Origin of the sequence: Mycobacterium innocens, from assembly GCF_900566055.1 — a bacterium.
Classification (GTDB): domain Bacteria; phylum Actinomycetota; class Actinomycetes; order Mycobacteriales; family Mycobacteriaceae; genus Mycobacterium; species Mycobacterium innocens.
On record NZ_UPHQ01000263.1, the window covers coordinates 1 to 44,638 of the forward strand.

The window sequence follows — 44,638 nt, forward strand, 5'->3', positions numbered from 1 at the left end:
ATCGTCGGCGGCAACGGCGGTAACGGCGGCATGTTCTACGGCAGCGTCAGCGCCGCCGGCAACGGCGGCAACGGCGGCAACGCCGGCCTGGTCGGCAACGGCGGCAACGGCGGCATGTTCTACGGCAGCGGCGGCAACGCCGGCCTGGTCGGCAACGGCGGCAACGGCGGGGGAGGCGCCGATAGCGAGTTCGACGCCGGCGACGGCGGCAACGGCGGCAACGCGCAGCTGATCGGAAACGGCGGCAATGGTGGCAATGGCGGCGCCAGTGTGGGGATTGGCAATAACGGCACCGGCGGCAAGGCGGGCACCGGCGGAACACTGATCGGCCTAGACGGACTGAACGGACTGCCCTGAACGGCGCCGGGCGCCTGGCCAAGACCCATCGTTGGCGCACGTATCTGCCGTCGCCGCAACAAGATTCCGGCGATCAGCGGCTACCCGCCGCGGTATCTGGATGCGCGGTCAGTAGACTGCGCCTATGACCCACGACTGGCTGCTCGTGGAAACGCTGGGGGACGAACCGGCCGTCGTCGCCCAGGGGCGTCAGCTCAAGAATCTGGTTCCGATCACCACGTTCCTGCGCCGCAGTCCCCATCTCTCGGCCGTCCGCACGGCGATCGCCGAGTCGCTGCAGACCGGTCAGAGCCTCAGCAGCATTACGCCCAAGAGCGATCGTGTCATCTGCACCGAACCCGTTGTGATGTCGGACGGCCGGGTGCACGGTGTGCAGGTGTGGATCGGTCCCGCCGATGCGGAACCGCCGGAGCGACCTATCCCGGGCCCGCTGAAGTGGGACCTGACCCTGGGGGTGGCCACCGACACCCGCGAGTCGCTGATCAACAGTGGCAAGAATCCCGACGTCGAGGTCACCTACGGCAGGGCTTTCGCCGAGGACCTGCCGTCGCGCGAACTCAGTTCGAACGAAACCCGGGTGCTGGCCATGGTGGTCAAGCCTGAGCCTGGCCAAACACTTTGCAGCACTTGGGATCTCACCGACTGGCAGGGAAACCCCATCAAGTTGGGTTTCACCGCGCGCAGCGCGCTGGAGCCGGGGCCGGACGGCCGCGACCACCTGGTCGCACGAGCGATTAACTGGCGGGCCGAACTCAAAGGCCCGCTGGTGCCGGTCGACGACCTGGCACAGAAGATTCTCGACGGACTCGCGCAGGCCGGGGTCCACCGGGCGCTGGTCGACCTGAACACCTGGACCCTGTTGAAGTGGCTCGACGAGCCGTGCCCGTTCTACGACTGGCGGGCAAACGAGCCCGACAAGCCGCGCGTGCATCCCGACGACCAGGAGCTCATCGCCGCGATGACAACGGAATTCGCTAACGGAGCCACCAGCGGCGTGCTGCGGCTTCCCGGCTATCACACCGATTGGGTGCCGGTGCACGTCACTGTCAACCGGATAGAACTGGAGCCGGAGACCTTCGCCGGCTTGATCTCATTGCGGTTGCCCACCGCTGCCGAACTCGCCGACGCCGGATTGCCGACGGCCGTGCGCGACTCGACCTGACCGTCACCAAGGTGTTGGCGATCCGGCCTGCACGAGCCCCGGACCATCGAAACGGCAGCCACGTTCAACTTCTTATTGCCAAACGGGAGAACGTCTTTCGTTCTGGACGTCAAAGCGGTCCGGCCGCGATCCGTGCCCGATACCCTACGGTTCATGGGAGGCACGAAATGTCGTTCGTGAATGCGGCTCCGGAGATGCTCGCGGCGGCCGCGGCCGAGGTGTCGCATCTCGGTTCGTCGCTATGCACCGCGAACGCCGCTGCAGCGGTCCGGACCACTGGGTTGCTGGCCGCAGCCGAGGACGAGGTGTCAGTTGCCGTCGCCGCATTATTCGGATCGCACGGCGAGACCTATCAGGTGCTGAGCGCACAAGCGGCGGAGTTCCATAGCCAGTTTGCCCAAACCTTGGCGGCCGGTGCGGCATCATATGCCGGCGCGGAAGCCGATGCCGATCAGACTCTGCTGAATATCGTCAACTCGCCTGCCCAGGTGTTGTTGGGGCGCCCGCTGTTCGGCAACGGTATCAACGGAGCGCCCGGTACCGGCCAAGACCCCGAAGTTGATGGCAGCGGCCGCCACTGAATTGGCGAGTATCAACTCGACAATCAGCGCCGCCACCGCCGCGGCAACAGCGGCCACCACCAGAGTCGCAGCAGCGGGAGCCGACGAGGTGTCGGTGGCCATCGCCGAGGTATTCTGCGGTCACGCCCGGGTGTATCAGACGCTGAGCGCTCGAGCCGCGACCTTTCACGAGCAGTTCGTCCGCGCCTTGTCGGCAGCCGCGGACGATTATGCCGGTGCTGAGGCCGCCAGTGCGTCACCGCTGCAGAATCTGCTGAATACGCTCAACGCTTCCACCGGTGGCGGCACGTTGACCACGGGCAGCACCGGCGGCAACGGCGGCAACGGCGGTAATGACGGTAACGACGGTAACGACGGTAATGCCCGGCTGATCGGTAGCGGCGGCAATGCCCGGCTGATCGGTAGCGGCGGCAACGGCGGCAACGCCGGGACGGGCACCCAGATCGGCCTTGCGGGCACCGGCGGAGCCGGCGGCGACTGTTCAGCGCTAACGGCATGGACGAGTTGACGTAGCGGGCCAACAGTCTGCGCCGCACCGCGACTCACTTGCCGCCGACCGGCCCCGCCCTTGCGGCGGCCCGCGCCACGCCGGCGAAAGCTACCGGAACCTCGACGGTGATCACCACATCGAGGTCCCGTGCCGCACAGGCGGCAGCGCCCACCCCCATCGCCTGCGCCACGGCCGTTGCCCGCGCGCAGGCCGCCGGGCCGCCATCCGGTAACCGCGCGGCCGCCGCCAGCGCGGCCAGGTCGGCGGCCGCCTGGGCACGATGCCGAGCCACCGCCACCGAGCCCAGGTAGGCACCCGCCCCGGCGACCCACAGCAGCACGCCCACCATCGCGACCGCGAGCACCGTGGCCGAGCCACCGTCATCGCGGCTCCGCAGCCGCCACCGCCTTGGCTGCAATATCCAAGGTAGGCAATAGCTTTGACCGAGCGACAACCGAGGCGACAAGGAATTCGCCGTCCCGGCGCACCTCGATCTGCGCCGCCGGCGGAGCGATTCGCCGAGCAACGTCGACAGCCGACCGTTGGTCCCCGCGCGCGGCCAGTCGAGCGGCCTCGCGGGCGGCGTCGATACAGCGCAACTGCATCGACACCGCCGTGAGACCGGCCATGCACAGCACCAGCACCACGACCAAGGTAGCGATGGCCAGAGCCGCTTCGACAGTGCTCGACCCGGCACTCGACGCTAAGCCTTGGTGCTCAGCGCGCGACCGATGATGTGGTTCAGCGCCGACACCACCGAGTCGCCGGTGACAACGGTGTAGAGGATCGCGCCGAATGCAGCCGCGGCGATGGTCCCGATGGCGTATTCGACGGTCGACATGCCGGACTCGTCGGTCACCAGCAGCGCCATGCGTGCCGCGATCACCTGAAATATGTTGGCCACCAATGCATTCCTTTCGTTGCGACTTCACATCAGACCCGAGTCAAGTACTTGTCCGGCCAACCCGGCCACCACGGGGACAAGGCCCAGGCACACGAACGCCGGCAGAAAGCACAGCCCCAGCGGACCGGCGATCAGTACCCCGGCGCGTTGGGCGGCGGCGGTGGCCTGGTGCGCGGCGTCGTGGCGGGACTGCGCGGCCAGTGCGGCGACGCCGTCGGCCAGCGCGGCACCCGAGGACGCCGAACGCCGCGCCAGCCGCAGCAGCGCATCGAGATGCGCGTCGGCGGAGCCGGGCGGCAAGTCCGGCGGTAGCGACCAGGCGACCGACGGGTCGGCCCCTAACGTCAACAAGTCGGCGGCGCGGGACAACAGCTGCGCCAGTCGCGGCGGCGCCGAGGGGGTCGTCGCCGCCGCGGCGGCCGACACCGCCATGCCTGCGGCCAGGCACACCGCCAGCACGTCCAGGCTGGACGAGAAGGCCAGCGGATCCCGGTCTTGCGCCGGGCGCGGCGGCATCCGAGGCGCGCGAGACGGCATCCCCGCGCGGGCCCGAACGACCGTCGGGCCCACTCCGGCCAACAACGCCGCGGCCAGCAACACTGCCGCGGTACTCATGGCGCCACTCGATCCGTAATCCGGTCCGACCACAACAGTCCCGCGCAGACCAGCACAACACCAACCATCAACAGCCATCCGCCCGCATGCCCGTTAAGCAGGAAGCTCACCGGCCGCGCCCCGATCAGCTGACCTAGCAACACCCCGAACAGGGGCAGGCCGGACAGAATATTCGCGGTGGCGCGCGCTCCGGCCAGCCCCGATGCCACGCTTGCCGAAAAGCGTTGCCGCTCAACAATGTCGCGTTGGGCAGCGCGCATCAAGGTGGCGATGGCCAGGCCATGATCGCTGGCCAGTTGCCAGTACCCGGCGAGTCGCTCCCAGTGCGTGGGCAGAGCCGACATCCGGGCCGCCGCGCGCAAGCCGCCCGCGACGTCCGCACCCAGTCGGGCCCGCGCCGCCACGGCGCGCATGGATGCGGCAACCGCACCCTCGGCTTCGTCGGCGGCGGTGCCGAACGCCCGCACCGGATGGATGCCCACCCGCAATTCGCCGACCAGCACATCCAGAGCTGCTTCCAGCGACTTCGCTTCCCTGGTGGCGCACCGACCGCGACGGTGACGACGGTAACGCAGGGTCGCCGTGGTGCCCAGCACCGCGACAGCCAGGATGGTCGTCAACGGCAACACCACGACGGCGCCCACAAAGACACCGCCGCCGACCCAGAGAACCCACCCTGCTCGCAGCGGATCTTGTCGACGACGGGGACGAACGGCTTGCCACCGCCGCGGCGACGACGGTGCGACCACAAGCGCCGAAGCCAACGTCAGCGACGCCACCGCGAGGCCGTTCATGCTGCCATCCGGCTTTGTAACAAGCTGCGCAAATCGGCTGCGCCGTCGGTCATTCCGCATTCGGCATGCCACGCCGGCACCGCCTGGACCAGGCCGCTGTCGGTTCGGCGCAGTACGGCGATCTCAGTCAGCCAGCGTCGACCCGCCTGATCGCGCGTGACGTGCAGCAGCACCTGGACCGCCGCGGCGAGCTGGCTATGCAACGCCGCACGGTCCAGGCCGCCGAGCGCGCCCAACGCCTCCAACCGGGCGGGAACCTCGCCGGGGTTGTTGGCATGCACGGTGCCTGCGCCTCCGTCGTGGCCGGTGTTCAAGGCGGCCAGCAGGTCCACCACCTCGGCTCCCCTGACCTCGCCGACGACGATGCGGTCGGGCCGCATCCGAAGTGCCTGCCGGACGAGTTGGCGCATCGTGACCTCACCGGCACCTTCGACGTTCGCGCACCGGGCGACGAGCTTGACCAGGTGCGGGTGCCGGGGAGCCAGCTCGGCGGCGTCTTCGACACAGACGATCCGCTCGGCGCCGGAGACGGCGCCCAGCATGGCAGCCAGCAGGGTTGTTTTTCCGGCGCCGGTGCCCCCAGACACCAGGAACGCCAGGCGTGCGGCGATGATCTGGGCGACCAGATCGGCGGCCTGCGGCGATATCGCGCCTGCGGCGGCCAGCGCCGTCAGATCTTGCGTGGTGGGCCGCAGCACCCGCAGTGACAAGCAGGTGCCCTCGGCCGCCACGGGCGGCAGCACCGCGTGCAGGCGTACCGTCAACCCGGCGGCGCCGATCCCGCTCAGCTGCCCGTCCACCCATGGTTGCGCGTCGTCGAGCCGCCGACCCGCGGCCACCGCCAGCCGTTGCGCCAATCGCCGCACCGCCGCCTCGTCGGTGAACCGAATCTCACTGCGCCGCAGACCGTTTCCATTGTCAACCCACACCGCGTCGGGCGCCGTGACCAGGACATCGGTGGTGCCGTCGGCGCATAGCAGGGGCTCGAGAATGCCGGCACCGGTCAGTTCGGTCTGCAGCACTCGAAGGTTGGCGAGCACCTCGGTGTCACCGAGCATCCCGCCGGATTCGGCGCGGATCGCCGCGGCGACCACGTTGGGACGCAGCGGCGCGGACTCGGTGGCCAGCCGCTCGCGGACCCGTTCGATCAGCGATCCGGTCACGCGGCCCTGCCATTCAGCCCGCCCCGCGGATGCCCCAACGCCGCCAGGACCCGACGGGCCGCCGCGGCCAGCGCCGATCGCCGTCGCAATCGAAGGCCACCGTGTTCCAGTTGCCCGGCGAGGCGCGGCTGGGCTCTCATCGACGCCAGCAGGGGGACGCCGGCGATGTCGGCGACCTCCGCTGCTCGCAATCCCCCGGGTGACGGCCCGCGCACGACCAGCCCCAGGTTGGGGTTGATCGCGGTCAGCACCGAAACGATTGCGGCGGTGGCCGCGCAGGCCCGGACATCGCCGGGGCAGACGAGGACGACGAGGTCCGCGGAGTCCATTGCGGCGTGGCTGGCGTCGGTCATCCGGCGGGGCAGGTCGCAGACCACGGTGACTCCGCCGCGCCGGCCGGCGTCGACGACCGCTTCCACCGGTGCGGCATTCAACTCGCAACCGCGCCGGGTGCCCGAGAGCATGCTGATCCCCCGATGTCGCGGCAAGGCCTCATATACGGCCGACCAATTCAGCCGGCCACCCTGTAAAGCCAGGTCGGGCCAGCGCACGCCGGGTGCCGATTCGCCGCCGACCAGCAGATCGATGCCGCCTCCCCACGGATCGAGGTCCACCAGCAGTGCCTGGGCGGCACTGTGGGCCAAGGCGACCGCGAACAGCGAGGCCCCGGCACCCCCACAGCCTCCGATGACGGCGACGACTTTCCCGCGGATGCCCTCGTCGCGCGCCGATGCGGCGGCGTCGGCGAGTTCGCGGATCAGTTCGTGTTCTTGGTCTGGCATCCGCAGCACCCGCTCGGCGCCGACGGCGATGGCCGCCGTCCAGGTCGCGGTGACAGGTTCGCCGCGGGTCAGCACCGAGACGTGGGCACGCCGCGGCAGGGCAATCCAGCCGCAACGCTCGGCCGCCGCCTGGTCGAGTACCACTGCGGCCGCCGCGGACCAGGTCTTTCTGGTCACCGAACCGCTGTGAACGACCCGCACACCCACGGCTGCGGCGATCCGGTCCAACTCGTCGCGCAGTTCACCGGCGGTCAACATCGCCAGCACTCCAGGACCAAGGGATTGGGTCACTCCCCTACCCTGCGGGGCCGCCGGTGTTGGACACCAGTCCCACGGTGCAATCTGTGGATAGAGACGCAGCTGTGCAAAATTACGGCCGGCCGCCGGCTCACATCGGACTCGGATGGCGAGGCTTCGCGAAGATCTCCGCAACGTGTGGCGAGCCGGGCTCAAGGCTGCGTTACGTGGATTTTGCCCCAGAAAAGGGACGACCCCCGCCAGGGGGGGAGGAGGCGGAGGTCGTCGTGCTTCAGCCCCGGGGGGTCGGGCTGATGCACCCTCGGCTCAGGGCCGAGTAATGCTTACTATACACATGCCAGATGGCATTCACGCAAGTAATTGCACAAGCGAAAAAAACCGGCCTGAGCCGTGTAAACGTGGCGGCCAAAGCGACAACACTTGTTGTTATTGAGCCCTTCGGACACAAGATCACGGCCTGCCCGGGCGCCAACCTATGCTGGATTGGTGACCGTCCCCGACCCGGCCGCCCAGCAGCAAACCTCACCCCGGTCAGCCGACGCGCCGCCCCCACAGGCGCGCACCGCCGCTTTCTTCGACCTGGACAAGACCATCATCGCCAAGTCCAGCACACTGGCGTTCAGCAAACCCTTCTTCGCGCAGGGGCTGCTGAACCGCCGTGCCGTGCTCAAGTCCAGCTATGCGCAGTTCATCTTCCTGCTCTCCGGCGCCGACCACGACCAGATGGACCGGATGCGTATCCACATGACCAACATGTGCACCGGTTGGGACGTGGAGCAGGTGAAGTCGATCGTCAACGAGACGCTGCACGACATCGTCACTCCCCTGGTCTTCGCCGAAGCCGCCGACCTCATCGCCGCCCACAAGCTGTGCGGCCGTGACGTCGTGGTGGTCTCCGCCTCGGGCGAGGAGATCGTGGCGCCGATCGCCCGCGCTCTGGGTGCCACTCATGCGATGGCCACCCGGATGGTCGTGGAAGACGGTAAGTACACCGGTGAGGTCGCGTTCTACTGCTACGGCGAGGGCAAGGTGCAGGCGATCCGCGAGTTGGCCTCCCGCGAGGGCTACCCGCTGGAACACTGCTACGCCTACTCCGACTCGATCACCGACCTGCCGATGCTCGAGGCCGTGGGCCACCCCTCGGTGGTCAACCCCGATCGCGGCTTACGAAAACTAGCCATCGAACGCGGTTGGCAGGTGTTGTCCTTCTCCCGGCCGGTGTCCCTGCGCGACCGTATCCCGGCACCGTCGGGGGCAGCGATCGCCACCACTGCCGCGGTGGGAGTCAGTGCGCTGGCCGCCGGAGCTGTCAGCTACGCGCTGCTGCGCCGCTTCGCTTTTTGACCCCGCGACGATGCGGCACTGGTGTCCCAGTTTCACCAATCGTCTCGGTAGCAAACACCTTGGGCCACAATCAAAAGTTGTCACAGAATTTTCACGCAATTAGGCCTTGCTGTGGTCAGGGTCTAGTAGTACAAATGGAGTCACGGAAGCCCGGTGAGGCCAAGGTCGATCCGGAAGAGAAGGTTCGTTCTCCCGACCCGGGCACCCAGCACGGTTCCCGGCACCCACGCGGAGTCATAGCCGCGATAATGGCAGAAGTGTTGCGGGCCTGCGTAATTGCGAAGTGCAGACGGTAGCGACGGTCCTTTGGGTGGGGCTGCAGCCGAAAGTGTCGCAAAAGCGCCGAGGCCAACCCACGCAGCCCCGAAATGCACGCTTGGTAACCGAGAACCGTGTTGGCGGGCGGCGATTCGAATCCTTCGGTCGCCGCCCGCTTCGCATTTCTGCGAACAATTTGCTTTTGTAGTCCCGTGTAGTCCCGCCAGCTATCTGCGCGGCAATGCCTCGGCGATCGATAGTGCCTCTTGCGCCCCAGCCGTCAGCGCCCGGCAACACAGCACGAGCCAGGCCGCCACACCGTCGGGCGTGCCCTCGGCGAATCTGCGCGCGGTGTCACGGTAGCTCGCGGGTTGCCGCATCCAACTCACCTCCGGCACCCCGAGTCCGTGCGGGTCCAGTCCCGTGGCGATCGTCACCAGCCGTGACACCGCGCGCGCCACCACGCCATCGGCATGGCCAAAGGGCTTGAGCGTCAACAGTTCTCCATGCGCGACCGAGGCGACCACCGGCGCCGACGCCCGCGTGGGACGAGTCATCACGTCTGCCAGCAACTCCAGCCGAGGCCCGATCGCGGAGTCGGCCCGTGGACGACCCAACATGTCGTCGTCGACCAGCCCGGCGGCCGCCAAGGTGTGCAGGCGGGCCAGTGCCTGCAGCGGCGCCTTCTGCCACACACCGACCAGCTGGCCCCCGCCGCCCTCCAGCGCCTGCGCCACCCGCAGCGCTCCCCCGAAGACGGGATCGCCGACCGCACCGGCCTCGGCCAGGTCGTCCAGCCGGGCCGGACTCCCGTCCAGCACCGAGGAAGCCCGCGCCGCCCGCAGCGCCGCCTCGGCGGCGGTCACCGGCCACCCCCGCAGGTTGGCCCGGTGCCGGTGGGCGCGGCCCAGCGCCGCACGGGCGCGGTCGCTGGCGTCGGCGACGCCGGGCAACTCCATCAACGCAACCAGCGGGTCACCCGTCACAGGTTCCCAACCTAACGGGACGCCGCCCCGGCCCCGGGAATGGCCTCCAGCAACTGACGGGTGTATTCGTGGCGTGGCCGGGCGAAGACCTCTTCGGTGGTGGCGTGCTCGACCACCCGGCCGGTGCGCATCACCAGCACGTCATCGGAGATCTGCCGGATGACGGCCAGATCGTGGCTGATGAACAGGTAGGTCAAACCCAGGTCAGCTTGCAGCTGAGCCAGCAGATCCAGGATCTGGGCTTGCACCAGCACGTCCAGCGCCGAGACGGCCTCGTCGCACACCAGCACCTCGGGCCGCAGGGCTAACGCCCGGGCGATCGCGACCCGTTGGCGCTGACCGCCCGACAGCTCCCGGGGCAGCCGGTCCAGTACCGACGACGGCAGCGCCACCTGGTCGACCAGCTCGCGCACCGCCTGCCGGCGCCCGCTGCGGTCCCCGAGCCGGTGGATGCGCAACGGTTCCTCGATGCAGCGAAACACCGAATACCGGGGATCCAGGCTGCTGTAGGGGTTCTGGAACACCGGCTGCACCCGCCGGCGAAATGCGAACGCGCGGGCCCGGTCCAGCCCGTCGATGTCCTCGCCGTCGAAAACCACCGTGCCCGACGTCGGCTGCAGCAGACCGAGCACCATGCGCGCCAGGGTGGATTTGCCGGATCCGGATTCGCCGACGACTGCCAACGTGCTTCCCCGCCGCAGCCGAAACGACACCGAGTCGACGGCACGGAACTCCGCTCGCCGCCAGGGCACGCCCCGCACCTGGGCGTAGGTCTTGGTCAGCTCCGAGACGACGACGATGTCGTCTTGCCCGGCCGGCTGCGGCCGGAGCTGCGGCTGGAGCCGCGGCCGGTTCGGTGCCGGCCGTCGCGCCGTCAGCGACGGAGCGGCGGCCACCAGCCGCCGGGTGTACTCGTGCTGCGGGTCACGCAGCAGCTCTTGTGCTGCACCAGATTCCGCCACCACCCCGCGGTTGACGACCACCACGGACTCGGCCCGCTCGGCTGCCAGGGCCAGATCGTGGGTGATCAGCAGCAACGCGGTGCCCAGTTCGGTGGTGAGTCGCTGTAGATGGTCGAGGACCTGACGCTGCACGGTCACGTCCAGCGCGGACGTCGGCTCGTCCGCGATCAGCAGCCGCGGCCGCCCGGCCAACCCGATGGCGATCAACGCCCGCTGACACATGCCGCCGGACAACTGGTGCGGATAACGCCCGGCCTGCCTGGCCGGATCCGGCATGCCGGCCTCGCCGAGCAGCTCCACCGCCTGCCGCCGTGCATCGCGTCCAGCGATATTGACCCGCAACGCTTCCCGGATCTGGAAGCCGACCTTCCAGACCGGATTGAGGTTGGTCATCGGGTCTTGGGGGACGTAGCCGATCTCCCGGCCCCGGATGGTCCGCATGACCCGCCGGTCGGACGACGTGAGGTCACGCCCGTCGAAAAGGATGCGGCCGGAGGTGATTCGCCCACCGGGCGCCAGCAGTCCCAGGATCGCCGCGGCCAGAGTGGACTTGCCCGATCCCGATTCGCCTACCACCGCCACGGTTTGACCGCGCAGGACGGTCAAGTCGATGCCGTGCAGCACCGGCTCGTCCGCGCCGAAGCTGACTTCCAAACCCTCCACCGACAACAACGGCGGTCCGCCGGCGCTCATGCCCGCCACGCTCGCGAGGCCGGGTCCAGGGCGTCCCGCAGCGCGTCGCCCATCATCATGAAAGCCAGCACCGTAATCCCCAGTGCACCGGCCGGATAGAACAGGATGGGCGAGCCCGCCCGCAGCCGCATCTGCGCGACATTGATATCGCCGCCCCACGACACCACCGACGTCGGCAGTCCGACCCCAAGGTAGGACAGCGTGGCCTCGGTGACAATGAAGATGCCCAGCGCGACGGTAGCCACCGCGATCACCGGGCCGATCGCATTCGGCAGCGCGTGCCGCAACAGGGTCTGAAACCGACTCAGCCCCAATGCCTTAGCGGCGAGTACATAGTCGCTGCCGCGTACCTCGAGCACCGAAGCTCGGGCCACTCTGGCGATCTGGGGCCAACCGAACAGCGCCAGGATGGCAATCACCGTCCACACCGTGCGGTGATGCATGACCTGCATGAGCACGATCGCGGCCAGCAGCAACGGTAATCCGAAGAACACGTCGGTGATCCGCGAGATCACCGCGTCCAGCCAGCCGCCGTAGAAGCCGGCCAGCGCACCCAGCGCTGTGCCCACGACGAATACCGCGACGGTGGCGCCCATTCCCACCATCACCGATGCCCGCGCTCCGTAGACGGTGCGCGCGTAGATGTCATGGCCTTGCAGATCGGTGCCGAACCAGTGCGCCGCCGAGGGCGCAAGCATGCTCTGACTGGGATCGGCGTAGGTCGGGTCGGCCCCGGTGAACAAACCCGGAAACGCCGCAACGACGAGAATGAGCAGGATCAGGGCGGCGGCGACGACGAACTTCGGCCGCCGGCGCAACCGGCGCCAGCTGTCGAGCCAAAAACGGCCGGGCTCAGCCATATCGGATCCGTGGGTCCAGGGCGGCATACAGCAGGTCGACCACCAGATTGGTGATCAGATAGATGACCACCAGCACCGTCACGATCGACACCACCGTGGGTGCTTCCTGTCTGGTGACCGCCTGATACAGCACGCCGCCGACGCCGTGGATGTTGAAGATGCCTTCGGTCACAATGGCTCCGCCCATCAGCGCACCCAAATCCGCGCCGAGGAACGTCACCACCGGGATCAACGAGTTGCGCAAGATGTGCACCGCCACCACCCGTGGCCGCGACAGCCCCTTGGCGGTGGCGGTGCGAACGTAATCCGCGTCGGCGTTGGCGGCCACCGCCGAACGGGTCAGCCGCACCACATAGGCGAAAGACACCGCACCCAACACGATCCCGGGCAACAACAGCCGGCCGAACGTCGCCCGCCCCCCTACCGTCACCGGCACCAGCCCCAGCTTTACGCCGAACAGGAACTGCGCGAGAAAGCCGAGCACGAATATCGGGACCGCGATGATGACGAGCCCGGTGATCAGCACCGAGGCGTCGAACAGCCCGCCTTGGCGCAGGCCCGCGATCACACCGAAGCCGATACCCAGCACCGCCTCGACCACCAACGCGATCAACGCCAGTCTGATGGTGACCGGAAAAGCATGCGCCAGAACGGAACTAACCGGCAGACCGGAATAGGCGCGGCCTAAATCGCCATGCAGCAGACCGCCCAGGTAGCACAGGTACTGCACCAGGAACGGGTCGTCGAGGTGATAGCGGGCGCGCAGCTGCGCGGCCACGGCGGGAGTCAGCGGCCGGTCACCGGCCATCGCGGCGAGTGGGTCACCCGGCAGCAGGAACACCATGGCGTAGATCAGCAGCGTCGCGCCGAGGAACACCGGCACCATCGCCGCGATCCGCCGCACCAGGTACCAACCCATGTCAGGCCTTGACGATGTTCTCGTAGTCGGGCAGACCGTTCCAGGTGACGCGCACATTGCTGACCTCGGTCGACCACCCCACGACGGCGATATTGTCCCACAACGGAACAACGGGCATATCGCGGAACAGGATTCGCTGTGCGTCGTTGACCAGCAGGTCGGCCTCGCGCAGGGTGGGCGCGGCCTCGGCCCTGGCCAGCGCCGCGTCGAATTCGCCGCTGGAGTAGCCGACGTCATTGGAGCCGGCGCCGGTGGTGTGCAGCGGCGCGAGAAACTCGATCATCGAGGGATAGTCCCCTTGCCAGCCGGCGCGGAATGCGGAGTTGATGGTGCGGTTGGTGATCTGGCTGCGAAATCCCGCGAACGTTGGCTGCGGGGCGCCGACGGCGTCGATGCCCAGTACGTTCTTGATGCTGTTGGCCACCGCGTCGACCCACTCCTGGTGGCCGCTGTCGGCATTGTAGGCGATGGCGTATCGGCCGCTCCACGGCGAAATTGCGTCGGCTTGGGCCCAAAGTTGGCGGGCCCGTCCGGGATTGAAATCCAACACCTCGTTACCCGGGATATTCGGGTCGAATCCCGGCAGTGAGCGGGCGGTGAAATCGCGGGCCGGGCTGCGGGTTCCATTGAAGATTTGCTGACAGATCTGCGGGCGGTTGATGGCCGCCGACAACGCCAGGCGACGCAGCCGGCCCTCCTCGCCGCCGAAGTGCGGCAGCCGTAACGGCGTGTCCAGGGACTGGTTGACCGCAGCCGGCCCGCTGGTGGCATGGTCACCCAGGTCGCGCCGGTAGATGGTCAGGGCGCTCGACGGAATCGTGTCCAGCACATCGAGATTGCCGGACAGCAGGTCCGAATAGGCGGTGTCGAGGTTGGCGTAGAACTCGAACCGCAAACCCTTGTTTCGCGGTTGCCGGTTGCCGTGATAGTCGGGGTTGGGCACCAGATCGATCTTGACGTTGTGTTCCCACGCCGGACCATCGGCAGTGTTGTCCAACTTGTAGGGCCCGTTGCCGATCGGGTTGCGGCCGAACGCCGCCATATCCCGAAACGCTGCGTCGGGCAGCGGATAGAACGAACTGTGGCCCAGTCGCAACACGAAGTCGACGGTCGGCGCCTTGAGCCGCACGCTGAACTCGAGGTCGTTGACCACCCGCAACCCGGACATGGTGGTCCGCTTCGCGTCGCCGGCAGCCACCTCGTCGTATCCGTCGATCGGGCTGAAAAACTGCTGCTGCAGTTGGGCATTGGCGGCCAAGGCGCCGTAATTCCAGGCGTCGACGAACGAGTGGGCCGTAACCGATGAGCCGTCGGTGAACTTCCAGCCGGGTTTGAGAACGATTCGGTAGTTGACGTTGTCGGCGGATTCGATGGACTGGGCAACCTCCGGCGACGGCTTGCCGCTGGCGTCGTCGGACATCAGGCCGGCGAACAGCCGATCAAGGATGCGCCCGCCGTTGCTGTCGTTGGTGCCGGTCGGAATCAGCGGGTTGGGCGGCTCCCCGCCGTTGACCAACACCACCTCGGGGCTCAGCAGGCCGCCGCCGCACGCCGTCACGCAAGCGGCCACCAGCAGCACAGAGGCTACTGAGGCCAGCCAGGCCAGCGCGGCGCGCAGCATGACAGCGACCCTAAAGCGTGCGGCCCCGCCAATCATGCTGGGCCCGGACGCCGAGGTTGCGCGCGTCGGAAAGCCGGCAGTGCCCTTCGGGTTCGACGTCCAATGCGCCGGGACGAGCCCCGACATCCTAGAATCCCGCGGATGACCGTCACATCTCTCGCCGCGCACGGCGGGGCCTTTCAGGCGGCGTACTTGATGGCGGCACTCGTCGTTCCCACGGTGGGATGGATCTTGCTGATCGTCGGGTTGAAGCAACGCTCGCGCGGTCGTCCGCAGCCCGGTGTTCGACGGCCGCCCCAACCGTCGTCGCCAAACCGGGGCAGATCGCCGGGTACCACGCTGATCGTCATCGGCACGGTGTTGCTGACGTTGGGTGTGCTGGCGATCTTCGGACGCCTGGCCAGCGCCGGTCCGAGAACGTCCGACGGGTCCCGCGGCGCGGAATTGGATTCGGGCACCGGGCTTCTCGCCTCACCGATGACCGATGAGCCAGCCACTGACGGTGATCGGCAAGCGACGTGGCGGGCGGGCCGGCCACCGAATCGTGTGATTTGAGGTAGTCGAGGTACCTTTCCCGGATAATCACCGTCGTGCACGCACCTCAGGGGCGCCCGCCGCGGCGATGTGCCCGCCGAGTGATCGCCATCTTCGCGATGGCCGCAAGTTGGGCCGGGACCAGGCCGGGCCCAGCCGCGTGGGCCGCGCCGGTTGACAGCAACGACGAACCGACGCCGTGCCGGGCGGAGCGCATCGCCGTGACCGCCTCGGCGACCCAGGCCGCCGTGGGCCACCGCGCGCTGAACCTGATATTCAGCCTTGCGGGCGGCGCGGTGCCGTGCACGCTCACCGGCTACCCCGGCGTCGACTCGGGCGCCGGCGGGCCCCTCATTCATGCCCGGCCCACGCTGCGCGGGTACATGGGCGGCTTGCCGGCCAGTGTCACTGTGCCGCCCGCGGTCACCGTGTCGCTGTCGCAACGGGCGCAGACCATCGTGGAGAGTATCGCCGTCGACGCCGGCGGCAACCACTGCCCCACCTACACCGACCTGCTCGTCAACCCGCCCGACACCCCAGTGGTGTTCACCGTGCCGGCCACCATCGACGCCTGCCAATTGCAGGTGCACCCCATCACCGAGGCAGCACCGCAACCCGGTGAGTCGGCTTAGCCTTGGCCGGACAGCCTCGGCCGGGCCGGTCACATTCGCGCAGCGCTAGGCTCGGCAGAGTGACCGAGACTGACGTCCCGTCCGCCTACCCGCCGCCGCAACACTTCGTCGAACAGGCGAACGCCCGCGAGGACTTGTACCGCGAGGCCGAGGAAGACCGCCTTGGCTTTTGGGCCAAGCAGGCCGACCTGGTGTCCTGGGCGACGCCGTTCACCGAGGTGCTGGACTGGTCGGATGCGCCGTTCGCCAAGTGGTTCGTCGGCGGCAAACTCAATGTCGCCTACAACTGCCTGGACCGCCACGTCGAAGCCGGCCACGGTGACCGAGTCGCCATCCACTGGGAGGGCGAACCCACCGGTCACCGACGCACCCTGACCTATTCGGAGCTGATGACCCAGGTGTGCAAGACGGCCAACGCGCTCACCGGCCTCGGCCTGGTCGCCGGCGACCGGGTCGCCATCTACATGCCGTTGGTCCCCGAGGCCGTGATCGCCATGCTGGCCTGCGCTCGGCTGGGCATCATGCACACCGTCGTCTTCGGCGGTTTCACCGCACACGCACTACGCGCCCGGATCGCCGATGCCCAGGCCAAGGTGCTGATCACCACCGACGGACAGTACCGGCGCGGCAAGCCGATGCCGCTGAAAGACGCCGCCGACGAGGCGGTCAACGACCCCGACAGCCCGATCGAACACGTTGTGGTGGTGCGCCGCACCGGAATTGACGTGGCCTGGAACGACGATCGCGACCTGTGGTGGCACCACGTCGTCGACCCGGCCGCAGCCGAACACACGCCGGAAGCGTTCGACTCCGAGCAGCCGCTGTTCCTGCTCTACACGTCGGGCACCACCGGCAAGCCTAAGGGCATCCTGCATACCAGCGGCGGCTATCTGACCCAGAGCTGCTACACGATGCACACCATTTTCGACGTCAAGCGGCAAACCGACGTGTTCTGGTGCACCGCCGACATCGGCTGGGTCACCGGCCACACCTACGGCGTCTACGGACCGCTGTCCGCCGGGGTCACCGAGGTGCTTTACGAGGGCACCCCCAACACACCCGACGAACACCGGCACTTCCAGATCATCGAAAGATACGGTGTCACAATCTATTACACCGCCCCGACACTGATCCGGACGTTCATGAAATGGGGCCGCGAGATCCCCGACTCGCACGACCTGTCCAGCCTGCGGCTGCTCGGCTCGGTCGGCGAACCGATCAATCCCGAGGCGTGGCGCTGGTACCGCGAAGTGATCGGCGCCGGACGCACACCGGTCGTGGACACCTGGTGGCAGACCGAGACCGGCTCGTCGATGATCTCGCCGCTTCCCGGTGTCGCCGCGGCCAAGCCCGGGTCGGCTATGACCCCGCTGCCCGGCATCTCGGCCAAGATCGTCGACGACCACGGCGATCCGCTGGGCCCGGACACCGAAGGCGACGAGCACGTCACCGGTTATCTCGTTTTGGACCAGCCGTGGCCGTCGATGCTGCGCGGCATCTGGGGTGATCCCGCGCGCTACCACTACGCCTACTGGTCGAAATTCGCCGACAAGGGCTATTACTTCGCCGGGGACGGCGCGCGCATCGATCCCGACGGCGCGATCTGGATCCTGGGCCGCATCGACGACGTGATGAACGTGTCCGGGCACCGCATCTCCACCGCCGAGGTGGAATCGGCGCTCGTCGGTCATTCCGGGGTGGCCGAGGCGGCCGTGGTCGGGGTCACCGACGAGACCACCACCCAGGCCATCTGCGCGTTCGTCGTGCTCCGGGCCAACTACGAACCGCACGACGGGACGGTCGAAGAATTGCGCTCCGAAGTGGCCCGGGAGATCTCGCCGATCGCCCGGCCCCGCGAGGTCCATGTGGTGCCGGAACTCCCCAAGACCCGCAGCGGCAAAATCATGCGCCGGCTGCTGCGCGACGTCGCCGAAAACCGGGAACTGGGTGACACGTCGACGCTGTTGGATCCCAGCGTGTTCGACGCGATCCGGGCCGCGAAATAGCTCCTAGCCTCGCGAAGAGTTGGCCACCAAGCTGCCGCGGTTTTAGCTTTAGCTTTAGCCGGATGCGAGCTCGAGTTCGGTGATTGACGACAACCGCCGCTGTGGGTGGGCCGTCACCAGCGTGAGTAGCATTTCCAACTGCCCGATGATGGTTTCGATAACCGTAGGGCTGAAGAGAGCGGTGCGATATTCAACCACCCCGCTGATCCCGGCGGGCTCACCGGTATCGGTGAATTGTTCGGTAAGCGACAACAAGAAATTCATTCGCGCGGTTTTCGTGTGCACCGAAACTGGGCTGATGTCCAACTCGCCCAATACCAGCTCGGCGGGCGTGTTGTTCTGCCAGGCCAGCACGACTTGAGTCAGCGGCCCCGGGGGTGCCGAGCGAGCGGCGTTGATCCGCTCGACGAGAACTCCATAGGGCATGTCCTGGTGGTCGAACGCTTCCAGCCCGCGCGTGCGCACCTGGTCCAGCAAGTGTGCGAAGTCGAGGTCACCGGTCACCTCGGTGCGCAGCAACATGATGTTGACGAAGATGCCGACCAAATCATCGAGCGCCGGGTGGCCGCGCCCGGCGACCACGATGCCCATAGCGATGTCACTGCGGCCGGTCAGTAAGGCCAGCAGGGCGGTCAAGGCAGCTTGGACGACCATGAAGCTGGTGGCGCGGTGCTCTCGGGCCAGTTGCGTGATCTGGCGGTGCAATGCGGCCGGCCACTGCGCAGCGACCGTATCGCCGCGATTGTCGTATGAAATAGCCCCGCGCTGGCCCGGCGACAACTCGAGAGGCGGGGGCATACCCGCAAGCGTTTTCTCCCAGTAGCGAAGGTCCGCGCCGATCATGCTGTCGGGATCCTCCGGATCACCCAGGTATGCGCGTTGCCACAGGGTGAAATCGATGTATTGGATGGGCAACGGTTCCCAGGAGGGGATCTGCCCGGCACATCGACTGCTATAGGCCAGGCTGAGATCGGCCGCCAGCGGGGCCAGTGACCAGCCGTCAGCGGCGATATGGTGCAGCACAAGAACCAACACGTGTTGGTCGTCGGCCAAGCGATACAGCCGGGTTCGTAGCGGCATCTCAGCGGCGATGTCAAAGTGGTGGCAGGCTTGGGCGGCAACAACTTCGCGGAGCCGATCCGGCGTCCACCCGGTGGCATCGACGACTTCCCAGCACAAGCGCGCCTCCTCGACCGGCAATACGACCTGATGCGGTTTGCCGTCTACGGCGGGATAAACGGTGCGCAAGGGTTCGTGACGACTCACCACATCGGCTACGGCTTGTCGCAATGCCTCCGTGTTGAGCGTGCCGTGTAACTCGGACACCCAGGGGATGTTGAACACAGCCGACGGGCCCTGCGACTGGATGACGGTCCACATGCGTTGCTGGGCAAGGGATAAGGGCACCTTCTCGGGCCGCTCAACCGCCACCAGACGCAGCGACGCAGCCGATCCGGCCCTGATATGCGGCGTCAGTTCGGCGACGGTCGGGGCATCGAACAACACCCGCACGGACAGGTCTGCGCCCAGAGCGGTGTTGACTGCTGCAACCACTCGCATCGCCAGCAACGAATCACCGCCCAGGTCGAAGAATGATTGGTCTGTGCCGACGCGTTCCAGGCCGAGGACCCCCGCGTAGATTCCGGCCACGATTTCCTCCACCGGTGTCGTCGGCGCCTGGTACCCGGGAGCGGTGTAGTCGGGAATGGGCAGCGCGGCCACGTCGAGTTTCCCGTTGACTGTTACCGGCAACTGCCTGAGCGTCATGATGGCTGCCGGAACCATGTAATGGGGCAGGCGGTCTTTCAGCCCGCCGCGGACTACGTTCGGGTCGGCCGCGCCGGTGATATAGCCCACCAGCCGTTTCTCGCCGACACGGTCTTCGCGTGCGATGACGACCGCATGCTCCACTCCGGGTGACTGCGCTAGCGCAGTGACGATCTCGGCAGGCTCGATGCGGTAGCCGCGGATCTTCACCTGTTCGTCGGAGCGACCCTTGTAGTGCAGTTGGCCATCAGCGCCCCAACAAGCCAGATCGCCGGTGCGGTACATACGGCTTCCCGCCGCTGCCGTCCCGCCGAATGGGCACGCCACAAACCGTGACGCCGTCAACCCGGGGCGCCGCCAATACCCAAGCCCCACTTGGCTTCCCGCAACATATAATTCCCCCACCACCCCGGTGGGCACTTGCCGTAGCCACGGGTCCAATACAAACAGCGCGGTCCCTCGCAGCGGCCGTCCGATGGGTGCCACCCCGGAACCGGCAGTCAGTGGTGTGCTGATGCAGACACAGACGGCGGATTCGGTTGGGCCGTAGGCATTAACCATCACCCGGTCGGGCGCCCAGCGGTCCACCACTTCGGCGGTGCACGTTTCACCGCCAACCACGAGTGTCGTACCGGTCAGCCCGTCCGTCGACAAGGCCGCAACCGCTGAGGGCGTCTGGGTTAGTACGGTGACATTTTCCGCCACCAGCAGAGCGTGAAAGTCGTTGGGGCAGCGAGTTACGTCTTCACCTACCACCAGCAGGCGCCCGCCGTGTAACAGTGCGCTCCAGATTTCCCACACGGAAAAATCGAAAGCATAGGAATGGCATTGCGTCACCGTCGGTTCGGCTTGGGCGCTGAGTGGCGTAGCCGAGGTGACGAGCTGGACGATATTGCGATGGGTGATCGACACCCCTTTGGGCGTCCCCGTAGTGCCGGAAGTGTAAAGCACATAGGCGATTTCGTCAGCGTCAGGGGCTGGGAGCGGGGTTCCGGCGCCGGCGGCGATAGCGGGGGCGTCGACGTCGATGACCGCGACGTCATGGCTGTCCACAAGGGTGGTCAGGTCACCAGCGGTCAGAACGGCCAGTGGTGTGGTGTCCTCGAGCAGGAAAGCGACGCGGGAGCGGGGGTGATCCGGGTCGATGGGCAGGTAGGCGGCTCCCACTTTGAGGACTGCCAGGATTGCCACGATGGCGCGGCCGCTGCGTGGCAGCAGCACCGCCACCACATCACCGGGGCCTATCCCGCGGCCGGCTAACCGAGACGCAAGTCGGTTGCTGGCCGTGTCGAGTTGCCGGTAGGTCAATACACAGTCTGCGGATGTCACGGCGACGGCATCGGCTGTCCGCGCCGCTTGGGCGGCAAACAGCGCTGGAATCGAGGGACCGGGAGCAGCCGGGATCGTCAGCGCAGCATGATTGCTCCAGGCATGAATGTGGCGGTCCGCGCATTGGTCGAGCAGATCGATCGATGACAACCGCCGTCCCGGATCGGCGGCGATGAGGGTAACCAGCCGCCCCAGTCTGTCGGCCATAGCGGCGCCCTCAAAATCTGGCGACGGCGCGCCGGGGCCTGCGGTGCTGAGAAACGGCCGGTTGCCCTCTTTCATGAAGAACAACCCGAACCGATCCCCACGGCCGAAGTTGGTATACACCAGCGAAGCCGGCGCATCGCCGAATTGCGGGACCGTCGTGGACGGAAAGAAATTCAGCGCAACTCCACGAAGCGGGCCGCTGAGGGTTTGCACCGGGAACCGTTGATGCCGAACGACTTGGCGTATCTGTGAATCCGCCTGGATGCACAGATCGGCAACGGAAGAGGTTGGCGGTGTCGTCAACCTCAGCGGAACCACCCCGGCCAGCATCCCCGGGATCGTCTTCAACTTTTCGCTGGTGCGTCTGGCTACCGGGAAATCGAGTACTACCTCGGGTCCGCTGTGGTCCCAGCTCTGTACCAGGAGTCCACACACCGCCGCGATGACCGACCGTCGGCTGACGCCTAAAGTCTGCGACAGATTGTCGATTCTCTGCACGGCCTGAGCGTCCAGTGCCACCGGCGCCGACGCGAAGTAATCATCGTCCCCGTCACCGGCATCCGCGCACCGATAGTTCACCGGCTGGCGGTGTGGCGGAAGGTTCTCTTTCCAGAACCGCAGGTCTTCTCGATACCTTCTGGACGCCTCGTACGCTAATTCGGTACTGACAAGATCGCGCAGCGTACCGAAAGAGCATTCCGGAGCCGCGACCCCGGACGCGATGGCCGAGTAGATCGTCGCAACTCGACTGACGAACATCACAGAACTAAATCCGTCAACAATGATGTGATGCAGACAGACAAACAAGTAAAATTGATTCGGACTAGTGCGGAATAACGCAAATCGGAATAATGGCTCAGTCCACGCCATGGGCTCGCGCTGCATTGACGAGGCCAGCTGGTACGTTTCCTGAACCGGATCCCCCGAACTGCTCAGGTCGAAGAAGGGGACCGCGGCAGCTGGATAGTCCGCAAGCTTCTGATACACATGTCCGTCCACCTCGAAAATTCCGGCTCGCAGCGGCTCGCACTCGGCGACCGCCTGTCGGACCGCGCGCTCGACCAGGCTTGGCTCGACGACGCCACCGATCACTACGAAAAGGCTCGCCTGCCACGGTATTCCCGAGCCATTCGTCTCCTGCGAAAGCCATATCTCAAGCTGCCCACGGGTTAGCGCGAGCGGCTGGTCCTCAGCCGGCATCCCGTTCTGCAGGCTGGTGGACTCACGCATCAGGTACCGGCATGTCGCCGAATGGCGAGCTGGCGACCGCTCCGCTTCCCGGTGTCGACCGAAATGCGACACCTAATCTTTCTGCTGGCCGACAGCTTCGACAAATCAACGCAGGGCATGTCCCGCGAAGAGCCCCGGCACTGACCCAGACCCATGCCATTTGCTTTCCACCTAGATCATCGCAACCGACATATCCGAATTTGCTCCAAGTTTATGGATACAACACGTGTGCTCAGCACGCCCGACATCGCCGCGGTAGAAGTTTAGCCGCCGAACCGCTTCATTCGCATTGACGCATTGACGGCTCGGGCAAGCGCTGGGTGGAATCCGGCATTCTCGGAGCCGGCGATGACTATGGGCTCGGCGGAGGTGCTTCGCAAGCGGCCGGGCCAAACGGCGGTCGCGGCCCTGGCATGTCCCCCGATCGGGGGACATCGCATCCTCCAGGCCGTTGGGTAGACATTCCCCCTAATCGGCAACCGTTCGGGGGATGTTCCGTTTCCCGACAACTGGCAAGCTCTGCGCCAGAGGATGGGAAGAGCCGCCGATAGTTCTTCACTCTGACTGAAGGAGAGCAACCACATGGCACATGAACTGCTGTTCTGCGAGACCGAGGGCGCCTACACGGCTCCCTCTTTCTCTTTCCATGCCGACACTGTTATCGACTGACCTCGTCGACAAACCGGTAGGGTCTCATCCGCCTGACTTCAGGCGGATGAGACTCTATTGTCGTTCCGGGGGACCCACACCCGTTCGGAAGCGGCGGAATCCGGGTCATCACATCAGCGGCTTCAAGCCGCGAAATAGCGAATAGCTCAGCCCGCGATCGGGACGAAGTCCGAGCCCGGCCGGTTCTTGGCGTTGATATCGGCCAGGTCCGCGTTGATCGACATCACCACCGCCGGCGTATGCAGCGGAATGTATTTGGTGACGCAGCTGGGCAGGCTCTCGCTGAAGGCGCCGTGGATCATCCCGACAAGCAGGTTGTCGACCGTGACCGGCGCCCCGGAATCCCCGGGGCCGCCGCAGACCTGCATCAGGATGGTGCCCGGGTCCTGCCCCGGACCCCAGGTGACCCCGCACGAGTTGCCCGTGGATCGTCCTTGTTTGCAGGCGATCTGGCCGAACGTCGGATCGGGACCGATGCCGTTGATCGCAAAGCCGTTGAAGTCGGCCACCGGCGTCACCTTGGCCGGATCGAACTTGATCACCGCGTAGTCGAGGGTGTCGTTGCCGGCGACCATGGTGCCCACGATGCCTTTGGCCTCCGCACCTTCGGCGGCGACGGGCGCGCCCGGACCACCGCAGTGCGCGGAACTGAATCCGATGAGGTCACCGTTCTTGTCGTGGCCGATGGTCGTCAACGTGCACAACGTCCCCCCGTTGACGACGATGCCCGAACCGCCACCCAACGGAACCTTGTCCTCGGCAGCCGCGGTGCCGGTGCCCGCGGGAAGAAACCCAACAGCCAGGAACACCGCCACGGTCGCCGCGGTGAAGCGGCGGTGTGCCGTCTGCAAAGTGGTACTCCCGTCGGTGGTTGGAGATCTGCCAAGGACATCACCGGACATCAAGGACAGATGCGCCAGTGTAGATGATCGTCCGATGCGGTTAGGTGCGGCCGCTGACCGTCAATTTAATAGGTTGAAACCGCCCGGTAACTCACGGTCTTCGGCTGGCCTCGTCCGGCACCGAAGCGCATGGCAACATAAACCGCGACTTCCGCGAAACCGTGGCCCGTCAAAGCGAGAGGATCGTCTGTGAGCAAACCTGATCGCCAGACCGGTGTGCCCAGCACGCTGACTACGATTCCGTTGGCCGATCCGCACGCCCGGCCCGGTGAACCGTCGATCGGCGACCTGATCAAAGACGCGACCACCCAGATGTCGACGCTGGTGCGGGCCGAGGTCGAACTGGCCCGCGCGGAGATCACTCGCGACGTCAAGAAGGGTCTGACCGGCAGCGTATTTTTCATCGCCGCGCTGGTGGTGCTGTTCTACTCGACCTTCTTCCTGTTCTTCTTCCTCGCCGAGCTGCTCGACGAGTGGCTGTGGCGCTGGGTGGCGTTCCTGATCGTGTTCGCCCTCATGGTGGTGACCACCGTCGTGCTCGCCCTGTTGGGTTTCCTCAAGGTCCGCCGGATCCGGGGACCACGGCAGACCATCGAGTCGGTCAAGGAGACCCGCACCGCGCTCATGCCGGGCCACGACAAGACCCCGGCCGTGACCCGCCCGGAGGCGGCGCCCGAGGGCAAGACGCCCACCGATCCGTCGGGTTGGTAAGTGCCGGCACCAGATCCGTCGATGACCCGCATCGACGGGCCATGGCGGCATCTGGACGTGCACGCCAACGGCATCCGGTTCCATGTCGTCGAGGCCATTCCGGCCGACCCGGACGCGGCCGCGCCGGCCATGGCACGGCCCCTGGTGATGCTGTTGCATGGGTTCGGTTCGTTCTGGTGGTCGTGGCGTCACCAGCTGCGCGGGCTCACGAGTGCCCGGGTGGTCGCGGTCGACCGGCGCGGCTACGGCGGCAGCGACAAACCGCCCCGCGGCTACGACGGCTGGACCCTGGCCGGTGACACGGCCGGATTGATCCGCGCGCTGGGACACTCCTCGGCGACGCTGGTCGGTCACGCCGACGGCGGGCTCGCCTGCTGGACCACCGCGCTGCTGCACTCGCGGCTGGTGCGGTCCATCGCGCTGATCAGCTCACCGCACCCGGCCGCGCTGCGACGATCCACCCTGACCAGGCGAGACCAGGGCCGCGCGCTGTTGCCGACATTGCTGCGCTACCAAGTGCCGCTATGGCCCGAGCGCCTACTGACCCGGCATGACGCGGCCGAAATGGAGCGCCTGGTGCGTATTCGCAGCAGCGCCAAGTGGGTTGCCTCCGAAGACTTTTCGCAGACCATCGGCTATCTGCGGCAGGCCATCCGGATTCCGGCTGCCGCGCACTCCGCGCTGGAGTATCAGCGTTGGGCGGTGCGCAGTCAGCTGCGCGGCGAAGGCCGGCGCTTCATGAAGTCGATGCGCCGGCAACTCGGCGTGCCGTTGCTGCACCTACGCGGCGACGCCGATCCCTACGTGCTGGCCGATCCGGTCGAGCGCACCCACCGTTACGCACCGCACGGACGCTACGTATCCGTTGCCGGCGCTGGACATTTCAGCCATGAAGAGGCGCCCGAGGAGGTCAACCGGCAGCTGGCGCGGTTCCTCGATCAGGTGCACCGGCTCAGCTGACGCACGCCCCGGTGCCGACGCGCAGGGTGGCCCCGATCTTTTCCAGCTGACTGGCCACCTCTCCGGCGGTCAGCACGAACCCGGTGTCCGGGTCGTCGACGGCCGCGCCGAACACCACGCCGAGCACCTGACCGTTGAGGTCGATCAACGGCCCGCCCGAGTCACCCTGCTCCACGTTGGCTCTGATGGTGTAGACGTCGCGGGTGACCGGCTGGGGGTTGCGGTAGATGTCGGGACCACTGAGTTTGATGGCCTCGCGAATCCGGGCCGGCGTCGCGGTGAAGTTGCCGCCGCCGGGGTAGCCCAGCACCACGACGCTGGTGCCCGTTCTGGCTTCCTCTTGGGCGAACACCAGCGGCGGCGGCGGCAGGTGCGGGACGGCCAGGATCGCGATGTCGACCGAAGGGTCGTAGGACACCACGGTCGCGTCCAGGGGTTTGCCGCTCGCGTACACCTGCACACTGTTGGACCCGGCGACCACGTGAGCGTTGGTCATCACGCGCTCGGGGGCAACCACGAAGCCGCTGCCCTCCAGCACCTTCTGGCAGCTGGGCGCCAGGCTACGGATCTTGAGCACGCTCGGCGCGGTGGCCGTCACCACCGGGTTGTCGGCCAGCGCGGGATCCGGCGAGGCGACCGGAATGACCGGGGTGCGGCTGAACGGCTCCAGCACTTGCGGCAGGCCCGAGGTGTTCAGCAGCGCCGAAAGCCGCTTGGGCACCGTCTTGAGCCAGGTGGGTGCCACCTCGTTGACCTCGGCGAGGACCCGTGACCCGCGAACCGCCGCCGCCAACTCCGGCTGATCCTTCGACTGGGTCAGCGGCGTCGCCAGCAGCCACGCCGCCGTCAGCACCACGACCAGCTGCACCGCCACCCCGATGACCGAGTCGATCACCCGGACCGGCCGGTTGCGGATTGCGCCGCGCACGGCCCGTCCCAGCACCACACCCGCGACTTCGCCGACCACGACCAGTCCCAGGATCAGAAACAGCGCGGTGAACAGCTTGGCCCGGGGGGCGGCGATGTGGGCGACGATGTGGGGCGCCAGCAGCACCCCGGCGATCGCGCCCAGCAGCACGCCGGCAAACGACAGCATCGAGCCCAGCGCACCGGACCGCCAGCCCGAGATCGCCGCGATGAAGGCGACCGCCAACACCGCGATATCGAGCCATTGTGACGGGGTCATGGCATTCATCGAGTTCATCGCAGTCCACCCTGCTCACCGACCAGCGCCATCGCGTCGTCCAGTTCGCGGACATCGCTGGTGTCCCAGGGCCTGGCCCACCCCGCAACGTCGAGCACCGCCGAAATCACCTGGCCGGTGAATCCCCAGACCAGCATGTGGTTGAGCAGAAACGCCGGTCCGGCCCACCGCCGGCTCAAGGTCCGCCGGTACACCATCAGCCGGTTTTCCGGATTGACGAAGGCCCGCACCGGAACCCGCGTCACCATGGCCGTTTCCGCCTCGTTGACGACATGCACGGGCCCCGGATCGGGGGAATACGCCAGCACCGGGACGACGTGGAATCGCGACGGAGCGATGAAGGTGCGTTCCATGGTGGCCAGTGGGTGGAGCCTGGCCAGGTCGAGCCCGGTCTCCTCATGGGCTTCCCGGAAGGCGGTGGCCACCGGACCCTGGTCTCCGGGATCGGATGCGCCGCCGGGGAACGCCGCCTGGCCGGCATGGTGACGCAAGGTCGACGCGCGGACCGTCAACAGCAGGTCGGCGTCGTCGGGAACGCCGCCGTCGACCCGCCCGGACTCGGGACCGGAGAACAGCACCAGAACGGCCGCTTCGCGTTCGTTACGACGCAGGGATGCGGTCGCCCGGGCCGCCGTCACCATGGCCAGCATTTCGGCCGGCAGCCGCCGCCGGACCGCGTCGGGCACCCGGTCCACGTTGTCGACCAGCGGGCGCAGCCAGGACGGGCCGACCTCGGGCGTCAGGGCAACCCCAGCGTTCACCGGCGCCTCCTTGTCGGGCTGGTCGGGTGCACCTGCCCGCCTTCTCTCCAACCGCTCACCACGCCTTGTCTCCGACCGCAGCCGCTATCTCCTCGGCGCTGGCGAAAGCGCGCGGCAGGGTCTGGGCCACGCTACCGTCCGGCCGCAAGAGCACCGTCGCGGGCATCACATTCGCCACCCGCAATGCTGCCGCCACCTTACGGCGGCCGTCCTGCAGGGTCGGCAACCGAACACCCAGATCAGCCAACCGCAGTAACGCGGCCGTCTCATTCTCGTCCTGATGCACCGTCACCACCATGACGTCGGGCCCGACCCGTTGTTGATATTCGGCCATCGCGGGCAGTTCGGCTATGCACTCCGCGCACCAGTACGCCCACAGATTGAGCAGCACCCGCCGTCCGGCCAGCGCCCGGGCCACGTCGACGGCCGAACCGTCGGCCGCGCATTCCACCGCCACGCCGCTTAGTGCCGGTGAGCTCGGGCCGTCACCGGCGGCCGGGCAGGGCGGCAGGTTGGCGCGCCGCCGCGGGCCGGCCAGCGCCGCGGCGGTGTCGGCTTCCCGGTGGTCTCGCGCCGCCGGCGCCTGTTGGGTTGCGGTGCTTGGGGAGTCGTCGCGCAGTTGGGCGACCAAGGCCGCGATGAGGGTGGCGACCACCGCTAGGACCGCGATGGTCCAGCGGGTTGAGGTCAGTCGCGATGTCACAGGCCGGCAAGGGCCAGCAGATGCTCGGTTTCGGGGCCCTGGACAAGAGGTGCGGCCAGCAGCGGCTCGGTGGGGCCGAGGCCGAAGGAAGGGCAGTCTTTGGCGAGCACGCAGACACCGCACGCGGGCTTGCGGGCATGGCACACCCGGCGGCCATGAAAGATCACCCGGTGGCTGAGCACGGTCCACTCCTTGCGTTCGATCAGTTCGCCGACCGCGTGTTCGACCTTCACCGGGTCGGTTTCGGCGGTCCAGCGCCAGCGCCGCACCAACCGCCCGAAATGGGTGTCGACGGTGATCCCGGGGATGCCGAACGCGTTCCCGAGGATGACGTTGGCGGTCTTGCGCCCGATTCCCGGCAGCGTCACCAGTTCCGCCATGGTGGCGGGCACCTCGCCGTCGAACCGCTCGACCAGAGCTTGCCCGAGGCCGATCAACGCGTTCGCCTTGTTACGGAAGAAACCAGTGGGGCGAATGAGGTTTTCCAGCTCGGTGCGGTCCGCTTTGGCATAGTCGAGCGCCGTCCGATATTTCGCGAACAACGCCGGCGTCGTCAGGTTCACCCGTTTGTCGGTGCTTTGCGCCGAGAGGATGGTCGCCACCGCCAACTCGAGCGGATTGGTGAAGTCCAATTCGCAGTACACATGCGGAAAGGCTTGTGCCAGTTGACGATTCATCCGTCGGGCGCGGCGCACCAAGGCGGTGCGGGTTTCGGCGGACCAGCGCTTGGCGACGTCGGTGGCGGGCGTGGCTGGTTTAGGCCGGGTTGGCCCGGACGACTTTGCCGCTGTCACCTACGACAGAGTACTGATTTCGTGATCTGACCGAGACCTCGTGTTGATTCAAGGCCATGTTTACTCTCCTTGTGTCGTGGTTGCTGGTGGCGTGCGTTCCGGCGTTGCTGATGCTGACCACCCTCGGCCTTGGTCGGCTGGAACAGTCGCTTTCCTGCGATACCGTGACCGCCTCGGACGTTGCCGAGTTTCTCGAGCAGGCTCAGGCCGTCGATGTGCACCGACTGGCCCGTGAGGGCATGCCGGAGGCGCTGGCTTATCTGCATCGACGCCAGGCGCCGGCCCTGACCGAGGCCCCCGCCACCGGGGCCCTCACCGGCAAGCATCACGCCGATCCGTACCGTGCAGCCCCTCGACACATCCATTCCCGGGTTAAGGCGACTCGACATGTCAATCGTGTGTAGCGTTGGCACGTCGTACCGATTGGCCTAACCTGTACACCGGCGCTGGTCAAGAGGGACGGCCTGCCCGTATCACTTCGTTGGAAAGCTGAAGAGGCAACGTGGACGAGATCCTGGCAAGGGCAGGAATCTTCCAAGGGGTTGAGCCCAGCGCGGTCGCGGCACTGACCAAGCAGCTGCAGCCCGTTGACTTCCCCCGCGGACACACGGTTTTCGCTGAAGGTGAGCCGGGCGATCGGCTGTACATCATCATCTCGGGCAAGGTGAAGATCGGGCGCCGCTCGCCCGACGGCCGGGAGAACTTGCTGACCATCATGGGGCCGTCCGACATGTTCGGCGAGCTGTCGATCTTCGACCCCGGGCCGCGGACGTCCAGCGCGACCACCATCACCGAGGTGCGGGCGGTCTCGATGGACCGCGACGCGCTGCGGGCGTGGATCGCCGATCGTCCGGAAATCGCCGAGCAGCTGCTGCGCGTCCTGGCGCGCCGGTTGCGGCGCACCAACAACAATCTGGCCGACCTCATCTTCACCGACGTCCCCGGCCGGGTGGCCAAGCAACTGCTGCAGCTCGCCCAACGTTTCGGCACCCAGGAGGGCGGCGCGATGCGGGTCACCCACGACCTCACTCAGGAGGAGATCGCCCAGCTGGTCGGCGCTTCCCGGGAGACGGTGAACAAAGCGCTGGCCGACTTCGCGCACCGCGGCTGGATCCGGTTGGAGGGCAAGAGCGTGCTCATCTCCGACTCCGAACGCCTGGCGCGCCGGGCTCGGTAGTTTCCTCTGCCGAGCCTGTAATTCTGCAGGCCTCCACTCGCGCTTTGGCTGCAAATTTTCAGTCTCGGCGCAGATAGTCCAGTTGCACCTGCACCGACCATTCGGCCGCATCCCAGAGCTTCTCGTCGACATCGACATAGACATGTTCGACGACCTGACGGGTGGTGGCATTGTCGCCGAGGTCCCGTAGCGCCGAGCGCACCTGCTCGAGCCGCTCCTGCCGGTGCGCGAGGTACCCTTGCGCGACGGCCGCGACATCAGTCAATTCCGGCCCATGCCCGGGCAGCACCACACGCCGGCCCAGACCGCGCAGCCGATATAGCGATTCCAGGTAGTCGGTCAGGCTGCCGTCGTCCTTGTCCAGAACGGTGGTGCCGCGGCCCAGCACGCTGTCGGCCGTCAGCACGGCATCGTCGAGGAGGAACGACAGCGAGTCGGCAGTGTGACCCGGGGTGGCCAGCACGGTGATCTCCAGCCCGGCAGCCTCGATCACTTCCCGATCGCCCAGCACCACCCGATCGCCGCGCAGAAATTGCGGGTCCGCGGCGCGCACCGGCGCCCCGGTCAGCTCGACCAGCTTGTCGATGCCGTCGGTATGGTCGCCGTGGCGATGGCTGATCAGCACCAGCGCGATGCGGCCCAGCGCGGCGATCCGTTCGATGTTTCCGTCGTCGCCCGGCCCCGGATCGACGATGACCAGCTCGTCGCTGCCCGATCCGCACAGCACCCAGGTGTTGGTGCCCTCCAGCGTCAGCAGGCCGGGATTGTCGGCCACCAGCACCGATGCCGTGTCGGTGACCGGCCGCAGCCGGCCGTAGGCAGGATGGGTCAGCGGCTCGGTCACGGCCGCTGGCCGACCTCCACGATCAGCTCGACTTCGACGGGGGCACCCAGCGGTAACTCGGATACGCCGACGGCCGAACGCGCATGCGCGCCGTTGTCGCCGAACACCTCGGCAAGCAGGTCCGAGGCTCCGTTGATGATGCTGGGCTGACCGTGAAATCCCGGTGCGGAGGCGACGAACCCGACCACCTTGACCACCCGCGTCACCGAGTCCAGGCCCGCCAGCGAATCCACCGCCGCCAGCGCGTTGAGCGCACAAATGCGCGCCGCCGCCTTGGCTTCCTCCGGCGTGATGTCTGCGCCCACCTTGCCCGTGCATGCCAGCTTTCCGGCCTCGAAGGGCAACTGCCCCGAGGTGTAGACGAGGTTGCCGGTGCGCACCGCCGGCACGTAGGCCGCCAGCGGCGCCACCATCTCCGGAAGGGTGATGCCCAGTTGCGCGAGCCGGGATCTAGCGTCCATTACTTCGGGCGCTTCAGGTAGGCGACGTGCTGCTCGCCGGTTGGCCCCGGCAACACCGCGACCAGCTCCCAGCCGTCGGCTCCCCACTGGTCGAGGATCTGTTTGGTGGCGTGCGTGAGCAGCGGAACCGTCGCGTACTCCCATGCGGAGGGTTGGGTCATGACGCGAGCTTATCTGCCGCCGTTGACAAGCTCCGGCCAGCCCGGCGGCCGGGCGAAGCGGTAGGGCTAGCATGCGATGGTGGCGAACACACCTAACGACGGTCCCTCCGTCGGCTGGCCGTCGCGCCTGTCGAAGGCCCGCTTGCACTTTGTGACCGGCAAAGGCGGCACCGGGAAGTCCACCATCGCGGCCGCACTGGCGCTGACTCTGGCAGCCGGTGGCCGCAAGGTCCTGCTCATCGAAGTCGAAGGGCGCCAAGGGATTGCGCAACTCTTCGATGTCCCGCCGCTGCCCTATCAGGAGGTCAAGATCGCGACCGCCGAACGCGGCGGGCAGGTGAACGCACTGGCAATCGATATCGAGGCCGCGTTCCTGGAATACCTCGACATGTTCTACAACCTGGGCATCGCGGGCCGGGCAATGCGACGCGTCGGTGCGATCGAGTTCGCGACGACGATCGCGCCCGGCCTTCGCGATGTGCTGCTCACCGGCAAGATCAAGGAAACGGTGGTCCGCCTCAACAAGGGGGCCAAAAACCCGGTGTATGACGCGATAGTCGTCGACGCACCGCCGACGGGGCGCATCGCGCGCTTCCTGGACGTCACCAAGGCGGTCTCCGATTTGGCCAAGGGCGGTCCGGTGCATTCGCAGGCCGAAGGGGTGGTGAGGTTGCTGCACTCCGATCAGACCGCTATCCATCTGGTGACGCTGCTGGAAGCGCTGCCGGTGCAGGAGACCCTGGAAGCGATCGAGGAGCTCGCCGAGATGCAATTACCGATCGGCAGTGTCATCGTCAACCGCAATATTCCGGCCCACCTGAGTGCAGAGGACCTCGCGAAGGCCGCCGAGGGCGATGTTGACGCCGACTCGGTGCGGTCCGGTTTGGCAATGGCCGGAATCGAGCTGGCGGCATCGGATTTCGCCGGTCTGCTGACCGAGACCATCCAGCACGCCAGCCGAATCAGCGCACGCGCCGAGAGCGCGCGACAGCTTGACGCCTTGCATGTTCCACGGCTGGAATTACCTACGATTTCCGACGGTGTCGACTTGGGCAGCTTGTATGAGCTTTCGGAATCGTTTGCACAGCAGGGGGTTCGATGAGCACTGTACCGAAAACCCTTGACATGGCCGCGATCCTGGCCGATACGTCCAACCGGGTTATCGTGTGCTGCGGGGCCGGCGGTGTGGGCAAGACCACCACGGCCGCGGCAATTGCCTTGCGCGCCGCTGAATATGGCCGCGCCGTCGTCGTCCTGACGATCGACCCGGCCAAGCGGCTCGCGCAGGCCCTGGGTATCGACGACCTGGGAAACACACCGCAACGGGTGCCACTGGCCCCGGAGGTGCCCGGCGAGCTGCACGGGATGATGCTCGACATGCGGCGCACGTTCGACGAAATGGTGGTCCAATACTCCGGATCCGAACGCGCACAATCGATTCTGGACAACCAGTTCTACCAGACCGTCGCCACATCGCTTGCCGGCACCCAGGAGTACATGGCGATGGAGAAGCTGGGTCAGCTCCTGGCGCAGGATCGCTGGGATCTGGTCGTGGTGGACACCCCGCCGTCACGCAACGCGCTGGATTTTCTGGACGCGCCAAAACGCTTGGGCAGCTTCATGGATAGCCGGTTGTGGCGGCTGCTACTGGCGCCGGGCAGGGGTATCGGCCGGTTGGTAACCGGTGTTATGGGTTTGGCCATGAAGGCGATGTCCACTGTGCTCGGTTCGAAGATGCTGAGCGATGCCGCCGCATTCGTGCAATCGCTGGACGCAACATTCGGGGGTTTCCGGGAGAAGGCTGACCGAACTTATGCGTTGCTGAAACGGCGCGGTACCCAGTTCGTGGTGGTGTCTGCGGCCGAGCCCGATGCGCTGCGTGAGGCGTCGTTCTTCGTCGACCGGCTCACCGAAGAAGGCATGCCGCTGGCGGGGCTGGTGTTGAACCGCACTCACCCGATGTTGTGCGCGTTACCCGTCGAACGGGCTATCGACGCGACCGAAACGCTGGAGGAGGAGCACGGCGAGTCGGAGGCGGCGTCGCTGGCGGCAGCGGTGCTGCGGATCCATGCCGACCGCGGGCAGACGGCCAAGCGAGAGATCCGGCTGCTGTCCCGGTTCACCGGGGCCAATCCACACGTGCCTGTCGTCGGGGTCCCGTCGCTGCCGTTCGACGTCTCCGACCTGGATGCGCTGCGTGCGCTCGCCGACCAGATCGCCCCGGTCGGCGACGAAGCGGCCCGCACTGGGGGTACCGCCCACCTGCGGGGGACGGGCCGCTGAGAAGCCGGCCAAATAAAGGCGGCGACGAAGCGGCCCGCACTGGGGGTACCGCCCGCCTGCGGGGGACGGGCCGCTTCTTCGGGACACTCGGCGCGGCGGCATCGAGCGTGTACTGAGGTCGTCGACCGTGAATCCTGGGCGCGGTCACGCCGGATTTTTCCGCCCCAGCCACACGCTGGACGCCGCCGAATCACACTCGGCGTCGAAGATTCGCGAAACCGGCCCCCACCGCGCCGAACAACGATACAGTGAGAAAACCGCGCTATCGCGCACACGCCAGTTCCTATTAGACACAAGGCAATTAGAGCCAGCGACGCGACTCAGTAACAATATCGTAATCAGGAACAAGGAGCCGACCGGCTCGCCTGCACCCCGATCCGAGAGCCTTAACCGACGCTGCGACGCTTGCGCTTGTCGAGGTAGTCCGACCACGAGACCACCTCGGGATGCTGCTTGAGCAGTGCCCGGCGCTGGCGCTCGGTCATGCCGCCCCACACCCCGAACTCGACCTTGTTGTCAAGAGCGTCGGCCGCGCATTCCTGCATCACCGGACAGTGCCGGCAGATCACCGCGGCTTTGCGCTGCGCGGCTCCACGGACGAACAGTTCGTCGGGGTCCGTCGCCCTGCACAGCGCTTTTGACACCCAGTTGATCCGTTCTTCCGCATCGGTACTGCGGAGAAGGTTTTGCGCCGACGTGAGGTTTGTCCTTCGAGCGGCCGGACGTGTTCCTGACACGAGCTGATCCCTTCCTCCGGCCGCTGATCGCGACCGCCCTCCTCGGATACCAGCCGATGTTGCGACCTAACACACACTGTGCACATCGGTGTTACCTGAATCTCACTGCGCTTATAAGTTAGGTGGTCAGGTGGCAATTGCGCAACAGTCTGATAACGCTTTTTTTGGGACGGGCGTCCCGACTTCTGCCGATCGGCCGGGGGAAAAGCACCCCCTCGGTCCCCGATTAGGTCCCTGACCTGTGACGCACGCGCAAAATAAGCGCCGGGGCGCCGACGGCGCCGCCGTCACCGCTTTCCTAAGAATTTTTTTCAGTCTCACGGCGCGGGGGCGTGACAACGGGCCGCTACTGTAGTACGCATGTCAGATCGCCCCCCGGTGGCGCTTACCCTGCTGAAGCTCGCGGGGTGTTGTGTGTTGGCCAGCGTCGTGGCCACGGCACTGATGTTCCCCTTCGCAGGCGGGCTCGGGCTGATGTCCAATCGCGCTTCTGAGGTAGTGGCGAACGGCTCGGCTCAACTCCTCCAGGGGGAGGTTCCGGCCGTGTCGACGATGGTCGACGCCAAGGGCAACACCATCGCGTGGCTGTACTCGCAGCGCCGGTTCGAGGTGCCCTCCGACAAGATCGCCAACACCATGAAGCTGGCGATCGTCTCCATCGAGGACAAGCGCTTCGCCGACCACAACGGCGTCGACTGGAAAGGCACCCTCACCGGACTCGCCGGCTATGCCTCCGGGGACCTCGACACTCGCGGCGGTTCCACCATCGAGCAGCAGTACGTCAAGAACTACCAGCTGCTGGTCACCGCCCAAACCGACGCCGAGAAGCGGGCAGCCGTCGAGACCACTCCGGCGCGCAAGCTGCGCGAGATCCGGATGGCGCTCACCCTGGACAAGACCTTCACCAAACCCGAGATCCTGACCCGCTACCTGAACCTGGTGTCGTTCGGCAACAATTCGTTCGGCGTGCAGGACGCGGCGCAGACCTACTTCGGCATCAACGCCTCGGATCTGAACTGGCAGCAGGCGGCGCTGCTGGCGGGCATGGTGCAGTCGACCAGCACACTGAACCCCTACACCAACCCCGAGGGCGCGCTGGCCCGGCGCAACCTGGTCCTCGACACCATGATCGAGAACATCCCGCAAGAGGCCGACGCACTGCGTGCCGCCAAGGCGCAGCCGCTGGGAGTGTTGCCGCAACCCAACGAGTTGCCCCGCGGCTGCATCGCCGCTGGTGACCGCGCCTTCTTCTGCGACTACGTCCAGGAGTACCTGTCCCGCGCGGGGATCAGCAAAGACCAGCTGGCCAAGGGCGGCTACCTCATCCGCACCACGCTGGACCCCGACGTTCAGGTCCCGGTCAAGGCGGCGGTCGACAAATTCGCTCCCCCGAGCCTGGCCGGCATCTCCAGCGTGATGAGCGTCATCGCACCCGGCAAGGACTCCCACAAGGTGCTGGCGATGGCCAGCAACCGCAAGTACGGCCTGGACACCGAAGCGGGTGAAACCATGCGGCCCCAGCCGTTTTCACTCGTCGGCGACGGCGCGGGATCCATTTTCAAGATCTTCACCACGGCCGCCGCGCTCGACATGGGTATGGGCATCAACGCCCAACTCGACGTGCCACCCCGATTCCAGGCCAAAGGCCTGGGCAGCGGCGGAGCCAAAGGCTGCCCCAAGGACACCTGGTGCGTGATCAACGCCGGCAACTACCGCGGATCGATGAACGTGACCGACGCGCTGGCCACCTCCCCCAACACCGCCTTCGCCAAGCTGATCTCGCAGGTCGGAGTGAGCCGCACCGTCGACATGGCCATCAAGCTCGGCCTACGGTCCTATGCCAATCCCGGCACCGCGCGCGACTACAACCCCGACAGCAACGAGAGCCTGGCCGACTTCGTCAAACGCCAGAACATCGGGTCGTTCACCCTGGGTCCGATCGAGATCAACGCACTGGAACTGTCCAACGTCGCGGCCACGCTGGCCTCCGGCGGCGTGTGGTGCCCGCCGAACCCGATCGACAAGCTGATCGACCGCAACGGCAACCAGGTTTCCGTCACCACCGAGACCTGCGAACAAGTGGTGCCCGAAGGGCTGGCCAACACCCTTGCCAACGCGATGAGCAAGGACGCCGTGGGCAGCGGCACGGCAGCCGGCTCGGCCGGCGCCGCAGGCTGGGACCTGCCGATGTCGGGCAAGACCGGTACCACCGAAGCGCACCGCTCCGCCGGATTCGTGGGTTTCACCAATCGCTACGCGGCGGCGAACTACATCTACGACGACTCGACGTCACCGACCGATCTATGTTCCGGCCCGCTGCGCCATTGCGGCAGCGGTGACCTCTACGGCGGCAACGAGCCGGCCCGGACGTGGTTCACCGCCATGAAGCCGATCGCCAACAACTTCGGCGAGGTGCACTTGCCGCCAACCGATCCGCGGTACGTCGAAGGCTCGGCGGCCTCCCGGGTGCCGAGCGTGGCCGGGCTGGATGTGGACCAGGCGCGCCAGCGTCTGCGGGACGCCGGTTTCCAGGTCGCCGACCAGCCCAACGCCGTCAACAGCAGCGCCAAGTACGGCGAAGTGGTCGGAACATCGCCCAGCGGCCAGACCATTCCGGGTTCGATCATCACGATCCAGATCAGCAACGGCATCCCGCCGCCACCGCCGCCGCCGGAGGACGGGCCGCCAGCCCCGATCGGTTCGCAGGTCATCGAGATCCCCGGGCTGCCGCCGATCACCATTCCACTGCTGGCTCCGCCGCCGCCTCCGTAGGCGCTTCGACGAGCACCAGTGACGTAAGAGACGAGCGATCAGTCACCGACGGGCAGTAGGCTGCCTGCATGGCTGTCTCGCCCGCACTGTTACGCACCGGTGCCGTCGTGCTCGGCTCGATCGTCGCCGGGATCGGTTACGCCGCGCTCATCGAACGCAACGCGTTCGTGCTACGCGAGATCACCATGCCCGTGCTGAGTCCGGGCTCGACACCGCTGCGGGTCCTGCATGTCAGCGACCTGCATATGCTGCCCGGCCAGCGCCGTAAACAGGCCTGGTTGCGCGAACTGTCCAGCTGGGAGCCCGACCTGGTGGTCAACACCGGCGACAATCTGGCCCATCCCAAGGCGGTGCCGGCGGTGGTGCAGGCCCTGGGCGACCTGCTGCACCGGCCGGGCGTCTTCGTCTTCGGCAGCAACGACTACTTCGGGCCGCGCCTGAAGAACCCGGCCAATTACCTGATCAGCCCTGGCCACCGCGTCCACGGCGAGCCGTTGCCCTGGCAGGATCTGCGGGCGGCGTTCACCGAGCGCGGCTGGCTCGACCTCACCCATAACCGTCGCGAGTTCGAGGTGGCGGGGCTGCACATCACCGCAGCCGGCGTGGACGACCCCCACATCGATCGGGACCGCTATGACACGATCGCAGGCCCGGCGAGCCCGGTCGCGAACCTGCGGCTGGGACTGACCCACTCACCGGAGCCTCGGGTGCTGGACCGCTTCGCCGCCGACGGCTACCAGCTGGTGATGGCCGGCCACACCCATGGCGGACAGCTGTGCCTGCCGTTCTACGGGGCGCTGGTCACCAACTGCGGGCTGGACCGGACGCGGGCCAAGGGAGCATCACAGTGGGGCGCGAATATGCGGCTGCATGTCTCCGCCGGCATCGGGACTTCACCGTTTGCGCCGGCGCGGTTCTGCTGCCGGCCCGAAGCGACCCTGTTGACGTTGATCGCCAGCCCCATGGGCGGCCGGGACTCGAACAGGAACCTGGGCAGTTCGCAGCCCAGCGTCTCGGTGCGTTGAACGACACGACCCGCATCGCCGTCCGCAGCCTGTCCCGCGACTGGACAGACAATGCGATCCGGCTCATCGAGGCGGACGCCCGGCGCAGCGCCGACACCCACCTGCTGCGCTATCCCCTGCCGTCGGCCTGGTGCGCCGACGCTGACGTCGCGCTGTACCTGAAGGACGAGACAACCCACATCACCGGCAGCCTCAAACACCGGCTGGCGCGGTCGTTGTTCCTGTATGCGCTGTGCAACGGCTGGATCGGGGAGAACACGACGGTGGTCGAGGCGTCGTCGGGTTCGACAGCGGTGTCGGAGGCCTACTTCGCGTCCCTGCTGGGCCTGCCGTTCGTCGCGGTGATGCCGGCAGCGACCAGCGCCGCCAAGGTGGCGCTCATCGAATCACAGGGCGGCCGTTGCCATTTCGTGGAGAATTCCAGTCAGGTCTACGCCGAGGCGGAACGCGTCGCAGCCGAAACCGGCGGTCATTACCTGGACCAGTTCACCAATGCCGAGCGCGCCACCGACTGGCGCGGCAACAACAACATCGCCGAGTCGATCTACGCACAGATGCTCGAGGAGAGGCACCCCGTCCCGGACTGGATCGTGGTCGGTGCCGGAACCGGCGGGACCTGCGCGACGATCGGGCGCTACATCCGCTATCGGCGGCACGCGACCCGGTTGTGTGTCGTGGACCCGGAGAATTCGGCGTTCTTCCCCGCATACGCCGAAGGTCGGTCCGACGTCGTCATGTCCGCGTCGTCGCGGATCGAGGGCATCGGCCGGCCGCGGGTCGAGCCGTCGTTTCTGCCCAGCGTGGTCGACCGGATGGTGTCGGTTCCCGACGCCGCGTCGATCGCGGCCGCCCGCCATGTCAGTACCGTGCTGCGACGCCGGGTGGGGCCGTCCACGGGCACCAACCTGTGGGGAGCGTTCGGCTTGCTCGCCGAGATGGTCGCCGACGGCCGCAGCGGCTCGGTGGTCACCTTGCTCGCCGACAGCGGCGACCGCTACGCCGACACCTACTTCGACGACGACTGGGTCGGTGCGCAGGGGCTCGATCCGAGCGGTCCGGCCCGGGCCTTGGTCGAGTTCGAACGCTCCTGCACCTGGGACTCTGAGCCGGCGGTTTGGCGAGTCGACGGGCGGGTGCGATAGGCTGTCGTGGCTTCAAGCGGGGTGTGGCGCAGCTTGGTAGCGCGCTTCGTTCGGGACGAAGAGGCCGTGGGTTCGAATCCCGCCACCCCGACTCAGTTTGTCGCAGGTGAGAGGCCCTGACCGGTCGTTCTGGTCGGGGCCTTCTTCCGTCCCAGTCCGCAGCTGGTCCGCAGTAGATTTCAGAGCTCGCATTCGGGCCTCGTCGAGAGCTGCGGACACTTGTTCTAAATCGTCCGGAAACAGGTCAGCGTAGGTGTCGAGCGTGAGCACCGCTGAAGCGTGCCCGAGCATCGTCTGCACGGCCTTCACGTTGGCCCCGGCGCTGATTGCCAATGAAGCTGCGGTATGGCGGAGGTCGTGGGGCGTGACTGTCGGAAAACTGGTGACCTTCTTCGCGAGTCGCTTGACCGCCGGATTGAACACACGCGGGCGCCACGTCGACACCCGCAGCACGCCGCCGGCTGGCGCCGTGAACACGAGGCACTCGCGCTGATTGCCAACCATGAGTGCCGCCAGCTCGTCGGCGAGGAACGCCGGAAACGGGACTGAGCGGCGTTCGTGTGACTTCGGGGTGGACCAAATCACGCGGCCTCCGACTTCCGCGACCGCCTGGCGAATGTGCAACCGACGCCGAAGCATGTCGAACGACTCGACCCGAAGCGCAGCCATCTCACCCCAGCGCAACCCCGTGTAGGCGAGGAAGCGAACCAGCGTCGCGTATTGATTGACTTCCGCGGCCAGCATCTCGACCTGCTCGTGAGTCAGGTACCCGCGTGCTCGGTGCTGACGCCTGGGTGATTTCACCCCTGAGCATGGGTTACGGGGGATTCGCCGATCGTCGACCGCCATTTCCAGAATTTGCCGCAGCACGCTCAGCGCATTTTCGATCGTCGGTGGCCCGGCGCCGCCCGCACCAAGCTCCTGCACCCAGGCCTTTACGTCCGACGTGTGGACGTCAGCCGCCGCCACCCTAGCCCACCTATCTTCGACATAACCCGACCACGCAAACGACCTTGTTGCAACAGTGGTCTGCTTCAAATGTCCCTGCGTACCGAGCCATTTGGCGTGCAGCTCGGCGACTGTGATACGACCGGCCTTCGGGGCGACGTAGGTACCCGTGACCTGGGCGGCCGTGATCTCGTCGAGCCACGCCTGAGCTTCGAGCCTGCGCTCGAATGATCGGGTGTTCTCGTGGCCTTGGTCATCGACATAGCGGGCCAACCAGCGCCGACCCTTACCGGCACGAGCAGTGGGACTGCCATCCGCGCGGCGCCAGCGGTCCTCAACTCCCGCGCGACGACGCCGTGTCTGCATCACTTGTCTCGTTCTTCGCAACCACATTATGTACCGCAGCAACCACGATCTGTCGCAGCAGATCCAGTGTCTCCATGTCGACCGACAAGGTCATTTCGGGCTCGTCATCTAAGGGGAATATGCGCGCTTGACGCCGCAAAAAGGCAGCACCGTCCATCGGATGGTCGAGTTCACTGTCAAAATCGAGTTCCTTTCCAAGGCTTGGGCATTCGTCAAATATCCTCGCCGCCTTCAACAAGCTCTCTGCCATCTCAGCAAGCTGCGTCCTTCCGGAATCCAAATGCCCCATGGCCGCGAGATACACCCGCTCGAACTTGACCATCGGCTCGACGTCCGGCGGATCAATGAGGTCGTCTAGGAACATCCGAAGGCTGCGGGCAATGACATTCGCTTCCCGGAGCTTGACCTCACGACTGCCGCGCTCTATCCGTGTGATCGCCGACGGATCCAGTTTCAGACCCAGCCGATTAATTTCCCCGGCTAGACGGCGTTGACTCCAGCCCCTTGACTCCCTTGCGCGCCGGAGGTTGTTCCCAAAAATCTGCGCAAACTCATCGTCAGCTTCGCCCGCATCAACAAACTGCACAAATCACATCATAGTGCTTGACGAGCACCACGGGAAGGGTGTGTCATGTTGATGGTGCTGAAAACACATCGCCATGCGAAAGGTGCATCGAGTGGAGCTGATAGGGGCCAAAGACGTTTCGGAGATGATCGGAGTGCCGCTAGGAACACTCCGCTACTGGCGCCACGCCAACATCGGGCCAGCAAGCTTCACGCTGGGTCGGCGCGTGGTGTACCGGCACGGCGAAGTAGTGCGGTGGATTGCCGAGCGGGAGGCTGCAACGCGTAGAGGCGGTGGGGACGCAGCGTGACTCACGGAGTGGCCTCGGTTCAGCCGAGTTCACTAACTTTGCGGCCCTACCACAACTAGCGGGAGTTCCGTCAGTGACTTCAACTGATCAGCCGAGACTCGGGCCTCAACGGAAAATTCGTTGGGAATCAAGCGCATTCGACCGTTTTGTCGTTGCGCTCCAACGTGCGGGACGACAGGTTCGGGATCGTGATGGCCGGGCGGTTGCGCAGTGCCCCGCGCACGACGATAACCGACCATCACTGAGCATCACCCGCATCGAAGGCCAGATCCTGGTTCACTGCTTCGCAGGATGCGAGACCGCCTCGGTGGTAGGGGAACTCGGCTTGACAATGGCAGACCTGTTCGACAACCCGTGCGGCGCGGCTTATGTGTATCCAGACAATCGTCGCGTTCACCGCACTCCGACCAAGACGTTCAAGCAGTCCGGCAACACCGGGGGCCGCAGCCTTTTCCACGCCGATACCGTGATAGGTGCGTCCACCGTCTACGTCGTGGAGGGCGAGAAAGACGTTCTCGCGGTGGAGGCAGCGGGTGGCACCGCGGTGTGCTCAGCGATGGGCGCTGGAAACGCCCATAAATTCGACTGGGCTCCGCTGTCAGGAAAGCGCGTCATAGTCGTCGCAGACAAAGACTCGCCTGGGCGCCGCCATGCCGGTGATGTTGCCGACCTGCTCCGAGGTGTCGCCTCCAGCGTCCATATTGTCGAAACCGCTGCGGGCAAGGACTTCTCGGACCATTACGCAAGTGGCCACTCCCTCACAGACCTGATCCCGGTCGAGCACTCCGGCACACCACTACTCTCTGACGGATCGGACCGCCGTGAGCGAAAGTCTGTCGCGGCGCGGCTGGTTGAAATGGCTCAAGAACGCTACATTCTGGGCTCGACAGATGAAGGCGAGCCGTTCGGCGCCTCGAAGGCACAACCGCACATAGCGATGCTGCTGAGGGGTGGACGAACCGGACTGCGCGCCGATCTGGCAGCGCGCTACTTCGCAGAGACCGGCACCGCTGCCGGCGGCCAAGCACTCACTGATTCCACGCTCATCTTGGAGGGCATAGCCGCAACCCGGACGCCGGAACGTCTGTGCCTACGGATTGGCGACCAAGACGGTGCGGTCTTCATCGATACGGGCCGGCCCGAAGGGCAGGTCATCAGAATCGCTAACGGCGCCTGGTCGGTGACAGACACTGCGCCACTTCGCTTTACGCGCACAAAGCTCACAGGCCAGACTCCCCTTCCCCCACGGGGCGGGGACCTGTTCCGACTATGGGACTTCGTCAACGTCGCCGACGAAGACCGCCCTGTTTTACTGGCAGTGCTCGTAGCTGCGCTGGTGCAGTGCGATGTGCCTCATCCAGTGCTCGCGCTGTTCGCCGAACAGGGCAGCGCGAAGAGCACAACGACGCGGATGCTTGTTGATTTGATCGACCCTTCTCCGGTTCCGTTGCGGCAAGCACCTCGTGACCCCGACTCGTGGGTGACCGCGGCGTCGGGCTCGTGGGTGGTCGCGTTGGACAACATGTCTGGGATACCTCCCTGGCTTTCGGACTCGTTGTGCCGAGCAGCCACCGGCGATGGCAGTGTGAAGCGCGCGCTGTACACCGATGCCGGGTTGGCGGTGCTGCGCTTCCGGAGGTGCGTGATCCTCAATGGAATCGACGTCGGTGCTGTACGCCCTGACCTTGCAGAGCGCCTGGCGGTTGTCGACCTTAAGCGCATCGACCGCAAGCATCGGCGCGCTGAATCTCAGATTCTCGAAGAATGGCGCCAGGTCTTGCCAACGGTGTGGGGCGGGCTGCGCGACTTAGCCGCATCCGTACATAAGCGGCTGGAAACCATCAGCGTTCGCGACGCTCCACGCATGGCCGACTACGCGCGAGTACTGGCAGCGGTCGACGCCGAACTTGGTACGGAAGGATTGGGACGGTACCTCTCGCGAGGTGACCAATTGTCGAGGATGGCCTGTCGTCAGACCCCTTCATCGAACGTCTTCGAACCCAATTGTCCACCGCAACGGCGGGAAAGTCGGGCGCCGATATTCTGTCAATCCTCACCCCCACGGACGACAAGTGGCGCCGCCCGAAAGACTGGCCTCGGAACGGTCGAGACGTCACTACGATCCTGCGCCGACACGGACCGGCGCTCCGAGGCTTGGGTTGGCAGATCGACGATGACGGTGCCCGCAACCACCGAAATGTTCTGTTGTGGAGCATCGCACCGCCTCGTGGTGAAGACGGTATATGCGATGTGTCCTCGCAAGCCTCGCGTGCCTCGTCCGTGGGGGTAATCACTGACAACAGGAGCGAGGAACCCGCGAGGAACGAGAATGACGAGGCCTCGCGCGAGGTTGCCAACACCGTTGTCCTCGCAGCATCCTCGCGCGGTCAACAGGTCCCCAACTGCCCGAACGAGGCTGCGAGGCAAGCGAGGAACGGAATAGCGATTGATCCGATCGGGTCGCCGCGCACCGAGCCCTCATGGTTAACGGCATAGTCGCGCGACTTCCGTGCCACGCGTAGCCGCAGCCGGCGGATCGAGGCGGAGGCTCTTGGGACTAGATGAGTAATTCCCAACCTTGGTCAGTGGTCGTAGGCGATCAGTGACCTCTTGACTGGGCTGTTGATCTTCCAGTTGTGCCAGATCACAGCGGCAAGGGCGAGGAGGCGCTGGGCGACGCGGGCGTAGA

The 44,638-nt window shown here is 66.4% G+C and carries 41 protein-coding genes, 1 tRNA gene and 3 pseudogenes; 20 read left to right on the forward strand and 25 right to left on the reverse strand.

What is annotated here, in order from left to right:
- From EET03_RS25245 to EET03_RS25260, 4 genes and pseudogenes are all read left to right on the forward strand, one after another.
- A pseudogene (locus tag EET03_RS25245) lies at nt 1-357 on the forward strand (PE-PGRS family protein); the annotation flags it as partial.
- 124 nt (nt 358-481) lie between these two features.
- Complete coding sequence (locus EET03_RS25250) at nt 482-1,519, forward strand: PAS domain-containing protein (protein ID WP_075542660.1); 1,038 nt, start codon at nt 482-484, stop codon at nt 1,517-1,519.
- Nucleotides 1,520-1,686: 167 nt separating this feature from the next.
- Nucleotides 1,687-2,100: a PE family protein gene (locus EET03_RS25255; protein ID WP_075542659.1), complete on the forward strand. Its 414-nt coding sequence runs from the start codon at nt 1,687-1,689 to the stop codon at nt 2,098-2,100.
- On the forward strand, nt 2,081-2,608 hold the full coding sequence (locus tag EET03_RS25260) for a PE family protein (RefSeq protein WP_075542658.1): 528 nt from the start codon (nt 2,081-2,083) through the stop codon (nt 2,606-2,608). Before EET03_RS25255 ends, EET03_RS25260 begins: the two co-directional genes overlap by 20 nt.
- Nucleotides 2,609-2,642: 34 nt before the next feature.
- Here the strand turns inward: EET03_RS25260 and EET03_RS25265 are convergent, their stop codons facing one another.
- From EET03_RS25265 to ssd, 7 genes are all read right to left on the reverse strand, one after another.
- Nucleotides 2,643-2,954: an Rv3654c family TadE-like protein gene (locus tag EET03_RS25265; protein ID WP_075542657.1), complete on the reverse strand. Its 312-nt coding sequence runs from the start codon at nt 2,952-2,954 to the stop codon at nt 2,643-2,645.
- A gap of 16 nt (nt 2,955-2,970) precedes the next feature.
- A complete protein-coding gene (locus EET03_RS25270) occupies nt 2,971-3,219 on the reverse strand; it encodes a TadE family type IV pilus minor pilin (protein WP_081254741.1) in 249 nt (82 codons plus the stop codon).
- 74 nt (nt 3,220-3,293) lie between these two features.
- Nucleotides 3,294-3,461 (reverse strand): DUF4244 domain-containing protein, encoded by a 168-nt coding sequence (locus tag EET03_RS25275; RefSeq protein ID WP_081254740.1) that lies wholly within the window; start codon nt 3,459-3,461, stop codon nt 3,294-3,296.
- Nucleotides 3,462-3,518: 57 nt separating this feature from the next.
- The gene (locus EET03_RS25280; protein WP_075542656.1) at nt 3,519-4,109 is read right to left on the reverse strand and encodes a type II secretion system F family protein; all 591 of its coding nucleotides are present in this window, start codon (nt 4,107-4,109) and stop codon (nt 3,519-3,521) included.
- Nucleotides 4,106-4,903: a type II secretion system F family protein gene (locus tag EET03_RS25285; protein ID WP_075542655.1), complete on the reverse strand. Its 798-nt coding sequence runs from the start codon at nt 4,901-4,903 to the stop codon at nt 4,106-4,108. The genes EET03_RS25280 and EET03_RS25285 overlap by 4 nt, the downstream gene beginning before the upstream one ends.
- The gene (locus tag EET03_RS25290) at nt 4,900-6,066 is read right to left on the reverse strand and encodes a TadA family conjugal transfer-associated ATPase (RefSeq protein WP_075542654.1); all 1,167 of its coding nucleotides are present in this window, start codon (nt 6,064-6,066) and stop codon (nt 4,900-4,902) included. Before EET03_RS25290 ends, EET03_RS25285 begins: the two co-directional genes overlap by 4 nt.
- The gene (gene ssd / locus EET03_RS25295) at nt 6,063-7,106 is read right to left on the reverse strand and encodes a septum site-determining protein Ssd (RefSeq protein ID WP_075542671.1); all 1,044 of its coding nucleotides are present in this window, start codon (nt 7,104-7,106) and stop codon (nt 6,063-6,065) included. Before ssd ends, EET03_RS25290 begins: the two co-directional genes overlap by 4 nt.
- Nucleotides 7,107-7,592: 486 nt before the next feature.
- On the opposite strand from ssd, the gene EET03_RS25300 reads away from it, so the two are divergent.
- The gene (locus tag EET03_RS25300) at nt 7,593-8,450 is read left to right on the forward strand and encodes an HAD-IB family hydrolase (protein WP_063469270.1); all 858 of its coding nucleotides are present in this window, start codon (nt 7,593-7,595) and stop codon (nt 8,448-8,450) included.
- 485 nt (nt 8,451-8,935) lie between these two features.
- Here the strand turns inward: EET03_RS25300 and EET03_RS25310 are convergent, their stop codons facing one another.
- The 5 genes from EET03_RS25310 to EET03_RS25330 are packed head-to-tail and all read right to left on the reverse strand — an operon-like array spanning nt 8,936 to nt 14,749.
- Nucleotides 8,936-9,694: a Fic family protein gene (locus EET03_RS25310; RefSeq protein WP_075542653.1), complete on the reverse strand. Its 759-nt coding sequence runs from the start codon at nt 9,692-9,694 to the stop codon at nt 8,936-8,938.
- A gap of 11 nt (nt 9,695-9,705) precedes the next feature.
- Nucleotides 9,706-11,349, reverse strand: a complete 1,644-nt coding sequence (locus EET03_RS25315) for a dipeptide ABC transporter ATP-binding protein (protein WP_099194278.1) — start codon at nt 11,347-11,349, stop codon at nt 9,706-9,708.
- Complete coding sequence (locus EET03_RS25320) at nt 11,346-12,236, reverse strand: ABC transporter permease (protein WP_425271560.1); 891 nt, start codon at nt 12,234-12,236, stop codon at nt 11,346-11,348. The genes EET03_RS25315 and EET03_RS25320 overlap by 4 nt, the downstream gene beginning before the upstream one ends.
- Nucleotides 12,202-13,128, reverse strand: coding sequence for an ABC transporter permease (locus tag EET03_RS25325; RefSeq protein WP_075542651.1), 927 nt, complete (start codon nt 13,126-13,128; stop codon nt 12,202-12,204). The genes EET03_RS25320 and EET03_RS25325 overlap by 35 nt, the downstream gene beginning before the upstream one ends.
- A gap of 1 nt (nt 13,129) precedes the next feature.
- The gene (locus EET03_RS25330) at nt 13,130-14,749 is read right to left on the reverse strand and encodes a peptide ABC transporter substrate-binding protein (RefSeq protein WP_063469274.1); all 1,620 of its coding nucleotides are present in this window, start codon (nt 14,747-14,749) and stop codon (nt 13,130-13,132) included.
- 141 nt (nt 14,750-14,890) lie between these two features.
- On the opposite strand from EET03_RS25330, the gene EET03_RS25335 reads away from it, so the two are divergent.
- The 3 genes from EET03_RS25335 to acs all read left to right on the forward strand — a co-directional run bounded on the left by EET03_RS25335 (nt 14,891) and on the right by acs (nt 17,921).
- Entirely contained in the window at nt 14,891-15,304 is a 414-nt protein-coding gene (locus EET03_RS25335) for a hypothetical protein (RefSeq protein WP_075542650.1), read from the forward strand.
- A gap of 98 nt (nt 15,305-15,402) precedes the next feature.
- On the forward strand, nt 15,403-15,915 hold the full coding sequence (locus EET03_RS25340) for a DUF4232 domain-containing protein (protein WP_075542670.1): 513 nt from the start codon (nt 15,403-15,405) through the stop codon (nt 15,913-15,915).
- Between the two features lie 59 nt (nt 15,916-15,974).
- Nucleotides 15,975-17,921, forward strand: a complete 1,947-nt coding sequence (gene acs / locus EET03_RS25345) for an acetate--CoA ligase (RefSeq protein ID WP_075542649.1) — start codon at nt 15,975-15,977, stop codon at nt 17,919-17,921.
- A 54-nt stretch (nt 17,922-17,975) separates the two neighbouring features.
- Here acs and EET03_RS25350 read toward each other — a convergent pair whose 3' ends face one another.
- A complete protein-coding gene (locus tag EET03_RS25350; protein ID WP_075542648.1) occupies nt 17,976-22,454 on the reverse strand; it encodes a non-ribosomal peptide synthetase in 4,479 nt (1,492 codons plus the stop codon).
- 815 nt (nt 22,455-23,269) lie between these two features.
- A complete protein-coding gene (locus EET03_RS25355) occupies nt 23,270-23,974 on the reverse strand; it encodes a chymotrypsin family serine protease (RefSeq protein WP_075542647.1) in 705 nt (234 codons plus the stop codon).
- 240 nt (nt 23,975-24,214) lie between these two features.
- Here EET03_RS25355 and EET03_RS25360 point away from each other — a divergent pair, with 240 nt between their 5' ends.
- Together EET03_RS25360 and EET03_RS25365 are read left to right on the forward strand one after the other, a co-directional pair.
- Complete coding sequence (locus EET03_RS25360; protein ID WP_075542646.1) at nt 24,215-24,736, forward strand: phage holin family protein; 522 nt, start codon at nt 24,215-24,217, stop codon at nt 24,734-24,736.
- Complete coding sequence (locus EET03_RS25365) at nt 24,737-25,696, forward strand: alpha/beta fold hydrolase (RefSeq protein WP_075542645.1); 960 nt, start codon at nt 24,737-24,739, stop codon at nt 25,694-25,696.
- On the opposite strand, the gene marP is transcribed toward EET03_RS25365, so the two are convergent.
- The 4 genes from marP to nth are packed head-to-tail and all read right to left on the reverse strand — an operon-like array spanning nt 25,689 to nt 29,041.
- The gene (marP, locus tag EET03_RS25370) at nt 25,689-26,882 is read right to left on the reverse strand and encodes an acid resistance serine protease MarP (protein ID WP_099194279.1); all 1,194 of its coding nucleotides are present in this window, start codon (nt 26,880-26,882) and stop codon (nt 25,689-25,691) included. The two genes, EET03_RS25365 and marP, sit on opposite strands and share 8 nt — an antisense overlap.
- A gap of 14 nt (nt 26,883-26,896) precedes the next feature.
- Entirely contained in the window at nt 26,897-27,661 is a 765-nt protein-coding gene (locus tag EET03_RS25375) for an NUDIX hydrolase (RefSeq protein ID WP_075542644.1), read from the reverse strand.
- A 55-nt stretch (nt 27,662-27,716) separates the two neighbouring features.
- Nucleotides 27,717-28,364, reverse strand: coding sequence for a TlpA family protein disulfide reductase (locus EET03_RS25380; protein WP_075542643.1), 648 nt, complete (start codon nt 28,362-28,364; stop codon nt 27,717-27,719).
- Nucleotides 28,361-29,041, reverse strand: a complete 681-nt coding sequence (nth, locus tag EET03_RS25385) for an endonuclease III (RefSeq protein WP_122508843.1) — start codon at nt 29,039-29,041, stop codon at nt 28,361-28,363. The genes EET03_RS25380 and nth overlap by 4 nt, the downstream gene beginning before the upstream one ends.
- Before the next feature lie 173 nt (nt 29,042-29,214).
- Between nth and EET03_RS25390 the strand changes: the two genes are divergently transcribed.
- Together EET03_RS25390 and crp are read left to right on the forward strand one after the other, a co-directional pair.
- Nucleotides 29,215-29,562 (forward strand): hypothetical protein, encoded by a 348-nt coding sequence (locus EET03_RS25390; RefSeq protein ID WP_075542641.1) that lies wholly within the window; start codon nt 29,215-29,217, stop codon nt 29,560-29,562.
- Nucleotides 29,563-29,660: 98 nt separating this feature from the next.
- On the forward strand, nt 29,661-30,335 hold the full coding sequence (crp, locus tag EET03_RS25395) for a cAMP-activated global transcriptional regulator CRP (protein WP_023368605.1): 675 nt from the start codon (nt 29,661-29,663) through the stop codon (nt 30,333-30,335).
- A 58-nt stretch (nt 30,336-30,393) separates the two neighbouring features.
- On the opposite strand, the gene EET03_RS25400 is transcribed toward crp, so the two are convergent.
- From EET03_RS25400 to sp36, 3 genes are read right to left on the reverse strand one after another with little or no spacing between them, the layout of a single operon-like run.
- Complete coding sequence (locus tag EET03_RS25400; protein WP_099193807.1) at nt 30,394-31,179, reverse strand: MBL fold metallo-hydrolase; 786 nt, start codon at nt 31,177-31,179, stop codon at nt 30,394-30,396.
- On the reverse strand, nt 31,176-31,640 hold the full coding sequence (locus tag EET03_RS25405; protein ID WP_075542639.1) for a RidA family protein: 465 nt from the start codon (nt 31,638-31,640) through the stop codon (nt 31,176-31,178). Before EET03_RS25405 ends, EET03_RS25400 begins: the two co-directional genes overlap by 4 nt.
- The gene (sp36, locus tag EET03_RS25410) at nt 31,640-31,801 is read right to left on the reverse strand and encodes a Sp36 family protein (protein WP_023368608.1); all 162 of its coding nucleotides are present in this window, start codon (nt 31,799-31,801) and stop codon (nt 31,640-31,642) included. The genes EET03_RS25405 and sp36 overlap by 1 nt, the downstream gene beginning before the upstream one ends.
- Before the next feature lie 76 nt (nt 31,802-31,877).
- Here sp36 and bagA point away from each other — a divergent pair, with 76 nt between their 5' ends.
- Both bagA and bagB read left to right on the forward strand, forming a co-directional pair.
- Nucleotides 31,878-32,903, forward strand: coding sequence for an ATPase BagA (gene bagA, locus EET03_RS25415; RefSeq protein WP_075542638.1), 1,026 nt, complete (start codon nt 31,878-31,880; stop codon nt 32,901-32,903).
- Complete coding sequence (gene bagB, locus EET03_RS25420) at nt 32,900-34,084, forward strand: ATPase BagB (RefSeq protein WP_075542637.1); 1,185 nt, start codon at nt 32,900-32,902, stop codon at nt 34,082-34,084. Before bagA ends, bagB begins: the two co-directional genes overlap by 4 nt.
- A gap of 386 nt (nt 34,085-34,470) precedes the next feature.
- Here the strand turns inward: bagB and EET03_RS25425 are convergent, their stop codons facing one another.
- Nucleotides 34,471-34,821 carry a WhiB family transcriptional regulator gene (locus EET03_RS25425; RefSeq protein WP_036413777.1) on the reverse strand — a complete coding sequence of 117 codons (351 nt, stop codon included), beginning with the start codon at nt 34,819-34,821 and terminating at the stop codon, nt 34,471-34,473.
- A 360-nt stretch (nt 34,822-35,181) separates the two neighbouring features.
- On the opposite strand from EET03_RS25425, the gene ponA2 reads away from it, so the two are divergent.
- The 4 genes from ponA2 (at nt 35,182) to EET03_RS25445 (ending at nt 39,851) form a co-directional block, all read left to right on the forward strand.
- Entirely contained in the window at nt 35,182-37,593 is a 2,412-nt protein-coding gene (ponA2, locus tag EET03_RS25430) for a transglycosylase/D,D-transpeptidase PonA2 (RefSeq protein WP_063469290.1), read from the forward strand.
- A 68-nt stretch (nt 37,594-37,661) separates the two neighbouring features.
- Nucleotides 37,662-38,618: a metallophosphoesterase gene (locus EET03_RS25435; protein WP_075542636.1), complete on the forward strand. Its 957-nt coding sequence runs from the start codon at nt 37,662-37,664 to the stop codon at nt 38,616-38,618.
- Nucleotides 38,615-39,760, forward strand: coding sequence for an L-cysteine desulfhydrase Cds1 (cds1, locus tag EET03_RS25440; RefSeq protein WP_075542635.1), 1,146 nt, complete (start codon nt 38,615-38,617; stop codon nt 39,758-39,760). The genes EET03_RS25435 and cds1 overlap by 4 nt, the downstream gene beginning before the upstream one ends.
- A 17-nt stretch (nt 39,761-39,777) precedes the next feature.
- Nucleotides 39,778-39,851, forward strand: a tRNA-Pro gene (locus EET03_RS25445).
- A 209-nt stretch (nt 39,852-40,060) separates the two neighbouring features.
- Here the strand turns inward: EET03_RS25445 and EET03_RS32810 are convergent.
- A pseudogene (locus EET03_RS32810) lies at nt 40,061-41,101 on the reverse strand (tyrosine-type recombinase/integrase); the annotation flags it as partial.
- Nucleotides 41,043-41,660, reverse strand: a complete 618-nt coding sequence (locus tag EET03_RS25455; RefSeq protein WP_075542633.1) for a helix-turn-helix domain-containing protein — start codon at nt 41,658-41,660, stop codon at nt 41,043-41,045. The pseudogene EET03_RS32810 and the gene EET03_RS25455, both read right to left, overlap by 59 nt.
- Nucleotides 41,661-41,751: 91 nt before the next feature.
- Here EET03_RS25455 and EET03_RS25460 point away from each other — a divergent pair, with 91 nt between their 5' ends.
- Entirely contained in the window at nt 41,752-41,949 is a 198-nt protein-coding gene (locus tag EET03_RS25460; RefSeq protein WP_082274627.1) for a helix-turn-helix transcriptional regulator, read from the forward strand.
- 73 nt (nt 41,950-42,022) lie between these two features.
- Nucleotides 42,023-44,239, forward strand: coding sequence for a toprim domain-containing protein (locus tag EET03_RS32005; RefSeq protein ID WP_244232526.1), 2,217 nt, complete (start codon nt 42,023-42,025; stop codon nt 44,237-44,239).
- A 292-nt stretch (nt 44,240-44,531) separates the two neighbouring features.
- On the opposite strand, the pseudogene EET03_RS25475 reads toward EET03_RS32005, so the two are convergent.
- Nucleotides 44,532-44,638, reverse strand: a pseudogene (locus EET03_RS25475) (IS982 family transposase); the annotation flags it as partial.

What these genes read in the sequence shown, in the direction of transcription:
- bagA (WP_075542638.1), top strand. Translation starts at nt 31,878, where the DNA reads ATGGTGGCGAACACACCTAACGACGGTCCCTCCGTCGGCTGGCCGTCG.
- EET03_RS25350 (WP_075542648.1), bottom strand. Translation starts at nt 22,454, where the DNA reads ATGCGTGAGTCCACCAGCCTGCAGAACGGGATGCCGGCTGAGGACCAG.
- EET03_RS25260 (WP_075542658.1), top strand. Translation starts at nt 2,081, where the DNA reads ATGGCAGCGGCCGCCACTGAATTGGCGAGTATCAACTCGACAATCAGC.
- EET03_RS25335 (WP_075542650.1), top strand. Translation starts at nt 14,891, where the DNA reads ATGACCGTCACATCTCTCGCCGCGCACGGCGGGGCCTTTCAGGCGGCG.
- EET03_RS25390 (WP_075542641.1), top strand. Translation starts at nt 29,215, where the DNA reads ATGTTTACTCTCCTTGTGTCGTGGTTGCTGGTGGCGTGCGTTCCGGCG.
- marP (WP_099194279.1), bottom strand. Translation starts at nt 26,882, where the DNA reads ATGACCCCGTCACAATGGCTCGATATCGCGGTGTTGGCGGTCGCCTTC.
- EET03_RS25435 (WP_075542636.1), top strand. Translation starts at nt 37,662, where the DNA reads ATGGCTGTCTCGCCCGCACTGTTACGCACCGGTGCCGTCGTGCTCGGC.
- EET03_RS25275 (WP_081254740.1), bottom strand. Translation starts at nt 3,461, where the DNA reads ATGGCGCTGCTGGTGACCGACGAGTCCGGCATGTCGACCGTCGAATAC.
- EET03_RS25315 (WP_099194278.1), bottom strand. Translation starts at nt 11,349, where the DNA reads ATGAGCGCCGGCGGACCGCCGTTGTTGTCGGTGGAGGGTTTGGAAGTC.
- EET03_RS25340 (WP_075542670.1), top strand. Translation starts at nt 15,403, where the DNA reads ATGGCCGCAAGTTGGGCCGGGACCAGGCCGGGCCCAGCCGCGTGGGCC.
- EET03_RS25250 (WP_075542660.1), top strand. Translation starts at nt 482, where the DNA reads ATGACCCACGACTGGCTGCTCGTGGAAACGCTGGGGGACGAACCGGCC.
- EET03_RS25320 (WP_425271560.1), bottom strand. Translation starts at nt 12,236, where the DNA reads ATGCCGCCCTGGACCCACGGATCCGATATGGCTGAGCCCGGCCGTTTT.
- EET03_RS25405 (WP_075542639.1), bottom strand. Translation starts at nt 31,640, where the DNA reads ATGGACGCTAGATCCCGGCTCGCGCAACTGGGCATCACCCTTCCGGAG.
- EET03_RS25330 (WP_063469274.1), bottom strand. Translation starts at nt 14,749, where the DNA reads ATGCTGCGCGCCGCGCTGGCCTGGCTGGCCTCAGTAGCCTCTGTGCTG.
- ponA2 (WP_063469290.1), top strand. Translation starts at nt 35,182, where the DNA reads ATGTCAGATCGCCCCCCGGTGGCGCTTACCCTGCTGAAGCTCGCGGGG.
- EET03_RS25325 (WP_075542651.1), bottom strand. Translation starts at nt 13,128, where the DNA reads ATGGGTTGGTACCTGGTGCGGCGGATCGCGGCGATGGTGCCGGTGTTC.
- EET03_RS25285 (WP_075542655.1), bottom strand. Translation starts at nt 4,903, where the DNA reads ATGAACGGCCTCGCGGTGGCGTCGCTGACGTTGGCTTCGGCGCTTGTG.
- ssd (WP_075542671.1), bottom strand. Translation starts at nt 7,106, where the DNA reads ATGTTGACCGCCGGTGAACTGCGCGACGAGTTGGACCGGATCGCCGCA.
- sp36 (WP_023368608.1), bottom strand. Translation starts at nt 31,801, where the DNA reads ATGACCCAACCCTCCGCATGGGAGTACGCGACGGTTCCGCTGCTCACG.
- EET03_RS25255 (WP_075542659.1), top strand. Translation starts at nt 1,687, where the DNA reads ATGTCGTTCGTGAATGCGGCTCCGGAGATGCTCGCGGCGGCCGCGGCC.
- bagB (WP_075542637.1), top strand. Translation starts at nt 32,900, where the DNA reads ATGAGCACTGTACCGAAAACCCTTGACATGGCCGCGATCCTGGCCGAT.
- nth (WP_122508843.1), bottom strand. Translation starts at nt 29,041, where the DNA reads ATGAATCGTCAACTGGCACAAGCCTTTCCGCATGTGTACTGCGAATTG.
- EET03_RS25270 (WP_081254741.1), bottom strand. Translation starts at nt 3,219, where the DNA reads ATGGCCGGTCTCACGGCGGTGTCGATGCAGTTGCGCTGTATCGACGCC.
- EET03_RS25280 (WP_075542656.1), bottom strand. Translation starts at nt 4,109, where the DNA reads ATGAGTACCGCGGCAGTGTTGCTGGCCGCGGCGTTGTTGGCCGGAGTG.